Source organism: Streptomyces zagrosensis (assembly GCF_014203645.1).
GTDB classification, from domain to species: domain Bacteria; phylum Actinomycetota; class Actinomycetes; order Streptomycetales; family Streptomycetaceae; genus Streptomyces; species Streptomyces zagrosensis.
On the sequence record NZ_JACHJL010000034.1, the window covers coordinates 1 to 40,607 of the forward strand.

At 68.2% G+C, this 40,607-nt stretch carries 35 protein-coding genes and 3 pseudogenes; 23 read left to right on the forward strand and 15 right to left on the reverse strand.

What is annotated here, in order from left to right:
* Window positions 1-100: 100 nt before the first annotated feature.
* From FHS42_RS34330 to helR, 4 genes are all read left to right on the forward strand, one after another.
* On the forward strand, window positions 101-679 hold the full coding sequence (locus FHS42_RS34330) for a carboxymuconolactone decarboxylase family protein (protein WP_184579965.1): 579 nt from the start codon (window positions 101-103) through the stop codon (window positions 677-679).
* On the forward strand, window positions 676-1,542 hold the full coding sequence (locus FHS42_RS34335) for an RNA polymerase sigma-70 factor (RefSeq protein ID WP_184579967.1): 867 nt from the start codon (window positions 676-678) through the stop codon (window positions 1,540-1,542). The genes FHS42_RS34330 and FHS42_RS34335 overlap by 4 nt, the downstream gene beginning before the upstream one ends.
* Before the next feature lie 465 nt (window positions 1,543-2,007).
* The gene (locus FHS42_RS34340; protein WP_184579970.1) at window positions 2,008-2,298 is read left to right on the forward strand and encodes a hypothetical protein; all 291 of its coding nucleotides are present in this window, start codon (window positions 2,008-2,010) and stop codon (window positions 2,296-2,298) included.
* Window positions 2,295-4,442, forward strand: a complete 2,148-nt coding sequence (helR, locus tag FHS42_RS34345; RefSeq protein ID WP_184579972.1) for an RNA polymerase recycling motor ATPase HelR — start codon at window positions 2,295-2,297, stop codon at window positions 4,440-4,442. Before FHS42_RS34340 ends, helR begins: the two co-directional genes overlap by 4 nt.
* 171 nt (window positions 4,443-4,613) lie before the next feature.
* On the opposite strand, the gene FHS42_RS34350 is transcribed toward helR, so the two are convergent.
* Window positions 4,614-5,363 carry a dienelactone hydrolase family protein gene (locus FHS42_RS34350; protein WP_184579973.1) on the reverse strand — a complete coding sequence of 250 codons (750 nt, stop codon included), beginning with the start codon at window positions 5,361-5,363 and terminating at the stop codon, window positions 4,614-4,616.
* 335 nt (window positions 5,364-5,698) lie between these two features.
* On the opposite strand from FHS42_RS34350, the pseudogene FHS42_RS38385 reads away from it, so the two are divergent.
* Window positions 5,699-6,553, forward strand: a pseudogene (locus FHS42_RS38385) (GNAT family N-acetyltransferase); the annotation flags it as partial.
* Window positions 6,554-6,559: 6 nt separating this feature from the next.
* On the opposite strand, the pseudogene FHS42_RS37915 reads toward FHS42_RS38385, so the two are convergent.
* The 4 genes and pseudogenes from FHS42_RS37915 to FHS42_RS34370 form a co-directional block, all read right to left on the reverse strand.
* Window positions 6,560-6,746: pseudogene (locus FHS42_RS37915) on the reverse strand (histidine phosphatase family protein); the annotation flags it as partial.
* A gap of 15 nt (window positions 6,747-6,761) precedes the next feature.
* The gene (locus tag FHS42_RS34360; RefSeq protein ID WP_184579977.1) at window positions 6,762-8,003 is read right to left on the reverse strand and encodes an RNA polymerase sigma factor; all 1,242 of its coding nucleotides are present in this window, start codon (window positions 8,001-8,003) and stop codon (window positions 6,762-6,764) included.
* Window positions 8,000-8,323 carry a YciI family protein gene (locus tag FHS42_RS34365; protein ID WP_184579979.1) on the reverse strand — a complete coding sequence of 108 codons (324 nt, stop codon included), beginning with the start codon at window positions 8,321-8,323 and terminating at the stop codon, window positions 8,000-8,002. Before FHS42_RS34365 ends, FHS42_RS34360 begins: the two co-directional genes overlap by 4 nt.
* Before the next feature lie 51 nt (window positions 8,324-8,374).
* On the reverse strand, window positions 8,375-8,986 hold the full coding sequence (locus tag FHS42_RS34370; protein WP_184579981.1) for a dihydrofolate reductase family protein: 612 nt from the start codon (window positions 8,984-8,986) through the stop codon (window positions 8,375-8,377).
* A 224-nt stretch (window positions 8,987-9,210) separates the two neighbouring features.
* On the opposite strand from FHS42_RS34370, the gene FHS42_RS38390 reads away from it, so the two are divergent.
* Window positions 9,211-9,345: a hypothetical protein gene (locus FHS42_RS38390; protein ID WP_281392933.1), complete on the forward strand. Its 135-nt coding sequence runs from the start codon at window positions 9,211-9,213 to the stop codon at window positions 9,343-9,345.
* A gap of 439 nt (window positions 9,346-9,784) precedes the next feature.
* On the opposite strand, the gene FHS42_RS34375 is transcribed toward FHS42_RS38390, so the two are convergent.
* Both FHS42_RS34375 and FHS42_RS38890 read right to left on the reverse strand, forming a co-directional pair.
* Window positions 9,785-10,864: a protein phosphatase 2C domain-containing protein gene (locus FHS42_RS34375; protein WP_184579983.1), complete on the reverse strand. Its 1,080-nt coding sequence runs from the start codon at window positions 10,862-10,864 to the stop codon at window positions 9,785-9,787.
* Between the two features lie 873 nt (window positions 10,865-11,737).
* A pseudogene (locus tag FHS42_RS38890) lies at window positions 11,738-12,067 on the reverse strand (DIP1984 family protein); the annotation flags it as partial.
* Between the two features lie 355 nt (window positions 12,068-12,422).
* Here FHS42_RS38890 and FHS42_RS37925 point away from each other — a divergent pair.
* The 3 genes from FHS42_RS37925 to FHS42_RS34395 all read left to right on the forward strand — a co-directional run bounded on the left by FHS42_RS37925 (window position 12,423) and on the right by FHS42_RS34395 (window position 14,577).
* Window positions 12,423-13,061, forward strand: a complete 639-nt coding sequence (locus tag FHS42_RS37925; RefSeq protein ID WP_246495819.1) for a helix-turn-helix domain-containing protein — start codon at window positions 12,423-12,425, stop codon at window positions 13,059-13,061.
* Between the two features lie 95 nt (window positions 13,062-13,156).
* Window positions 13,157-13,951 (forward strand): hypothetical protein, encoded by a 795-nt coding sequence (locus FHS42_RS38895; RefSeq protein ID WP_184579985.1) that lies wholly within the window; start codon window positions 13,157-13,159, stop codon window positions 13,949-13,951.
* A 290-nt stretch (window positions 13,952-14,241) separates the two neighbouring features.
* Window positions 14,242-14,577, forward strand: coding sequence for a DUF2516 family protein (locus tag FHS42_RS34395; protein ID WP_184580016.1), 336 nt, complete (start codon window positions 14,242-14,244; stop codon window positions 14,575-14,577).
* Window positions 14,578-14,610: 33 nt separating this feature from the next.
* Here FHS42_RS34395 and FHS42_RS34400 read toward each other — a convergent pair whose 3' ends face one another.
* Window positions 14,611-15,906, reverse strand: coding sequence for a PP2C family protein-serine/threonine phosphatase (locus FHS42_RS34400; RefSeq protein ID WP_184579987.1), 1,296 nt, complete (start codon window positions 15,904-15,906; stop codon window positions 14,611-14,613).
* A gap of 584 nt (window positions 15,907-16,490) precedes the next feature.
* Window positions 16,491-17,606 (reverse strand): C40 family peptidase, encoded by a 1,116-nt coding sequence (locus FHS42_RS34405; RefSeq protein WP_184579989.1) that lies wholly within the window; start codon window positions 17,604-17,606, stop codon window positions 16,491-16,493.
* Window positions 17,607-18,210: 604 nt separating this feature from the next.
* Here FHS42_RS34405 and pstS point away from each other — a divergent pair.
* The 4 genes from pstS to pstB all read left to right on the forward strand — a co-directional run bounded on the left by pstS (window position 18,211) and on the right by pstB (window position 22,501).
* A complete protein-coding gene (pstS, locus tag FHS42_RS34410) occupies window positions 18,211-19,341 on the forward strand; it encodes a phosphate ABC transporter substrate-binding protein PstS (protein WP_184579991.1) in 1,131 nt (376 codons plus the stop codon).
* Window positions 19,342-19,474: 133 nt separating this feature from the next.
* Window positions 19,475-20,497 (forward strand): phosphate ABC transporter permease subunit PstC, encoded by a 1,023-nt coding sequence (gene pstC / locus FHS42_RS34415; RefSeq protein ID WP_184579993.1) that lies wholly within the window; start codon window positions 19,475-19,477, stop codon window positions 20,495-20,497.
* A 91-nt stretch (window positions 20,498-20,588) separates the two neighbouring features.
* Entirely contained in the window at window positions 20,589-21,668 is a 1,080-nt protein-coding gene (gene pstA / locus FHS42_RS34420) for a phosphate ABC transporter permease PstA (RefSeq protein ID WP_184579995.1), read from the forward strand.
* Between the two features lie 56 nt (window positions 21,669-21,724).
* Window positions 21,725-22,501, forward strand: a complete 777-nt coding sequence (pstB, locus tag FHS42_RS34425) for a phosphate ABC transporter ATP-binding protein PstB (RefSeq protein WP_184579997.1) — start codon at window positions 21,725-21,727, stop codon at window positions 22,499-22,501.
* A 392-nt stretch (window positions 22,502-22,893) separates the two neighbouring features.
* Here pstB and FHS42_RS34430 read toward each other — a convergent pair whose 3' ends face one another.
* The gene (locus FHS42_RS34430) at window positions 22,894-23,892 is read right to left on the reverse strand and encodes an inorganic phosphate transporter (protein WP_184580000.1); all 999 of its coding nucleotides are present in this window, start codon (window positions 23,890-23,892) and stop codon (window positions 22,894-22,896) included.
* A gap of 6 nt (window positions 23,893-23,898) precedes the next feature.
* Window positions 23,899-24,519 (reverse strand): DUF47 domain-containing protein, encoded by a 621-nt coding sequence (locus tag FHS42_RS34435; RefSeq protein WP_184580001.1) that lies wholly within the window; start codon window positions 24,517-24,519, stop codon window positions 23,899-23,901.
* Window positions 24,520-24,859: 340 nt separating this feature from the next.
* Here FHS42_RS34435 and FHS42_RS34440 point away from each other — a divergent pair, with 340 nt between their 5' ends.
* Entirely contained in the window at window positions 24,860-25,225 is a 366-nt protein-coding gene (locus tag FHS42_RS34440) for a metal-sensitive transcriptional regulator (RefSeq protein ID WP_184580018.1), read from the forward strand.
* Window positions 25,226-25,352: 127 nt separating this feature from the next.
* Here FHS42_RS34440 and FHS42_RS34445 read toward each other — a convergent pair whose 3' ends face one another.
* Both FHS42_RS34445 and FHS42_RS34450 read right to left on the reverse strand, forming a co-directional pair.
* Entirely contained in the window at window positions 25,353-25,541 is a 189-nt protein-coding gene (locus FHS42_RS34445) for a hypothetical protein (RefSeq protein ID WP_184580003.1), read from the reverse strand.
* A gap of 129 nt (window positions 25,542-25,670) precedes the next feature.
* On the reverse strand, window positions 25,671-26,663 hold the full coding sequence (locus FHS42_RS34450; protein WP_184580020.1) for a hypothetical protein: 993 nt from the start codon (window positions 26,661-26,663) through the stop codon (window positions 25,671-25,673).
* 190 nt (window positions 26,664-26,853) lie between these two features.
* Between FHS42_RS34450 and FHS42_RS34455 the strand changes: the two genes are divergently transcribed.
* Window positions 26,854-27,069, forward strand: coding sequence for a hypothetical protein (locus FHS42_RS34455; RefSeq protein WP_184580029.1), 216 nt, complete (start codon window positions 26,854-26,856; stop codon window positions 27,067-27,069).
* Between the two features lie 243 nt (window positions 27,070-27,312).
* The gene (locus tag FHS42_RS34460; RefSeq protein WP_184580005.1) at window positions 27,313-28,917 is read left to right on the forward strand and encodes an FAD-binding oxidoreductase; all 1,605 of its coding nucleotides are present in this window, start codon (window positions 27,313-27,315) and stop codon (window positions 28,915-28,917) included.
* A 221-nt stretch (window positions 28,918-29,138) separates the two neighbouring features.
* On the opposite strand, the gene FHS42_RS34465 is transcribed toward FHS42_RS34460, so the two are convergent.
* The gene (locus tag FHS42_RS34465) at window positions 29,139-29,921 is read right to left on the reverse strand and encodes a phosphatase PAP2 family protein (protein WP_184580007.1); all 783 of its coding nucleotides are present in this window, start codon (window positions 29,919-29,921) and stop codon (window positions 29,139-29,141) included.
* 295 nt (window positions 29,922-30,216) lie between these two features.
* Complete coding sequence (locus FHS42_RS34470) at window positions 30,217-31,248, reverse strand: bifunctional lytic transglycosylase/C40 family peptidase (RefSeq protein WP_184580010.1); 1,032 nt, start codon at window positions 31,246-31,248, stop codon at window positions 30,217-30,219.
* Window positions 31,249-31,712: 464 nt separating this feature from the next.
* Here FHS42_RS34470 and FHS42_RS34475 point away from each other — a divergent pair, with 464 nt between their 5' ends.
* The 7 genes from FHS42_RS34475 (at window position 31,713) to FHS42_RS34505 (ending at window position 40,344) form a co-directional block, all read left to right on the forward strand.
* Window positions 31,713-31,919 carry a DUF397 domain-containing protein gene (locus FHS42_RS34475; protein ID WP_246495821.1) on the forward strand — a complete coding sequence of 69 codons (207 nt, stop codon included), beginning with the start codon at window positions 31,713-31,715 and terminating at the stop codon, window positions 31,917-31,919.
* A 476-nt stretch (window positions 31,920-32,395) separates the two neighbouring features.
* Entirely contained in the window at window positions 32,396-32,704 is a 309-nt protein-coding gene (locus tag FHS42_RS34480) for a DUF8827 family protein (protein ID WP_184580012.1), read from the forward strand.
* A gap of 511 nt (window positions 32,705-33,215) precedes the next feature.
* Entirely contained in the window at window positions 33,216-34,106 is an 891-nt protein-coding gene (locus tag FHS42_RS34485) for a DUF8175 domain-containg protein (RefSeq protein ID WP_376772782.1), read from the forward strand.
* On the forward strand, window positions 34,096-35,445 hold the full coding sequence (locus tag FHS42_RS34490; protein WP_184580014.1) for a hypothetical protein: 1,350 nt from the start codon (window positions 34,096-34,098) through the stop codon (window positions 35,443-35,445). Before FHS42_RS34485 ends, FHS42_RS34490 begins: the two co-directional genes overlap by 11 nt.
* A gap of 2 nt (window positions 35,446-35,447) precedes the next feature.
* The gene (locus FHS42_RS34495) at window positions 35,448-36,995 is read left to right on the forward strand and encodes an SCO6880 family protein (protein WP_184580024.1); all 1,548 of its coding nucleotides are present in this window, start codon (window positions 35,448-35,450) and stop codon (window positions 36,993-36,995) included.
* Between the two features lie 22 nt (window positions 36,996-37,017).
* Window positions 37,018-38,490 (forward strand): ATP-binding protein, encoded by a 1,473-nt coding sequence (locus FHS42_RS34500; protein WP_246495824.1) that lies wholly within the window; start codon window positions 37,018-37,020, stop codon window positions 38,488-38,490.
* A gap of 3 nt (window positions 38,491-38,493) precedes the next feature.
* The gene (locus FHS42_RS34505) at window positions 38,494-40,344 is read left to right on the forward strand and encodes a P-loop NTPase family protein (protein ID WP_246495822.1); all 1,851 of its coding nucleotides are present in this window, start codon (window positions 38,494-38,496) and stop codon (window positions 40,342-40,344) included.
* Window positions 40,345-40,607: the final 263 nt, after the last annotated feature.

A 40,607-nucleotide genomic window follows, 5' to 3' on the forward strand; every position in this document is an offset into this window, starting at 1 on the left:
CCGGAGAGCCGGACGGCCACTCCTGGGGAGCCACAAACGGCAAGCCACCATCAGCCACATCCGGCCCTCCCGGGCCGCCTAACAACTTACGGAGGACACCATGACAGTACGTATTCCGAAGGTGAAGATTCCCACCGAGTTGAAGGACAACCTGATCCAGCAGCTCGGTGCCGTGCCCGAGCCCATTGAGGTGGCCTTCAACAACCCCGACGTCGCCACGTCCAGCCTGGAGTTTTCGGCCAAGGTGGGCGCATGGAACGCGGCCGACGAAGGCCTCAAGACGTTCGCGCACATGGCTGTCGCGGCGCAGGTTGGTTGCAGTTGGTGCCTTGACGTCAACTACTTCGCAGCGCTGAACCAGAAGCTGGACGTGGCCAAGGCGAGCCAGGTGCCGAACTGGCGGGAGTCGGAGGTGTTCACACCGCTGGAGCGGGAGGTGATGGAGTACGCCGAGGCAATGACGAACACGCCGACGACCGTCACCGACGAGCTGTCGGCGAGTCTGCTCGCCCAACTCGGCCCGGCGGCGCTGGTCGAGCTCACCGTGTTCATCGGCTTCGCCAACCTGTCGACCAGGACCAACACGGTGCACGGGGTCACCTCGCAGGGCTACTCCGCAACATGCGAGGTTCCGCTGGCCGCGCGTCCCGACCAGTCCCGGGTAACGTCGCGCGCGTGAGCGAGGACCCTTTCGTCACCCACCGCAGCCTGCTGTTCACGGTCGCCTACGAGATGCTCGGGTCCACGGCCGACGCGGAGGACGTGCTCCAGGAGTCCTGGCTGCGGTGGGCCGACGTCGAGCCGTCGCAGGTGCGTGACCCGCGGTCGTACCTCGTCCGGATCGTCACACGGCAGGCACTCAATCGCCTCCGCACCTTGTCGCGCAGCCGCGAGGACTACGTGGGCGAGTGGCTGCCGGAACCACTGCTGACCAGCCCTGATGTCGCCGATGACGTCGAACTCGCGGAGAGCGTGTCCATCGCGATGCTGACCGTGCTGGAAACGCTGGGGCCAACCGAGCGGGCGGTCTTCGTGCTCCGTGAGGTCTTCGAGGTGCCGTACGGCGAGATCGCCGAGACCATGGGGAAGTCCGCGGCCACGGTGCGGCAGATCGCACGGCGGGCACGCGAGCATGTGGCGGCTCGGCGACCGCGGGTGCAGGTCAGCCGATCGGAGCAGCAGGCCGTGGTGCAGCGGTTCCTGGTCGCGTTGCGCACCGGGCAGTTGCAGGACCTGCTGAAGATCATGGCACCGGACGTCGTCCTGATCGCCGACGGTGGCGGCATTGTGGCCGCCGCTTTGGCTCCGCTCCACGGGGCCGAACTCGTGGCGAAGGTCCTTGCGCGCGCGAACCGGGTCGTGGCCGCGTTCGAGACGACGACCGTGTGGCTCAACGGCGCGCCCGCGGGCAGGTTCGAGATCGACGGCGAGCCGACCGCGGTGAGCCTCGTGATGGAAAACGAACGGATCACCCGGATCTACCTCATGAGAAACCCACAGAAACTGACACGACTGGACAAACCAACCGAACTTACCAGGTAAACCGCTACTGCGGTGATGTGGCCAGTGTTGTTGACAGTGCTGCCGTCAGCGATGCCGTCAGCGTTCCGGGCGGTTCCCGAACCGCCCGGAACCGACGAGCAGCGGACCAGGCCCAGGCAGCGCCCCTCCATATCGCCGGCCGGAATGCGAGGTCAGGAGGCCCGGAGAAGCCCGGATACAGTTTCGTAGGAGAATCATTGGACGGGCGGCGGCCACGGGCTGATCGCCGTACGCGGCGTGGCGCCACTTCCCGAGCAGGTTGTCCGTCCGCAGCGGACGGACAAGAAAAGGGCGAGAAAGGCAAGAAAAGAGCCGGGAAAGGACGAGAAAAGAGCGGGGAAAGAAGGGGTACCCACTCCTTTCCACTCTCAACTTATAGCGCACAGGGGGGCTTGCGGCAAGGCCCAGGTCGTACCGCACAATCATCGGCCGAGGCCCAGAATCTGCGGAAAAGAGAGTCAGGACATGCGTGTGTTGTTGTCGCAGTATGGGTCGCGCGGTTATGCCGAACCGCTGGCGCCTCTGCATGCCGGCACACCTGCGGCGTACGAGGGCCTCAGCAGCGGGCGCGTACCAAAGAACCCGCCACAACACGCCCAGGCGACCAACGCGGCACCCCGAGCGCAGGGCCACCGCGTACGCGTCGGGCGCGACTGGGCCACCACGACCCGCATCGACGACCAGGACAACCCCGGTCCAGACGCCTTGCTGCGCGCACTGATTGCAAGCGGCCTCCGATCGGAGCTGATGACGTGAACCCCCTGACGACCAGTGCGTTCGACCTACCCGACCGCCTCGCCCCCAAGGCCGAGCCGGCGCTGATCGCCCGCGATGAGCAACACTTCGCGGCCATCGCGAAGTGCCTCGAAGAGTCCATCGCCGAACTGTCCGACCGCCTCGACGCCCAGCGCAAGGCGCCCGGCGGCATAGGCCAGCAGGCGATGGACCGCGACATGGAGGTCCATCGGCTGACCGCTCGCCTACGGACACTGCGGCGCTTCGGTTTGGATCTGTGCCTGGGACACATGGTCAGCGCGGACGACCCCGAGCCCGTGTACGTCGGACGGCTTGGCCTGACGGACAACGCGGGGCGGCGGCTGCTGCTCGACTGGCGCTCCCCCGCGGTTGAGCCGTTCTTCGGAGCCACCCACGCCAACCCGATGGGGCTGGCAAGCCGCCGCAGGTACCGCTGGACGCGCGGCCGGATCAGCGACTACTGGGACGAGGTGTTCACCTCGGACGGGATCGTCGGGCACGCCGCGCTCGACGACCAGTCCGCCTTCATCGCCAGCCTGGGCAGCAACCGGTCACCGCAGATGCGAGACGTGCTCGGCACCATCCAGGCCGACCAGGACGCCATCATCCGCGCCGGATCTCGCGGCGCGCTGGTCGTCGATGGCGGCCCGGGCACGGGCAAGACCGTCGTCGCCTTGCACCGCGCCGCCTACCTCCTGTACTCCGACCCTCGCCTCGGTCACCGCCGAGGGGGCGTGCTGTTCATCGGTCCGCATCAGCCCTACCTGCGCTACGTCGCCGACGTCCTCCCCAGCCTCGGAGAGGAGGGCGTACAAATCTGTACGCTGCGGGACCTCGTCGCCGAGGGAGCCGAAGCAGCGATCGAGACCGACCCGAACGTGGCCCTCCTGAAGTCGTCCGCGCAGCTGGTGCGGGCGATCGAGCCGGCCGTCAGCATGTACGAAGAGCCGCCCACCAAGGGGATGACGGTCTCGACCCACTGGTCCGACATCTGGTTGGGCGCCGAGGACTGGGTCGCGGCGTTCGAAGCAGCGGAACCCGGTACTCCGCACAACGACGCGCGCGAGCAGGTCTGGGAGGAGCTGCTCACCATCCTGGTGGACAAGCACGAGGGCGACGCCCCGGCCAACATGCTGCGCAAGTCACTGCTGCAAAACAGGGAGCTGCGCGCGGCCTTCCACCGCGCATGGCCGCTGCTCGAAGCGGCTGACCTCGTGGGAGACCTATGGTCAGTACCCGCCTACCTACGCAGGTGCGCCCCCGGGCTCAGCCCCGATGACGTTCGGCGGTTGCAGCGCGCGGACGCCCATGCCTGGACGGTGTCCGACCTGCCACTCCTGGACGCAGCACAACAGCGACTCGGCGACCCGAAGGCGGCACTGCGCAAGCGCCGGCACAACGCCTCCGTCGCCGCCGACCGCGAGCACATGGCCAAGGTCGTCGATGGTCTCCTCGCGGCCGAGGACGACGGTGAAGGTGCGGTGACCATGCTCAGCGGGGAGGACCTCCAAAGCGTCCTGATCGAAGAGACGACGCCCCCCGGTTTGGAACCGGACCTGCTCGCCGGCCCGTTCGCGCACATCGTCGTGGACGAGGCTCAGGAACTGACCGACGCGGAGTGGCAGATGCTGCTGCTTCGGTGCCCGTCTCGGAGCTTCACCATCGTCGGGGATCGCGCCCAGGCCAGGCACGGGTTTACGGAGTCGTGGCAGGAACGGCTTGAGCGGGTCGGACTCGACCGGATCAACCTGGCCTCCCTGAGCGTCAACTACCGCACGCCGGCAGGCATCATGGCGGCAGCCGAGCCGGTCATTCGGGCCGTTCTCCCGGACGCCAACGTGCCGACCTCCATCCGCAGCAGCGACCTTCCCGTCGTCCACGGGTCTACCGCTGAGCTGAGCTCGATCCTCGACACCTGGCTCGCCGCACACGCCGACGGGATCGCCTGCGTCATCGGCGATCCCACCTTCCGGTCGACGCCCCGGGTCCGCTCACTGACCCCGGAGCTGTCGAAGGGGCTTGAGTTCGACCTGGTCGTCCTCATCGACCCCGAAGCGTACGGCGATGGCATCGAAGGAGCGGTTGACCGCTACGTCGCGATGACCCGAGCGACCCAGCAGCTCGTCATCCTCACGAGCTCCTGAGTGCCCGTCGCGAGCAGCGACGGCGACGGCGACGTACCGATGGTTCGGTTCATCGCGGTGCTGAGGCGGCACTGACAGTGCAGACACGGTGCTGACGCAGGGCTGACCTGACCGGAACGCGAACAGGTGTGTTCCCGAGCCGGAGCCTCGGCTGTTCGGCCACTGCGCTATTCAGCTATGGGTCAGGGTCCGGTCGAGGAGGGGAAGCAGGCGGTCCCAGTGGTGCCGCAACGCGGAGGGGTTGAAGGCGTCCGTGTCGGACATGGTGAAGCCGTGGATGGTGCCGGGGTAGACCTCGGTGGCGTACTCGACGCCTGCGGCGTCCAGCGCCTGGTTGAGCTCGCCGATGGTCTCGGGCGACATGTCGTTCTCGGCGAGGCCGATGTGGACTTCGGCGGTGAGGTGGGAGACGAGGCGGTGCGGGCTGTCGGGCGCATCGGTGACTAGGAAGCCCGGGTGGAAGCCGGCGACGGCGGCCACCTGGTCGGGGTGTGCCGCCGCGGTACGCATCGCCAAGGCGGCGCCCCAGCAGTACCCGATCACGGCGACCGGCCCGGCGCTGACCTCGGGCTGGCTGGAGAGGAAGCTGAGATAGGCGTCGGCGTCGCGCAGGACACGTTCGGTGGTGTGCGCCTCGATCAAGGGCATCAACTGGGTAATGAGCGCGGACCGGACCTCCTCCCCGATGTGCTCGGGGAGTTCGATCACCGGCGCCGGACCGTGCCGGTAGTAGAGGTTGGGAACGAGCACGTAGTACCCGTGCCCGGCCAGTTCACGGGCCTTGTGCTCCAACTCGGCCCGCACGCCGAAGGCGTCCATGTACAGCAGCACCCCCGGGTGCCGCTCGCCACGGTCGGGGAAGGCGGCAAAAGCATCGGCTTGGCCGTCCGGGGTGGGAATGCGCAGTGTCGTGGTGGGCAAGGTTGTCCTTTCCTGGCTGACGCGGGTGCACAGCCTCGATCAGGGTGGAGATCAACTGAAGTTGCCTGGCGATCGTAGGTCATCGCCCAATTGGTCTACCGCGTATCGATCCGGTTCGGCTGGGTGACAGCCCACTGCCGCCCGGGAGTTCTGCTGTCGCGCCCAGTACGAGTGTCGCGCCCAGTACGAGGCAACCCGGTCACGAGGTTGCGGTGGGGACAGTGCACCGGGCGGGCCGACCCAGCGCGCGCGTATGCGGGCATGCGCCTTTCCCGCAACGGGCACCAAGGATCGACGGTCGGTGATCAGTGAACGAGGATCGAGGATTGTGAAACATGCGCCCGGATGACTGGCACCTCACCGAGGACGTGACCGAATTTCTCGCCTACACCGGAGAATTTTTGCGCTCGCGACCCGTTCTGCACATCATGCCGCTGACGGTCACCGCGAGAGTACGAACAAGCGGAGCAACCGCACACGGCACCCAAGCCCCCGTCTTCGGCCGACTGGAGCGAGCGGGCGAGGTCCTCGCCACGTTTCATCGACTTCCGGCCCGCGGCCTGGGCCTCACCCCTCTCACCTCCGAGCAGGCCAGCACCCTCGCCGCCCACTTGGCCGCCCTCGGGCACTCCCTTCCCTACGTCAGCGCGGACGACCACACCGCCACTGCTTTCGCCAAGGCCTGGCAGCGGCACACGGGTGCAACACCGACCCTCCGCGACCGGCTCCGCCTGTACCGCCTTGGCACACTCACCCCACCCGATCCACTCCCCCCGGGCCGAGGCCGGCTCGTGGGCGAGCGCGACCGCGAGCACCTCATGTGCTGGTGCCGCGAGTTCGCCGCGGACGTGGGGGAAACGGTCGTCATCGACTCCGACTCCTGGCCCGGCACCCGCTTCGCCGACAAGCGCTATACGTTCTGGGAATCCCCGGACGGCACGCCCGTCTCCATGGCAGGCATGAACCCGGTGGTGGCCGGCCAGATCCAGATAGACCCCGTCTACACCCCAGCCCGCCTACGCGGTCGCGGCTACGCAGCCGCCGTCACGGTCGAGGTGAGTCGGGCCGCGCTGGCCGAAGGCGCCACGGCGGTCGTGCTGTTCGCGAACGCGGCCAACGCCACTAGCAACGCCCTCTACCAACGCATCGGGTACTTCCCGGTCACCGACTTCGCCGTGTACGACTTCGCCCATGCCGAACCGGAGGCCAGCGGATGGCTTGCCGGGTGCGTAACGGATGACCGTTGCAGCCGCGTTACCGTGACTGAGACCCATTCAGCGCCACTCCGGCGCGTCGAGGGCAGCTCGGGAGCAGCCAGCCGACGAGGAAGGCGTGGGTGACAACCAGTTCCCGGCGGCGGGGGCGATCTCCTTCGGCCAGGCCCGCAATCCCTGGGGGCTACCGCAGTTGGTCGCGGCGGCGGGTCAGGTAGGCGGTCTCGGCGGTGTTGCCCGCCAGCTCAATGGCTTTGTCGTACGCCGCGCGCGACTGCTGACTGCGGCCCAGCCGGCGCAGCAGGTCGGCGCGGGTGGCGTGGTAGGCGTGGTAGTCGGCCAATGCGCCGTCCAGACGGTTGACGGCCGCCAGCGCCACCTCCGGCCCGTCGAGCTCGGCGACCGCGATGGCCCGGTTGAGGGCGATGACCGGCGAGGGGTCCAGGCGGGCGAGCTGGTTGTAAAGGGCGAGGACCTGTGACCAGTCGGTGTCGCGCACGTCGCGGGCAGAGGTGTGAATGGCGTTGATCGCCGCGAGGATCTGGTAACGCCCCGGGGCCAACCCGGTGGCGGCAGCGGCGAGGCGCTCGCGCACCAGCCGGTGACCCTCGGCGATCAGCGCCACGTCCCAGGCCCCACGGTCCTGCTCGTCGAGAGCAACTAGTTCGCCGCTGCCCGACACCCGGGCGGGGCGGCGGGCCTCGATGAGGAGCATCAAGGCCAGCAGCCCGGCCACCTCACCGTCGTCCGGCAGGAGGGCACGGATCAGGCGAGTGAGCCGGATCGCCTCGGCGGTCAGGTCGTGACGTACGGGATCGGTGTCCGGGCCGGTCGCCAGGTAGCCCTCGTTGAAGACGAGGAAGAGGACGGTGAGGACGCCGGAGACGCGAGCCGGGAGATCCTCGGTGGACGGCACGCGATAGGGGATGCGGGCCGCCTTGATCTTGGTTTTCGCACGGGTGATCCGCCGCTCCATGGCGGTCTCGGCCACCAGGTAGGCACGGGCGATCTCGGGCACGGTCAGACCTCCGACCATGCGTAACGTCAGTGCCACGCGGGTCCGCATCGCCAGCGACGGGTGACAGCAGATGAAGATCAGCCGGAGCCGATCGTCGTCGATGGCGCCGACAGGCTCGGGCGGGTCGGCGTCGTACACCATCTGAGCCTCCTTGTGCTTGTCGTCGCGCTTGTTCTCGCGCCGGATGCGGTCGATCGCCTTACGGTTGGCGGTGGTGGTCAGCCACGCGCCGGGGTTGGGCGGTACGCCATCGGTCGGCCACCGCTCGACGGCGGTCGCGAACGCCTCGGCCGCAGCCTCCTCGGCGATGTCGAGGTCACCGAAACGCCTAGTCAGGGCGGCAACCACCCGGGCCCACTCCTCGTGGTGAGCCCGGGAGACCGCCTCGCGGACATTGGCCCTGTTCACCGGAACGGCCGGACCTCGATCTTTCGATCGCAGACCTTCGACGCCTCGGTGGCGAGCTTGAGCGCCACATCCAGATCAGGGGCCTCCCACACCCAGACGCCGGCGAGGTACTCCTTTGACTCCACGAAAGGCCCGTCGCTGAACACCGCCTGCTCGCCCCGGTTGTCGATGACGGTGGCCGCATCGGTGTCCGCGAGTCCGCCCGCGAAAACCCAGTGGCCCTCGGCGATCAGTCGTTCGTTGAATGCGCTGATGGCAGGCTGCCTGTCCGTGCTGCCAGGATTGCTCTTGTCATCGATCACGGAAACCAGGTACTGCATGAAGATCATCTCCTGTGGTGTCACAACAGCGTGGTTCGGTGGTCAGGGACGTCAAGCCGTCGCATACCGCGGGCGCCCGGCCGGCCGATAGACCTGGATCGACACGCCCTTCGAGTCGGCCCGCGACTCGACCAGGTCGAGCGCAAGGTCCGGACCGCTCTGCGGGAACAGTCTCGCGCCCTGGCCAAGGATCACCGGGATCACGATCAAACTCATCTCGTCGATCAGATCGTTCTCCAGCAGCCACCGGGTCAGGGCGCCGCTGCCGTGCACCTGCAACTCACCCCCGGGCTTGGCCTTCAGCTCGCTGATGGCCGCCGCGAGGTCACCGCGGAGAACGGTCGTGTCCTGCCAACGCGGCGCGGTGAGCGTGGTCGAGGCAACGTACTTGGGGGCCTCGTTCAAGGCCACGCCGATGGGATGTGTACGCATCTGGTCAGTCGATCCCCAGGAGCCGGCGAACAACTCGTAGGTGCGCCGGCCGAACAGGAACGCCTCGGCGCGCTGGTAGCTCTGCGTGATGAACGTCCTGGTCTCGTCGTCGCCCTTCCCCAGGGCCCACCCGCCGCGCTCGAATCCGTTCCCGCGGTCCTCATCCGACGCGCCGCCGTTTCCCTGCATCACTCCATCGATGGTGACCTGGGTCATGGTCGTCAGCTTCATGATCGCGGTTCCTCCACCTCGGCGCCGCCCCCTTGCGGGCGGCCTCACCCCTGCTACGAACACCACCACCCCGATCCGACATCTCCTCCCGAACTTCTTCGCAGAACTTTCCGGGGTGCCGGCCGTCAGCGATCCGTTCCGAGAGCACGACGGTTTCGCGGCGACCGCGCGCCACTTCCTCAAGCGCGAACAGCACGGACAGCACGGACAGCACGGACGAGCTCTTGGACCAGATCGGCCGCGAGGATCTCGACCGGTGGGCGGCGGGCGTCCAACGGCTCGGGCACGAGGGCAACCTCGTCAGTGGCGTAGCCGCCCGCAAGGCCATCACACCGGCCAGACCATCCGCCCGCGGCTAAGACCACTCGGTCCGTCTCACTGCCCCACTCACACCGCCCTGCGACCAAAGCGCCGCCCGGCCGACCACTCCGCCGGACCGGCCGTCCGCAAGGCGCAGCAGGTGTACGCCCCCTCGTCGCCGCCGTCGATCAGCCACTACCCCTAGGCAACTGACCAACGCCCAGCCAGCGTCTGGCCCGGCTACTCGCCTTCGCCGTTATCAAGGTCACGCCTGTGGGCAGGGCGAGGTTCTGACCTGCGGTGCCTACGGCAGCGTGATGGTTAACCCGCGGAACCAAGCCAGCAGGCGTCGCGGAGTCGGTCGCCATGTGCTGGCTGGCATGGATCGGCGAACCGAAGTGGCGTCCCAGGCTTGTTGGGCGAGTCGGTACTCGTTGGCTTCCCAGATGCGTTCCTGAGAGCGGATCTGGTGCAACTCGAAGTGCATGCCGCTCGCTCCTACTGCTGGACCTCGACGACGTCGGCGACCACGCAGCTGACGTTGTCGGGGCCGCCGGAGCCATTGGCTAGGGCGATGAGTTCGCGGACAACCTGCTCGGGCTCTCTGATCCCGGTGAGCACGCGTCGGATTTCCTCGACCTGCACGACGGTCGACAGCCCGTCGGAGCAGAGCAGATATCGGTCTGCCTGCTGGGCTTCGTGCAGGCGCATGTCGGGGCTGCCATCGGCTCCATGGCCCAGGGCCCGTAGCAACAGCGACCGCTGGGGGTGGGAAGCGGCTTCCTCCGGGGTGAGGCGTCCTGCGTCGACCATCGACTGCACCATGGTGTGATCCTGTGTGATCTGGAACAGCTCTCCGTCGCGCAGGAGGTAGACGCGGGAGTCACCGATGTGGACGAGGGCAAGTTGCGATCCGGTCCAGAGCATCGCGGTGAGTGTCGTGCCGCCCTCTTCGAGTGAAGAGCCGCTCCCGGCGACGCCGTGCACGGCCTGCTTGGTCTGCTCGATGGCGTCTTCGAGGACGTTGAGGAGATTACCCGCCGGAATGCTGTCGGTTTCGAGGCGCTTGAGCGCCTCGATGGCGGCCACGCTGGCTGGGGCTCCTGCGCTGCCGTAGCCGTCGGCGACTGCGAGCAGGCGAGACCCGGCGTAGGCGGTGTCCTGATTGCTCTTGCGGACAAGGCCCGTGTCGGAAAGGGCGGCGTAACGAATTTCCAGGGGCTTGGTGGTCGCAGACATGGCGGGGTCCCTCCAGGACAGATGGTCGATGAGGAAGGAAGCGAGGTCCCGCCGCGCGGCAGTGTCGGCTTCCACCTCGGCCCAGAATGCTCGGATCTCCTGGGCCGCCGCGGCTGGTTCCAGCGTGCTGACGCGCTGAATACGGGTCAGGGGCATCCCTAGGCGCCGCAGCCAGGCAACGAGCCGGGCCTGGTCCAGTTGTTCCGGTGCGTACAGGCGATAGCCGCTCACCGGGTCACGCGAGCGGGGGGTCAGCAATCCGAGCTCGTCATAGAGACGCAACGCCTTCGGCGACAGGCGGGACTCCTTCGCGAATGTCCCGATGGTCAGCAACTCCACGCTCGCTCCTCCTCATGCCGAGCACGTCGCCCGGCCCCACCGATGCTGTGGCTTCCCCCAAGGTGAAGGTCAACCATCGGAACAGTGCCGGCTCTTGCGGGTAGCGATCGATGTGACGTATTACCGTGGCGCACTCCTGACCGAGCCCGACGAGGGCGGGACCGGCCGGAGGGAGGAACGGACAGCGCTGTCCGTTCCCGGGAGAAGCGGCGGAGAGCGACGCCTCTGACCAGAGTCCCGTCGATTGGAGCGGGACACCGTGAGCCCTTGGCGTCCCAGCGCATGTGGTGGTGGGAATCCGGTTGATCGCTGGCCCGGTGGTGTCCCAAGAGAGCTGCATTAGCCGTTCCTGCCAACGCTTTCGATGGGCTGGTTGGTAATTCGTCATTAACCAGGAGTGGACGAGTTCATCCGCGTCCTTCGTTGCCATGTCGATGGTTTCGGGGACACGACGGACCAGCTCGAAGTGCTGGCGCTGTGCCTTGATCAGTCCGTCGAGATGGCGCCGACGTGGGGGTGGCATGCGGCATCGAGCCAGACAGCGTGCCCGTGGCAGAGCCGAAGGGCCGGAGCCATATGTGCCAACACGGGCTCGTGGATGCCATGTCGCAGCATGCAGAGCCGACAGACGACGTAGAGGTCGTAGTGAGCGTGGACGGGTTCTCCGGTGCCGTTGGCGCGGGCGGCGAGACGGGCGAAGGCGGGGAGGGAGCGTTGCAGCATGTCGATCGGGACGCCGGCCATGGTCACCGTCCGCGGCAGTGCTGTTGGTGTCCAGCGGCGCAAGGCATCCGTGCGTCTGGTGAAAAGGGGGTTGCTGTGAATTCGCACGCCCCCCGTTGTCCTCGGATCGCCGTTGTCCATGGTGCTGTATCCCCGCTCACCGCTGCCCGCCACCGCGGTGACCACAGAGTGACGCAACCGCAGGACATCCCGGCGTGCGAGGGCATCGGTGAGCGTGCCGTCGGGACTCATCTCCACCGTGGCAGCGGTCCGGTTGATCCGCCGGATCAACGTTTCCAGAGCGCTCAGCACCTCACTGGTCTCAGCCAACAACTGGGCGGCATCCTCGGCGGGCGTCTCCCCCTCCTGGTACCGCGCACTGCTGACGACGCGCGCTCGCAACTGCTCTACCCGGCGTGTTGCCTCCGCACGTTCTGCCAGTGCCTCAGCGGGCTTCGCTGCCTCCGCCTCCCCCTCCATGAGCTCGCACGAGTATGCGAGTGCGAACTAGCCCGTACGCACTGGGATTTCGATCCACAGAAGGCCCTGACCAGCCACTGGGGCGAGAGCGGACAGCCGCTCAAAGCGCTACGAAAGAAATCCGACAGCACGACTCAGAACGAGTGGGAATCCGCCAGTTTCAGCGAGGCGGGACAACAGGGTCGGCCGGCTTCGCCAGGACTCCGCCAGGTCCTTGCGCCAGAACCACTGGGACTCGCCACATCTACTGAGAACGGACAAGCACATCAGTGACCCATTCGGCCACCCATGCGACACGCCACTTTTGCAAGCAGTCGCTTGCAAAAGTTAGCGATGATGGGGCACCATCGGAGGCATGGCAACACTGAACGTCGGCAACCTCGGCGAGTTCCTGCGCGAACAGCGACGCACCGCCCAGCTCTCGCTGCGGCAGCTCGCGGATGCCGCCGGGGTGTCGAATCCGTATCTCAGCCAAATCGAACGCGGCCTGCGAAAGCCGAGCGCGGACATCCTTCAGCAACTGGCCAAGGCGCTGCGGATCTCCGCCGAGACGCTGTACGTCCAGGCCGGCATCCTCGATGAGCGGGACCGGGCCGAGGTGGAGGTCAGCAGCGCGATCCTGACCGATCCGACGATCACCGAACGGCAAAAGCAGGTACTGCTGCAGATCTACGAGTCCTTCCGCAAGGAAAACGGGACCGGATGGGATCGGCAGGCCACCGCGGCACACCACGACGACCCGGCCCCCGACGCGGGCCAGCCCGATATCGCCCTGTCGAGCCTCGCGAGAGCGGAGGACCGCACGGGAACTGACAGCACCGCGCCGAGCGCCGACCCCGGCACCGACATAGCCGGCGGCGACGGCATCAGCACCCACGCCACCGAGGCCGACCCCGCTGACAACCCGGCCGACAACCGCGCCGAGAGCCGCGCCGACAGTGCCGTAAGCGGCGCTACGGGGAGCGGGCGGCGTGGCGGCGACACCAACGGCTAACGAACACGGCACCCGGTGCCCAGTGCACCGGCGAGCCCGCCAGAGCAGCACCTCTAACGCAGCTACGCCCTGACCGATCCGGGAGGACCCCCGTCATGGCCATCACCGAAGACATCCGCAAGCGCATCATCGACCCGACACCGCTGTACGTCGTAGCCGGTGCCGCCGACCTCGCGGCCGAGAAGCTGAGGGAGGCCCCGGCGCTGTTCGACAAGATCGTCGCCGAGGCCCCGGAGCGCATCGCGGCCGTGCGGGACACCGACCCCAAGGTCGTACAGGAGCGCGTGTCCCAGCAGGCGCAGGAGACCCAGGCCAAGCTCACCGAGTTGCTGGGCACCCTCGACACCGACATCAAGAAGCTGCGCGAGACGGCGCAGGACTTGACGCTCCAGGGCGTGGGTCGGGTCGCCGAGTACGCGGTGCGGGCCCGCGACACCTACGACGAGCTGGCCGAGCGCGGCCGGGGCGCCGTGCAGACCTGGCGCGGCGAGGCAGCGGAAGAAGCACTCGACGTCGCCGAGGCCATCGAGCCGCGCGCGAAGAGCACGGCGCGCACCACTGCCGGCAGCGCGCGCAACGGGCGACGCATCGCCACTCCGCCCCCCGCCTCCCCCAAGTCCGCGGCCTCGCCCAAGCCCGCGGTCCCCTCCGCCACTACCGCCGCTCCGACGCCGGCAGCGCCTCCCGTGCCCCAGCCCTCTCCCAACGGCGCGGCCGGTAACAACACGGGCAGTACAAACAACACGGGCAGCGCGAACAACGTGAGCACCCCAGGCACCACAGGCAGCACGAGCAACGTAAGCGGCACAGGCAGCACCAAGCCGGCGGCCAAGAAGAGCACGACCAAGAAGGCGACTCCTAAGAAGTCCACGCCCAAGCCCACGGAGTGACGGGCCTTGCCCGCTCCAACCCAGCCCCCGTGCCGCGGGCGCGCCCAACCGGGCGAGCCCGCGGCCGGCCGGGCGGCGGCGTGACGTGACGGCGAACGAGGCTACCCACAGACCGGGACAGCCAGCCCGGGGCAGCCCACGACGGGCGGCCCACGACGGGCGGCGCGCGGCGCGCAACGAGGCCGGAAGCGGGTGGTAGGCCCGTGCTCGTTCCGCTGTACGGGTACGGTTGCGGCTGACACGCCCGACTGGTGCGATGGACACTCACAACATCTCAGGCGGTGGATGACGTGCTGGTGCAGGGATTCAACGAGCTTTTGTACTGGGTCTCCTTGGGGCTGCTGCTCTTCAGCCTGTTCGCGTTCATCGACTCGGCGATCCGCCGCGAGGACGCGTACCGGGCGGCGAGCAAGCAGACCAAGCCCTTCTGGCTGATCCTGTTGGGCATCGCGACGGCAGCGAACCTGGTCCTGGACGTCATGCACTTCATCCCGATCATCGGCCTCATCGCGACGATCGTGTACATGGTGGACGTGCGGCCCGCGGTCCGGCAGATCTCCGGTGGCCGTGGTCGCCGCGGCGGCTCCAGCTCGGATGGCCCGTACGGCCCCTTCAACGGCCGCTGAAGCCGGCGCCTGTCTGCCCCCCTCGCCCCCGCCTTACGGCGTCGGTTGCTCTACGCCGTCGTGGCCGAGCAGCAGCACGGCCACGTCGTCCGTCAGCTCGCCGCCGTTGAGCTCGCGCACCTGTGTCACCGTGGCGTCCAGCAGCGTCTCGCCGGAGAGTCCGGCCGCGAGGAGCTCGCCGACGAGTTCGGCCATGCCCTCCTCGCCGAGCCGGTCCGAGCCGGCGCCGACGCGGCCCTCGATCAGGCCGTCGGTGTACATCATCAGGCTCCATTCGGTGCCCAACTCCACCTCCCGGCACGGCCAGCGCGCGTCCGGCAGCAGGCCAAGCGCGGGACCGCCTTCGTCGTACGGGAGGAGTTTCGGTGCCTTCCCGGAATGAGCGAGGAGCGGTGCGGGGTGGCCGGCTAGGCAAAGCCCGGCGCGGCGGCTATCGGGGGCGATGTCCACCGTGCATAGCGTCGCGAAGATCTCCTCGTCGTCCCGCTCGTGTTCCAGCACCTGTTGGAGCGTGCTGAGCAGGGAGTTGCCGCTGAGTCCGGCGAGCGTTAACGCCCGCCAGGCGATGCGCAGTTCGACGCCGAGTGCCGCCTCGTCCGGGCCGTGGCCGCACACATCGCCGATCATCGCGTGCACCACGCCGTCTGGGGTGCGGACGGTGTCGTAGAAGTCGCCGCCGAGCAGCGCCCGGCTACGGCCGGGGCGGTAGCGGGTGGCGAACCGCAGGTTGGAGCCGTCGAGTAGGGGGGTGGGCAACAGCCCACGTTCCAGCCGCGCGTTCTCCCGGGCGCGCAGCCGCGACTCGGTGAGCTGACGGCGTGCGTGGTCGGCGCGCTTGCGCTCCACCGCGTACCGCACGGCACGGCTGAGGACTCGGTCGTCCAGCTCGTGCCGGAAGAGGTAGTCCTGGGCTCCCACCCGAACTGCCTCGGCCGCGCGCTCCGCGTCCCCCTCGGCGGTCAGCGCGAGCACCGCGTGCCCGGGTGCGAGCCGCAGCACCTGGCGCAGCGTCTCCAGCGCGTCGTCCCCGCCATCGCCCGCCGCGCCATCGCCCTGGCCGTCCTTTGACCGCGGCAGGGCCAGGTCCAAGACGATGCACTGGGCGTCGTCGGTGAGTAGCCGCTGTGCCTCGGTGAGGTTGCGTGCGGTTCTGACACGCACCGGTTTGCCCTCGGCGTCCACCAACTCCGGCATCGCGAGCGACCCGGCCGGGTCGTCCTCGATCACCAGCAGGCTGATGCCAGGGTCTGGCAGCGGGCCCAGCGGTGGCGGTGCGGCAGCCGATGCCTCTCGCGGGCGCGGCACGGGTGCAGGTGCCGGTACGGGCATCGCTCCACTTCCTTGTCTCCCCCGAGACGCGTCATGGTCCGCCCCTAGCCATGGCGTGATGCCGCCAGTCGCGATCGGCCCATGGTGTCGGGCGTGTCGCGGCCGGCCCATGAGGTGGGGGGCCTGGGCTCGGTCGCCGCGCACCATCGGCCGCGTGGAGCGGACGGCGGTACGCGAACGGCTGAGCTCCGGACGGCTTGCCGCCGCCCGTACCGACCGCGCACCGCATCCGCTGCCGCAACCACTGGGGCGGAAGGGGCACGGTGTGCTGCCGGGTAGTGCCAGGCGACCCTAGCGAATCCTGACACCCGAACGGAATGCCGCCCGAATGGGTGACCAGGGTCATATGCAGCAGCCCGTACGGGTATGGGCTGGCGTCAGACGGCCCTGGCAGCGTCGGGTACGCGCCATAGGTCCGTACCTCTCGTCAGCGCACGCGCACCGCGCCCGGGCGCGCTCGCCACCCGCCGGCCGTGCCGTGCCGGCCACCCCGCCGGCGGGCTGTCGCCCACGCGCTCGGGCCACGCGCCACACCATCCAAGGCGCGGCCCGTACCATCCGGTCGGCCCGAACCGCGCGGCCTGCTACTCCGTCGACTTGGAAGCCTTGGGTGCCTTGGGTGCCTTGGGTGCCTTGGGCGCCTTGGGCGCCTTGGGCGCCTTGGGCCCCGTTGCCGCGTCGGGGCGCACCACGCCCAAGATCTCCATCGAACCTGCACCTGCCAGCGTCACATTCCGGCCAGGACGCGGGGCGTGGACGATCGTGCCGTCGCCCACGTACATCCCGACGTGGCTCGCGTCCTTGTGGTAGATGATCAGGTCACCGGGGCGCATGTCCTTGATGTCCACCTTGGGCAGTTGCCGCCATTGCTCCTGCGACGTCCGCGGTATCGCTTGGCCGCCCGCGCCCCAGGCTCGTAGCGTCAGGCCCGAGCAGTCGAAGGTCTTCGGGCCCTCGGCGCCCCACTCGTACGCCTTGCCGATCTGCTCAGTGGCGAAGGCGACGGCCCGCTCACCCGCGGTGCTCGCCTCGCCCTTGGTGTCCTGAAGGGCGCCCGAACGCAGCCACTTCGACTGCGCCTTGGCCGCCTTGTCGGCCTCCAGCTTGCGCAGCCGTTCCCGCTCCTCGGCCGCGAGCTCGGACTCCAGCTTCTTCGCCGCCGCGAGCTTGGCCTTGACGTCCTTGCGCGCGGCGTCCTTCTGCGTACGGGTCTGCTCAAGCAGCGTCCATTTGGCCGTCGCGTCCTTCGCGTGCCGGTCCAGCTCGGACTGGGTGCGGGCCAGGCTGCCCAGTACGCCCTTGGTGGCGTGCTGACCCTTTCGCGCGAGGGCCACACCGTCCAAGAAGCCTTCCGGGTCGGTATTGAGCAGCATGCGCGCCTCGGGCGGCATGCCACCGTCCCGGTACTGCGCCCGGGCCATCGCCCCGGCTTGCTTGCGCAGCTCGGCCATCTCCTTCTGGGCGGCGGTGACCGACTCAGCGATCCGCGTGAGCTGCTTCTCCTGGTTTCGCTGTCGCTCCTGCGCCAGGTTGTACGCGTCGGTGGCCTTTTCCGCCTTTTGATAGAGCGCCTCGACCTGGCGGTGGACCTCCGCCAACTCCTTGGCACTCTTGGGCTTCGGCTTGTCCGGGGCGGCCTGGGCCACCCCCGGCATCGTCAGCACCCCGGCCACGGCGCACACCAGGGCGGTTGCCGCCATGACTGCGCGCCCCCGGCCTGTGCCGCTTCTCCCGCTCGCCCCGTCCGTCTCCTGCTCCCGTCGCACCGGTCGGCCTCCGTTTCCCCGCACCCCTACCGAACTTACTGACACGTAACGTCGGATCGTGCCACGTCAGGCCCCGCGGCAACAGGGGTGTGGAAAAAGCCCCCAAACCCTGGCCCGCCGTCCCCCACACGGTTCACTTTCGGCTCGCTGGGCGTCCACCGCGCCATCCGTTGCCCATCACCCGGCGTACGCCTCGCCATGCGCTCCCCTCGCACGGCGCACGCGCCCTACTCATCCCCCAGCGCCCCACCGCCATGCAGACACCTCGGCGCCATCAGGCGACCAGCTCAGCACCACCCATCCGCCCCATACGCAACATCCCTCAGGGAGGCCACCACCCTGACGGGTGAGGTTCACCTTGCGTTCACCCATGCCCTTCAGCGGCTTCATCTGATCTGCCTAATTTCGGCCGTAGACAGTGCGAGTCGGACCGCGCATGGGCCCTCGCGCTTTGGTACCTGCTTACGCAGACCTGTTACGACATCAATGTCTTCGCGCGCCGTCCCCACCGGCGGCTCCTGGAAGGAACTCCCGAAAAGTGAAGCTTCAGCGCAAGAACCGGCTTCGCGCCATTGCCGCCGGTGCCCTCGCCGTGTCCGGCGCCCTGGTCCTCACAGCGTGCGGCTCGGACGACAACAGCAAAGAGTCCAACGGTGGCGGCGACTCGACGAAGGCCGCCGGCCCGATCAAGTGCGAGGGCAAGGGCGACCTGCTCGCCTCCGGTTCGTCCGCGCAGCAGAACGCCATGGACCTGTGGGTCAAGAACTACAGCGATGAGTGCGACGGCACCAAGGTCAACTACAAGGCGACCGGTTCCGGCGCCGGCATCCAGGAGTTCCTCCAGGGCAAGACGGCGTTCGCTGGGTCCGACTCGGCGCTGAAGCCCGAAGAGGTTGCCGCGTCGAAGAAGATCTGCAAGGGCGGCCAGGGCATCAACCTGCCGATGGTCGGCGGCCCGATCGCGGTCGGCTTCAACGTCTCCGGCGTGGACAAGCTCACCCTGGACGCCGAAACGCTGTCCAAGATCTTCGACTCGAAGATCAAGAAGTGGGACGACGAGGCGATCAAGAAGCTCAACCCGGACGCCAACCTGCCCGACCTGAAGATCCAGGCGTTCCACCGCTCGGACGACTCGGGCACCACCGACAACTTCACCAAGTACCTCAAGGCCGCCTCCCCCGCGGCCTGGCCTCACGAGCCGGGCAAGGCCTGGGAGGGCGAGGGCGGCCAGTCCGCTGACGGCTCCTCCGGCGTGTCCGCGCAGGTGAAGCAGGTCAACGGCGCGATCTCCTACTTCGAGCTCTCCTACGCCGCGTCCAGCAGCCTCAAGACCGTGGCGCTCGACACCGGTGCCGACGCCCCGGTCGAGGCCACCGTCGATAACGCTTCCAAGGCCATCGCCGAGGCCAAGGTCGTCGGCGAGGGCAAGGACCTGGCGCTGAAGCTCGCGTACGACACCAAGGCCCCGGGCGCGTACCCGATCACCCTGGTCACGTACGAGATCGCCTGCGACAAGGGCAACAAGGCCGACACGGCCGAGGCCACCAAGTCCTTCCTGGCCTACACCGCCAGTGAGGGCGGTCAGACCTCGCTGAAGGAGCTGGGCTACGCCCCGCTGCCCGCCGCGATCGCCACCAAGGTCCGCGACACCGTCTCCACCCTCTCCTGACCCCGAGTGCGGTCGGCCGCCATCCCCTCCGCGCCCTGGCCGGGCGCGGAGGGGACGCGTGGAGGTCGGCCGCACCTTCCGGTGCACCGCCGCGCCAGGAGCCGCACCCAGGCTCCGCAGACCGGAGAAACACATGGACATAAAACCCACCTCACCGACCAGTCCGCCACCCCAGGACCAACCGCCGCTCGCGGTGGACAAGGCGGGCTCGACGGGCACGGCCGCCCGGCCCGGTGACCGGATCTTCCTGGCATTCTCCCGGGGCTCCGGCATCGCGCTGCTAGTCGTCATGGCCGCCATCGCGATCTTCCTCACCGTTCGGGCCACCAGGGCACTGACCAAGAACGAAGGCAGCTTCCTCACGACCTTCGAGTGGGCGGCCAACGGCGCCCACCCCAACTTCGGCATCGCCGTACTCCTCTACGGCACGGTCGTCAGCGCCGTCATCGCCATGGTCATCGCCGTACCGGTGGCCATCGGCATCGCGCTGTTCATCTCGCACTACGCCCCGCGCCCGCTCGCCTCGACGATCGGCTACCTGATCGACCTGCTCGCCGCGGTGCCCAGCATCGTCTACGGCCTGTGGGGCGCGCTCTTCCTGGTACCGCACCTCGAAGGGCTCTACAAGTGGTTCGACGACTACCTCGGCTGGACCGGGATCTTCGAGTACAACGACGGCACGCCCCGTTCGCTGTTCACCATCGGTATCCTGCTGGCGATCATGATCTTGCCGACCGTGACAAGCGTCAGCCGCGAGGTCTTCCTCCAGGTCCCGAAGATGCACGAGGAAGCGGCGCTGGCCCTCGGCGCGACCCGCTGGGAGGTCATTCGGATGTCCGTGCTGCCGTTCGGCCGCTCCGGCATCATCAGCGCTTCCATGCTGGGCCTTGGCCGCGCGCTCGGCGAGACGATGGCCGTCGCCACCGTGCTCTCCACCAGCTTCGACATCCAGCCCAGCCTGCTGGACTCGGGCGGCGGCACCATCGCCCAGAACATCGCGAGCGGCTTCAAGGAGGCCACCGACGTCGAGGGCAGCGTTGGCCGCGACGCGCTGATCGCCTCGGGTCTGGTGCTGTTCGTCCTGACCCTCATCGTGAACGGCGCGGCCCGCATGATCATCGCCCGCCGCAAGGAGTACTCGGGGGCCAACGCATGAGTGACGCGCCCATGGCCACCTCCTCGCAGCCAAACCAGCTCGCCGCACCTTCGCGCCGTGTGGGCGAAGACGTCATCGAAAGGTGCGGGGCATGAGCAACATCACGGTCAACAAGTCGGCCGATCCCGCGAGCGCACCGCAGCTCTCCACCCTGCGCCAGGCACGCCTGCCGTGGTGGGGTCCGGCCGCCCCGCTCGCCCTCGCGCTCATCATCGGCTGCGGCGGCGGTGCCCTGATCGGCCTGGAGAGCAAGATCCAGTGGGGCCTCATATCGGCCATCCTCTTCGTGGTCTTCACCTACCTGCTCACGCTCAAGGTGGAGGGCCGGCGGCAGGCCAAGAACCAGCTGGCCACCAGCCTGGTCTGGGTCTGCTTCCTGCTGGCCGTCATCCCGCTGGCCTCGCTCGTGTACGAGACGGTGGACCGGGGCTCCACGGTCCTCGACGGCTACTTCCTCGGCCACTCGATGGACGGCACCCAGCGCATGCTGGCGGGCGGCGGCGTCTACCACGCCCTGATCGGCACCCTGGAGCAGGTGGCCATCGCCACCCTGATCGCCGTCCCCATCGGCCTGCTGACCGCCATCTACCTGGTGGAGTACGGGCGCGGAAAGCTGGCGAAGACCGTCACGTTCTTCGTGGACGTCATGACCGGCATCCCCTCGATCGTGGCCGGTCTGTTCATCCTCAGCCTGTGGATCATCATGCTCGACTTCAGCTACTCCGGCTTCGCCGGTGCCATGGCGCTGGCGATCTTGATGATGCCGGTCGTCGTCCGCTCCACCGAGGAGATGCTCAAGCTCGTCCCGAACGAGTTGCGCGAAGCCTCGCTCGCATTGGGCGTACCCAAGTGGCGCACCATCATCAAGGTCGTGCTGCCGACCGCGATCGGCGGCATCACCACCGGTGTCATGCTCGCCGTCGCCCGTATCGCGGGTGAGTCCGCACCGATCGTCCTGCTGGTGTTCGGCAACCCGGCGATCAACAACAACCCGTTCGAAGACGCCCAGTCCTCACTGCCGTACTACATCTACGAACAGTGGCAGAACGGCAATGAGCCCTCGTACGACCGGGCCTGGGCGGCGGCGCTCGTACTGATCGCCTTCGTCATGATCTTGAACCTGGTCGCGCGTGGCATCGCCCGCTGGAAGGCCCCGAAGACCGGCCGCTGAGGCCCCGTATTCAGGCTCCGCCGCGCGGGGCCGACGTGAGAAAAGAAGTGATTCACATGGCCAAGCGCATCGACGTCAGCGGCCTCACCGCGTATTACGGCTCGCACATGGCCATCGAGGACATCTCGATGACCGTGGAGCCGCGCTCCGTGACCGCCTTCATCGGCCCCTCCGGCTGCGGCAAGTCCACCTTCCTGCGCACCCTCAACCGGATGCACGAGGTCACCCCGGGCGGCCGGGTCGAGGGCAAGGTGCTCCTCGATGACGAGAACCTCTACGGCTCCGGCGTGGACCCGGTCTCCGTGCGCCGCACCATCGGCATGGTCTTCCAGCGCCCCAACCCGTTCCCCACCATGTCGATCTTCGACAACGTGGCGGCGGGGCTGCGCCTGAACGGCTCGTACCGCAAGAACGAACTGAGCGATGTCGTTGAGAAGTCGCTCAAGGGCGCCAACCTTTGGAACGAGGTCAAGGACCGGCTGAACAAGCCCGGCTCCGGCCTCTCCGGTGGCCAGCAGCAGCGCCTATGCATCGCCCGTGCGATCGCGGTCGAGCCGCAGGTGCTGCTGATGGACGAGCCGTGCTCGGCGCTCGACCCGATCTCCACCCTCGCCATCGAGGACCTGGTCGGCGAGTTGAAGGAGCGCTTCACGATCGTCATCGTGACGCACAACATGCAGCAGGCGGCCCGTGTGTCGGACCGTACGGCGTTCTTCAACCTCTCCGCGGTCGGCCAGCCCGGCAAGCTCATCGAGCTCGATGACACCGAGCGGATCTTCGCCAACCCGTCCGTGCAGGCCACTGAGGACTACATCTCCGGCCGCTTCGGCTAATCAGCCCGACCCCCGTCCCGGACCAAGCACCCCAGATCGGGCGCTGCGGGGCGGGCTCGCGAAAGAGCAGCTTTGCGGTGCTGCATGGCGGTGCCACCGCAAGGCGAAGGGCCCGCCCCCCGGCTCCCGGGGGGCGGGCCACACTCATCCACTGGCCACCATGCTGGTACGGAAAACGCCGCTGCAACCGAAGCACGACCACCGACCGGGCCAGGACAGGTCTGGTCTGGCCAGGACAGGACAGGACAGGTCTGGTCAGGACAGGTCAGGCGAAACGGGTCAGGATGGGCCGGTATGGAATGGTCCGGGCCGGGTTGAAATGGGTCGGAATCGGGCCGGGCATGGAGCCGGGGCTGAGGCTAGGGCTCGGGCAGCGTGGGCCGCACGGCGCGTCAGCCGAAGGCCAACTGCACAATCCAATAGCTCACCGCGGCGACCGCGGCAGCAGCCGGCATCGTGATGAACCAGCCCATGATGATGTTCTTGGCGACGCCCCACCGGACCGCCTTGATCCGCTTGGTGGCACCCACGCCCATGATTCCCGAGGTGATCACATGCGTCGTGGAGATCGGCGCGTGGAACATGAACGACGCGGTGTACATCACGGACGCCGCGGTCGTCTCCGCGGCGAAGCCCTGCGGCGGGTCGAGTTCGATGATCCGGCGGCCCAGGGTACGCATGATGCGCCAGCCGCCCGCGTACGTACCGAGCGACAGCATCAGGGCGCAGACGATCTTCACCCAGACCGGAATCGGATCGCCCGCATCCTCCACATCGGCGATGACCAGGGCCATCACCACGATGCCCATCGTCTTCTGGGCGTCCTGCAAACCGTGACCAAGGGCCATGCCCGCCGCCGAAACGGTCTGGGCGATACGGAAGCCGCGCTTGGCCTTGTGCGGGTTGGAATCACGGAACAGCCACATGATCAAGACCATCACCAGATAGCCGAGGATCAGGCCGACGAACGGCGACACGAACATCGGGATGACGACCTTCTCGATCACCCCGGACCAGATGACGTCGATGCCACCGGCCAGCGCCGCGCCCACCATGCCGCCGAACAGGGCGTGCGAGGACGAGGACGGCAGGCCGAAGTACCAGGTGACGAGGTTCCACGCGATCGCCCCGACGAGCGCGGCGAAGAGGATGCCCATCCCCTTGTCGCCCTCGGGCGTCTGGATCAGCCCTTCACTGACGGTTTTGGCGACCTCGCTACCAAGGAAGGCACCGGCGAGGTTCATCACCGCGGCCATCGCCAACGCGGCGCGCGGTGTTAGAGCCCGGGTGGAAACCGAGGTCGCGATGGCGTTGGCAGAGTCGTGAAAGCCGTTCGTATACGTGAAGAAGAGCGCGACCCCGATGGTCACGACGAGCGCAAAGGTGTCCACCGGTGGTCAGGACTCCTTGACCGCGATGGTCTCAACGGTGTTGGCGACGTGCTCGAAGGCATCGGCCGCCTCCTCAAGCACATCGACGATCTGCTTGAGCTTGAGCACGTCCATCGCGTCGTACTTACCGTTGAACAGATGGGCCAAAAGCTTGCGGTGGATCTGGTCCGCCTGGTTCTCCAGCCGGTTGACCTCGATCCAGTACTCCGTGAGGTTGGTCATGGTGCGCAGGTTCGGCATGGCCTCGGAGGTCAGCTCGGCGGCCCTGGCCAGCACCTCGATCTGCTGCTCAACCCCCTTGGGCAGCTCATCCACCTGGTAGAGGACGACCAGGTCAACGGCCTCTTCCATGAAGTCCATGATGTCGTCGAGCGAGGAGGCAAGGGTGTAGATGTCCTCACGGTCGAACGGCGTAATGAAGGACGAGTTGAGCTGATGGAAGATCGCGTGGGTGGCGTCGTCGCCCGCGTGCTCCGCCGCCCGCATGCGCTCAGCGATCTCGGCCCGAGCGGAGGAGTCCGCCCCGAGCAGTTCCATGAGGAGCTTGGAGCCGGTCACGATGTTGTCCGCTGACGCGGCGAACATGTCGTAGAAGCTCGTCTCCCTGGGGGTCAGACGAAAGCGCACTGGGGCATCCTCTGGGTGCAGCGGATTCGGTCTCGTTGATGCTAGGCACAACATCCGGCCATGGCTAACCGGCATCCCACCAGTGTCGCCTATCGGGCAGAGTGCCTATAACGGGTTCGGCTACCATCAGCGCCATTCGGTACCATGTACCCCAAGGGGGTATATGACGCCCTCATCGGACCGAAAGGACGCCATGACGACGACGGCAGCCGACAGCGGGGCCGCCCGCGATGGCGACCAGCCCCAAGCTCCCAGCGACGCCCTGCCCGCCACCACATCAGCCGAAACCGGCGAGGTCACGGCGGCGACGCAGGTCACAGTGTCCCGCGCGGACGACGCCTTGGACCAGACCCGTGACAGCACCTCGTGCGCGGGCCACTCGGCGCAACCGCCACAGGGCACCTCGACAGGCAGCCCGCCCGGGCCGCACGGGTACGCCAAGCAGCGGGATCAACACCTCAAGCGGCTGCGCCGGATCGAGGGCCAGATCCGCGGCCTGCAACGCATGGTTGACGAGGACGTCTACTGCATCGACATCCTCACCCAGGTCTCGGCCAGTACAAAGGCGCTGCAATCCTTCGCCCTGCAACTGCTCGAAGAGCATCTTCGACACTGTGTGGCAGACGCCGCGGTCCGGGGCGGCGAAGAGATCGACACCAAGGTTGCCGAGGCCACGGCCGCCATCGCCCGACTGCTGCGCACCTGACGGGCGCCGCGGGCCGGCTCACGACCACAATCGCCCGAACGGCTCCGACCCGCGAGCCCACCAGGCGTGCGGCAGCCCCGCGTACGGCATGGCCGGCCCATGCCGAACCGCGGCCGAGATCGCGCACTCACTCGCGGACCGGTTTCGAAGTGGCGGAAACTGATCGGTCCACCTCGACGCGCAGCACCTGGTCGATATGGTCCGCGCTCATTCGTTCCTCGACCACACTCGACGCGGCGATCATCAACTCGCCGTAGAGATCAATCTCGACGAGGGCCACATGGTCGGGAACTGGCGACCCGTAAAACGCCACCATGTGCGTCACCTCCTTCGAGCGCCGACCGTGTCGCCGGCCTGGACGCCGGCATTCCAGCGTAGGGATGGGCACACACCGTGCACATGGCACGGATGGGTCATTTCCATGGGCTAAACCCGCTCACGGAGCCTAATTCTTCGGCGAATCGACCGTGCCCGCGTAAATATCCGCGGGCTTGGGAGGCTGGAGGTCCACCACCGTGCCGAAGGCGTACAACTCGGTCGTCGAGACCACGTCCGTCTCCCGATGCTGCCCTCCCGCGACGCTGGTCATGGTGAACCGGTGCCGGATCTTGCGCAATCGCCCCTGCTCATCGAGGAAGGCATCAAAGCGCACCGCGTCGCTGGCGAACCCTTTCGCCGCCGCTCTGAGCACCGCTTTGGCGTACGGCGGCGCCGCTCGCGCCGCGGCCCCAAGATCGGCGACCCCCCGATAGTGCCGCACCTCGCCGCCCGTCGCAGCCTCCTGCCCCACCACACTTACCTGCCGAGCTCCGCGCAGGAGTTGAGCCGAGACCAATGGATCGGTCGCACCACCGGTGACCAGGTTGCCGTCCGCGACTCGGGTGCTGTTCACCCGAACCCAGCGGTTACGCGGCACACCGGCGCCCCGGTTGAACATGAACAGTTGGGCCGGTGCGAGGAGTTCGGTGACCGGCTGGTGTGCGCCCGCCCCCACCGCGTCCTTTGGTAGCAGCACCCGCAGCCGCCCCATGCGCTCGGCGAAGTCATAGCCGCCGCTGCCTCGGATCGCGACCCGAGTGGCGCCCGACTCGCTCTCCACCGACGTCCGCACCCGTGCACTACCCGCCCTGACCAGCGTCGCCGCGGCACTCCGCAACGCGGCCGGCGCCTCGCCGAACTCCCGTTCGGCCGCCTCCCGTTTGTCTCGCGAGCCCTCGGTTCCCGTACGCACCTGTCCAACGTTCCCGGCAGGTGGGCCGCCCACTGTCCCACTCCCGATGGCCTGCCCATCGGCGACGCGCTCCTGAGCCAATGCGTCACCGGCCTCCCGGGGCTCGGCCTGTGAGGCACATCCGGCCGTGGCCACCAGCGTGACCACCAGGCCACCCGCCATGGCCGCGACCGCACCACCGCCACATCTATGCCGCCGCATCGGCATCCGGACCGATCTATGGACTCTCATCGACGTCCGACCCCCTGACCCGTTGTCGCGCCCGTACTCCGCGCGTCGCGCCGTGCCCCGCTCTCCGCGCCGGACACAGCACGGGCCGGGCCGCCGGGACGACGGTAAAATATATTCCGTTCAACGACCGCTCCAAGGGCCCGTCACGGCCGGGTAGCGTGGGTACGTGCCTGAGTTCGGTGCTGAAGAACACGAGACGACCACCATGGAAACAGGCGCTTTCTGCCTCGCCCGATGCTCTTGCGGCTGGTCAGGACCCGCCCGTAGAGCCCGCTCCCGGGCTCGTACGGACGCCGATGGCCATCACACGCAGGTACGGGAGTCCATCGCTCTACGGGAGTTCAACACCCCCTCGCCGCCGACGCACTGCCCCGACCACTGAGCGCGCGCCGTCGCCCCCGCGCGCGCTCACCCACCGCACGCCCCTCCATGCCCACCATGCGCCTGCGCGGCCCACCGCCGGCCGGCCGAGCCCCGTGCGCCGCCGTCAATGCACCGCAATCGTTCGCGTCACCCCATCCGCCGCGATCGTCCGCCAGACCCGATCCGCCACTCCCGGAACGGAACCACCGGGCCCCGTACAGCCTCTGCGTAGAGAGAGCCGTAGCGAACAGCGGAGGGCACGATGAACAGGCGCACACTGCTGGCAGCGGGCACCGGGGTGGCCGCAACGGCCGCGTGGGGCGTCGCGTGCAGTGATGGGGCCGGCCACGCCGCCCCCAACCAGCGAAGCACCACCGCCAGCGCCGAGGCCCGCAGCGCCCGGCCGCCCTCCACCACATCGGCATCGGCCGCAGCGGGCAAGCCCAAGGCCACCGACTGGACCGCACTCGGCAAGGGACTGCGCGGCGGCCTGATACGTCCGGGCGACGCCGACTACGCCGTGGCCAGACAGCTGTACAACACCCGGTTCGACGCTCAGCGACCAGCCGCCATCGCCTACGTGTCCCACACTGCCGACATCACCGAGTGCCTGGCCTTCGCCCGCCGCCACGGCACCCCCGTCGCCATCCGCAACGGCGGCCACAGCTACGCCGGTTACTCCAGCGGAACCGACCGGCTGGTCATCGACGTGTCGCGGCTGAAATCGGTCCGTACCAGCGGTGGCAGCGCGACCATAGGCGCCGGCGCCAAGCTCATCGACGTCTACACCGGGCTCGGGGCGCACGGCGTCACCATCCCCGCCGGTTCCTGCCCCACCGTTGGCATATCGGGCCTGACCCTCGGCGGCGGCCACGGCGTGGTCTCGCGGGCTTACGGGCTCACCGCCGACAGCCTCACCGGCGCCACCATCATCACCGCCGACGGCAAAACCTTGCAGACCTCCAAAAGCCGGGAAGCAGACCTGTTCTGGGCGCTGCGCGGCGCCGGCAGCGGCAACTTCGGCGTCGTCACAGAGCTGCAATTTCGCACCCATAAGGCAGCCGATGGCGTCAGCGCGTACCTGACCTGGCCATGGGCCAAGGCTGCGGCCGTACTCCGCGCCTGGCAGGAGTGGGGCCCCACCCAGCCGGACGAGATCTGGTCATCGATCCACTTCTCGGCCGCACCGGGGCGCACCCCGACCCTCTCCGTCAGCGCCTTCTCCCTCGGCACCTACGGCGACCTGCAAAACGCCCTCGACAAGCTCGCCGACAAGGCCGGGGCCAGCGCCAAAAGCGTGAGCCTGCGGCGGCGAACCTACGTGGACGCGATGCGCGGATACGCGGGCTGCGCCAGCACGCCGACCGACCAGTGCCATCTGCCGGGCAAGACGCCGGGCCGGCACGTGACCGGTGTGCTGCGGCGCGAGACGTACGGCGCCCGCTCCGACTTCTTCGGCCGCTCCCTCAACCAGGCGGGCATCCGGGCGCTGCTCGACCAGGTGGAGCGCTACGGCCGCAAGACCAGCGGTGGCGGTGCCGTCAGCGTCGCACTCACCGCGCTCGGTGGCGCCGTCAACCGAGTCGCCCCGCTGTCCACCGCCTTTGTGCACCGCCGCTCGCGGATGCTGGCGCAGTACACGGCCTCCTGGCCGGCGAGCGGTGCGGGCGCCGCTCAGGTCTCCTGGCTGGATAGCGCACACGCGGCCATGCGCCGGTACGCCTCGGGTGCGGCCTACCAAAACTATGCCGACGCGAGTTTGAAGGACTGGCGCAAGGCGTACTACGGGGATGCGGCCGACCGCCTGACCAAGCTGAAGAAGCGTTACGACCCCCGCCGTCTGTTCAGCTTCCCGCAGGCGCTGTGACGGCACGTATCGACTACTCACGTATCGACTACTGACGACTGGTCAGCGGTGGCGCGCACCAGCAGTCACCGACTGCCGGTCGCCGGCCGCGCTGAGCGGCCACACCGGGACGTCAGGTCACAGGCCGCAGGCCGCACCGAACCATCACACCGGGCCGCCCGTGCGCCGGCCCCGCCGGTGCCGGGGCCGCTGTCACGCCGCCCGGCCCGCCGGGGCCGCTGTCACGCCGCCAGGTCGCTGTCGCGCCGCTTGTCGGCGACGGGCGCGACCGTGCCACCGCCTGGGCCGGGCCGTCCCGACTCACCAGGGGTGCCTGATGGGGGCTCACCATGCTTGGCCTGTTCGCCAGGCGTGCGGACGCCAGGTGCGCCGACCCGTACCAACCACCCCGCACGCGAGCCCGCCACGGCCGTCATCAGCGGGGTCAGCAGCATCATGGCCAGCGGCGCGAGCAGCAGCGTCACCGCCGTGCCGAGCGCGAACCCGCCGACTACATCGGTCGGGTAGTGCACGCCCATGTAGACCCGGCAGAAGCCCGCGAGCAGGGCAAGAATCAGCGCCACCACGCCGTACTTGCGGCTGACCATGAAGATGCCCACGGCGATCGCGGCCACGAGCGTGGAGTGGTCGCTGACGAACGAGTAGTCGCTCTTGCCCGCCACCAGCACCTCCAGCCCCTGGTGATCGACGAAGGGGCGGGGCCGCTCCACGAAGCCGCGGATCGGAATGTTGGCCAACAGCGCGATGCCGGCGGCCAGCGGTGCCCAGACGAGCCCCGCAACGGCGCTCGCCGCATCGGGCCGTTTGCGCGCACTCCACCAGGCGCCGAACAGCATCGCGAGCAAACCGAAGACGATGCCGAACTCGCCGACGAACTCCATGACCCGGTCACACCAGTGCGGTGCGTCCTGAGCTAGACCATTGATGTCGTAGAGCAGGCTGACATCCGGGTTCGACCCTTCCCTGTCCTGTGCCAGGGGGGACCCCAGTACGAGTCCAGCCATCTGCCGCGGCCCCTTATCTCTTGCCCGTCATGCCCGTCGCTGCACGCAACTGGCCTGCCCCCGCGGTCCATAAACTAAGTGTGCTGCTATTCAACTCGAAGGAAACGCCTCTCTGGGGCAAGACGTTCCGTTCTCCACCCAACGATCACCTGGACGTTATCGAAGGGTGACCCATCGTCGCAGCTCAGACAGGCGCCCTCACGGAGAGTTCCCGCCACGCTACACCCCGAACGGCGGCGTTGATCATCTTCCGGTCCAGACGCCGCCCCCGTCGGTGGAGGGGGACAGCGTGCGATCAGGCTGCGCGGTCCCGAGGCGCGGGCAGCGCTTTTGCGCCATCTTCTGTCACGCGGGTGGCCCCGATGTAGTCCGGCGTATCGATGTCATCGAAGCGGATGACCGCTCCCGTATAGGGAGCATTGATCATCTTGCCGCCGCCTACATAGATCCCGACGTGGTGAATGGAGCGCGGGTCTTGTAGGTCGTGCGCAAAGAAGACCAGGTCGCCTGGTTGCAGCTCATTGCGGTTCGGGTGCAGCCCGGCGTTCCACTGATCGTTGGCGACACGCGGCAACTCGATGCCAACGGAGGCGTACGCGGCCTTCGTCAGCCCGGAACAGTCGAACCGACCGCCCTGCGCCGCCGTCCCGTTACCGCCCCACAAATACGGCGTACCCAGTTTCTTTTGTGCGAAGTAGATCGCGGCCGAGGCTTGCTCCGACGAGGCGACCGGCTGCGTCGGTGCCGCGAAACTCTTGGCCAAGGTGGTGATCCGCTGCACGTAATTCTGCGTCTCGTTGTACGGCGGCACACCCTGGTACTTGATCACCGGGTAGGGGCCTGCGTTGTAGGAAGCCAACATGTTGTGCGTGGGGTCACCGGGCACGTGCTTCACTTGCCCCGCCAGCGCACAGTCATAGGCCGCAGCGGACGCGATGGCATCTGCGGGGTCCCAAATGTCCCGGTCCCCGTCCCTGTCGCCGTCCACCCCGTAGGCCGCCCAGGTGCCGGGAATGAACTGCGCCAGCCCGCGCGCGTTGGCCGGGCTCTGCGCCTTGGGGTTCCAGCCGCTCTCCTGGTAGAGCTGCGCGGCAAGTAGCGCCGGATTGATGGCCGAGCAGGTGTTCCCGTGCTTTTGCACCAGCGGCATATACGCGGCAGGCACGGTGCCCTCCGCGAGCTGGACGTTGCCGCCCGAGCCGCCGCTCCTGGCGTTGCCGGCCACCATGTACGTCCCGAGGACGAGCAGCACGACAAAGGAAAAAGACAGCCCCACACTGACACCGACACCCAGCCAGACCTTACGCACCGGGCCATCCTCCCCCATCCAGCCACCGCACGAACCTAGTTCGCACGGTACGGCGGAGCCCCCCGACTTGGCGAGAGCGCCTTCCGCGCCCCGACGCACACCAACGACCCGGCCAGGAACTACGGGTGGCGCGGATGAGGCGCATGGATGGCCGTGGAGCGTCGCGTGCGGATCACGCGCGTGAGCGGTCCATGGGATGGACGCTCACTCAGGGGGCGGGGCGCGTACAGCGAGTCATGGAGTGGGCGGAACAGGCCGCGCGTTGGGGCCGGCAACCGGCCGGGGAAAGACGGACGACCCACACGGCCCGGCTACAGTCCAACGTAGGCCCGTATGCCGTTGCCGTAGAACGCACCGGCCCGAACGCACCGGACCAGCAGTACGCCCAGACAGTCCCACCCACCGGGCACCCGCCCGACGCCACCCGACAACTCCTCGCGACCCACTTGGCACACGCGACAAGGACGACAAGGAACCACGCGATGGACATGGACCAACTCGACTGGCAGCGCGCCGTTCCCGACGGGGAAGACCTACCGGAATATCTCGAAGTGGCCGCGGGCCCCGATGGCCGCATCTACATGCGAGAGAGCCGCACCCCAGACAAGGTGGTCATCACCACGCAGGCGAAGTGGGATGCGTTCATCAAGGGCGTCAAGGCCGGGGAGTTCGACGACTTCGTGGAGTGAAGCGGGCCGCCAGCTGCGCGGACGCGTCGGCGGGTACGCCGTAGGTGGGGCAGCCCCATAGCCACGCCTACGGGAGAACCCGCGAACGCCCTACCGGCGGCCGGCCATCGGCGCACGGTGGATGCGGGAGAGCACATCGGGCGCAGCAGGAGCGCCAGGCAGGCGATGAGCGCCCCACCCGGCGCACCGAGAGCCGTTCGCGCCCCCGGCATTCAGCTCCCCCATGCGGCCATTATTGCTCGGCGCCACGGCACGTGATACGTAGAGTGACGATGGTCAGGTTCACTGACACCTCGTCGGCTCGACTCTGTACGGTTTGACTGCTGGTCAGAGGGTCAGAGGCCAGATTCCATACGAGGTCCACCAAGAAATGCCACCAAATCGACATGCGACAGTGGCAACTTCAGAGAAGATAGAGACTGACCCATGCCACGCGGCATGGGCGCATAACTACCCATAAAGGGCGGTGAGTTCACATGTTCTTGGCAGCCGAAAAAGGCGACATCACCACCATCATTGGCGGAATCGCCCCCGACTGGGGGCCTTTCGGGAGCCTTGGTAGCGAAGCACGCATCATGATCGAGGTCGTGATGGCTGTGTCCATTCTGCTCTGCCTGGGCATCGCAGTCTGGGGTGCGGCCAAGCAACGGATCGGTGCCACGGCGCTGCGCGACACCTTCAGCGCCGAGCAGGGCAAGGGGCTGATCGTCGCTGGTCTGACCGGTGTGTTCATCATCGGCTCGCTCGGCACCGTGTTCACCATCGTGTACGGCATGGCCGTCTAGGCCACCGGCCTCTTCCCCCGTGCGGGCGCACCACACGCGCCCGCATGCTCGCACCCCGTACGAGCGCCTCCCGCCCGTACACCGCGAAGCCCCACCCGCTCCCGGTCCCCACGTCTTCCCGTTTCGCGTCCCCGAGCCTTCCGCTCATCCCTCTCCTCCCCACGAGGCTGCAAGCTGATGCCCACTCATTCAGGCCACTCGGACCGCCCTCCGCGCTCCCCGCGGTCCGAGCGGGACAGGCAACAGTCACACCGTGCCACCACCCCCGCGTTGTCCCTCCATTCCCCCGGTTTCGCTGCTGAGGTCGTGTCACCTTGATGTGCACTCACACCATCGCCCCCGCACTTCGGCCCGCGGCGCTACCGTCGTACCTGGGCGATACGAGAGCATCGGCGGGCGAGATGACGGTTGACACAGCGGCACCCCAACGAACCGCGGCCCGCAGAGCGGGCGCGGCCGGATCGGGACACGAGGCCAAGGCCGAGGCCATGGGCGAAGGGGCAGATGCGCGGTGAGTCCCAGCGGCGATGACCACTACGACCCCTACGGCAACCCAGACAGCCCCGACGGGCGACTGACCCGCACCCGACTCCCCGACGGCGATGGCGACCCGTACGGCGGCGGACGCCGAACCCGCCCGACTGCCAAGCCGAGCCGCAGCATGCTGACGGTGGTCAGCGTGGTGGTCCTCCTCATCGCGGCCATCGCCTTCGCCAACCGAGGCGGCGGCGACGGCGACTCGGACGACAGCAGCAGCAACGGTGGCAGCAGCAGCGGCAGCTCGGGCGGCGGCAAGGACAACCAAGCCCAACCCACCGCCCCCACCGGCGAGCGCCCGGTCCACGGCAAGAACGAAGCCACGGGCATCGCCACGGGCTTCCCCCGAACGGAACAGGGAGCCCAGAGCGCTGCGGCGAACTATGCGGTGGCTTTGGGGTCGGTCGAGATGTACGACCGCGAAAGACGACACGAGATCGTCAACGCAGTGATGGCGCCGACCGCGGCGCCCGGCGTCCAACAGGCGCTGGACAGGACATATTCAGCGGACGTTTTGAAAAAGATCGGCCTCAGCAAGGACGGCAAGGCGCCAGACGGACTCAACTTCATCTCCCGCACTATCCCCGTCGGCACGAAGGTCACGGACTACTCCAAAAGCGCTGCCACGGTCGAGGTATGGAGCACGGACCTCTCTGGATTCGCGGGCGAAGGCTCGAAGAGGCCGGTGACGACCGACTGGTTCACCGTGACGCTAAAACTGTCCTGGACGGGGAACGACTGGAAGGCTCTCACTCATTCGTTGCAGGACGGCCCCGCCCCAGTCAGCGGTGACGTCCCAGCTTCTGCCGCCGACAAGATCACACAGGCGGTCGAAGGGTACGGAGGGTTCACCTATGCCAGGTAAGTCAAGCCGTCGCGTCCTGTCGCTCACTGGTCTACTGGTAGGGCTACAGACCACACTGGTGCTGCTGGCATCACGCGCGATGGCCGATCCCTCGCCTACGCCTTCACCAACGCCAAGCAAAAGCGACGACCCGTGCGATCAAATTCATGGTGCCGGCCGGGAGTACTGCCGTGACCAGGGCCGGGGCGACGCGCCCGGTTCCGAAGACCCCACCAACCCCATCGACCCCGCCGCCTCCCTAGCCAGGGCTTGTGCCGATGCTGCCTCCTGGTTGGTTGGCAAGCTCTCTGACCTGGTCAACGAGACCGCGGGGGTGGACTTCACCAACGAGACGTTCCTGCGCCAGTACGCGGTCGTCTTCGCCGCCTCCACCGTGCTCACCCTCCTCCTGTGGCTGCTCGCCGTCGCCAAGCGGGCCATTCGGGGGGTGCCGTTCATCGAGGCCATCACCGAGGCCATCGGCTTCCTGTGGCTCACCGTGCTGGCCTCGGCCTTCACGCCGCTGATCCTCTACACCGTGGTCTCGGCCACCGACGCCGTCACCGAGGTCATCTCCTCCGGCACGGGGGCCGATAACGACGCCTTCTTCGGCTCCTTCGCCAAGGCGCTCAAGAAGGACGAGGACATCGGCGGCGGGCCGATCATGCTCATCGTCGTGTCCCTGGTGACCATCCTCGCGGCCGGGGTGCTCTGCCTCGAACTCGTCATCCGCGCCGCCCTGCTCTACGTGGGAGCGCTGCTCGGCACGGCCGTCTACGCGGGCCTCGTTGACAAGAACATGTGGGGCCATGTGCGCCGCTGGGCCGGGCTCATGATCGCCGTGATCCTCGTCAAGCCGGTGATCGTCGTTGTGCTCGGCCTCGCCGGGGCGCTCTCCGGCGACGAGGGCCCGGACGCGTTCTCGGCCGTGGTATCCGGACTCTCGATCATCATCCTCGCCATCTTCGCCAGCGCGATGATCTACCGCTTCGTGCCCGGCTTCGGCGACGAGATCATCAGCAGCCGCAACGCCAGCAACGACGCCGCCTCCCGGCAGGCCGCCGCCATCGTCAGCTCCCCCGCGGCCCTGGTCAAGCAGGGCATGAGCGCGCACAGCAACCGCGCCGTGGGCGGCTCCGGTGGCGGTGGAGGCGGCGACGGCGGTTCCGGCGCGTCGCAGCCACGCCCGGCCAACCCCGTCTCCGGCGGCGTCGCCGCCCACAGCTCCCGCGGGAGCGGCTCGGGCAGCGACAGCGGCGGTGGGCGGGCTCCGGCTGCCCCACCGGCACCCCGCACCCAGAACAGCAACACCAGCAAGACAGGCAACACGAGCAAACCCTCGGGAGGTGACCGGCGTTGACGATTGAGGCCCAGTCCCACCCCCTCACGCCCCGCCGCACGTATCTGATCGGCCGGGCCCGCCCGAACGCGATCGTTGGCAAGAACCGCGAGACCGGCGAGATCGCGCTGATCATCGCCGGCGGCTTCGTCGGCATGATGTGCGGATTGCTCGTCCCCGTCCTGATGTTGCGCATCGTCACCCTCGTGGGCTTCCCCGCGCTGGCGCTGGCCATCGTCTACGTCCCGTTCAAGGGTCGTACGTACTACAAGTGGTTCGAGATCAGCCGCTCCCACCGGCGCATCGCCCGCCGCGGCGCCACCTACCGCTCCGCCGCAGCCGAGGCCGGGACCCAGATCGACGGGCGGGAGGTCGAGGTCGGCCCGCCGCCCGGCATCGGGCACATCAACTGGCTCGCCGCGCCCTTCGGCCCCGATGAGATCGCCGTCCTGCTCCACGCCGACCGACGCACCGTTACCGCAGCCATCGAGATCGAGGGCCCCGGCGTGGGCTTGCGCGACAGCGAGGACCAGGAAGCGTTGGTTGATCGCTTCGGCACGCTGCTCAAGCACGTGGCCAACGGCGACGGCTTCGTGACCCGGTTGCAGATGCTTGCCCGTACGCTTCCCGCCGACCCCGACGCGCACGCCAAGGACGTCGAGCGGCGCGGCGAGCAGAACTCGCCCGAATGGCTCAAGGACTCCTACGAGCAGTTGCAGTCGATGGTCTCCACCTCCTCCGAGCAGCACCGGGCCTATCTCGTCGCCTGCATGCACTACACCCGGGAGTTGGCCGCCGAGGGCCAGGCCATGGCCCGCGCCACCCGGCGCAACGGCAAGCGGATCGACCGTGACGCGGGGCTCGCCGTCGTCATGGCGCGCGAGCTCACCGACATCTGCGCCCGCCTCGCCGAGGCCGACATCCGGGTCCGGCAGCCGCTCGGCCAGGGCCGACTGGCCTCCCTCGTACACTCGATGTACGACCCGGACCACCCCATCGACCACCTCCAGGCGATGACCCAGCGCAACGCGTGGCCCGCCGAGTTGGACGCCATGGAGCCCACGTACCTCCAGGCCAAGACCCGCGAATCCGCCACCCGAGCCCCCTGGTGTCACTCCACCGCCTGGGTCAAGGAGTGGCCGATGACACCGGTCGGCGTGAACTTCCTCGCCCCGCTCCTGGTCCACACCCCTGATGTGATCCGCACGGTCGCGGTCTGCATGGACCTGGAGCCCACCGAGCGCGCCATCGAGCGCATGCTGACGGAGAAGACCAACGACGAGGCGGAGGCCAGCCGCCAGGCCAAGATGAACCGCACCGTCGATCCGCGCGACATCGCCGCCCACGGCCGCCTCGACCAGCGCGGCGAGGACCTCGCCAGCGGTGCGGCCGGCGTGAACATCGTCGGCTACATCACGGTCTCCTCCCGCTCGCCCGAGGCGCTCGCCCGCGACAAGCGCACCATCCGCGCCTCGGCAGGGAAGAGCTACCTCAAGCTGGAGTGGTGCGATCGTGAACACCACCGGGCCTTTGTGAACACCTTGCCGTTCGCGACCGGCATCCGACGATAGGGGCTCCGCCGTGGTCGATCCGATGGGCGTCGTCACCGAGGCCTTCACCAGTTTCGTCTTTGGAAAGGTCGAGACGACGCGGCTGCCGGTCCGCACCTCCACCGGCCAGGCGCAGGCCGTCTATCTGCCCACCGCCGCACCCGGCCTCGGCGACTCCGGCGTGATCATCGGCCGTGAGGTGTATTCGGGCAAGGGGTACATTTACGACCCCTTCCAGCTCTACGGTCAGCAGTTGCCCGCCCCGCACTGGCTGGTGCTCGGCGAGTCGGGCAACGGCAAGTCGGCACTGGAAAAAACGTACGTGCTACGCCAGTTGCGGTTCCGCGACCGGCAGGTCGTCGTCCTGGACGCGCAAGGCGAGGACGGCGTCGGCGAGTGGAACCTCATCGCCCAACAGCTGGGCATCACCCCCATCCGGCTCGACCCGATGGCCGCCCTCAACGACGGCATCCGGCTCAACCCACTCGACCCGTCGATCACCACGACGGGACAGCTCGCCCTGCTGCGCACCATCATCGAGGTCGCGATGGGCCACGGCCTGGACGAGCGGTCCGGCTTCGCGCTGAAGGTGGCGCACGCGTACGTCAATGAGACCGTCACCGACCGGCAGCCCGTACTGACCGACATCGTCGAGCAGCTACGGCACCCGGAGCCGGAGTCGGCCGAGTCGATGAACGTGGACCTGGACGACGTACGCGCCTGGGGTCTGGACGTCGCCCTCGTCTTGGACCGGCTGGTCGATGGTGACCTGCGCGGCATGTTCGACGGCCCCACCACGGTCGGCATCGACTTGGACTCGCCGCTCATCATCTTCGACCTCTCGCACATCGACCGCAACTCGATCGCGATGCCGATCCTGATGGCGATCGTGGGCGTCTGGCTTGAACACACCTGGATCAGGCCCGACCGCAAGAAGCGGATCTTCCTGGTCGAAGAGGCGTGGCACATCATCAACTCGCCGTTCGTGGCCCAACTCTTCCAGCGATTGTTGAAGTTCGGGCGCCGGCTCGGCCTGTCCTTCGTCGCGGTGGTCCACCACCTGTCCGACGTCGTGGACGGCTCCGCCGCGCGCGAGGCGGCGGCCATCCTCAAGATGGCCTCCACGCGCACCATTTACGCCCAAAAGGCCGACGAGGCGCGCGCCACGGGCCGGGTGCTCGGGCTGCCGCGCTGGGCCGTCGAGATCATCCCCACCCTCACCCCAGGCATCGCCGTCTGGGACGTCAACGGCAACGTCCAGGTCGTCAAGCACCTGATCACCGAGGCCGAACGCCCCCTGGTCTACACCGACCGCGCCATGACCGAGGACTCGCTGACCGCCACCATGGCGGCCGAAGCCGAGGTCGAGGCGGAGGCCCGCGCAGCAGCCGCCGTTGAACAGCAGCTGGCAGATGAGGGGTACGCGGCCGAGAGCGACGCGTACGACCGGTACGGTCCGTACTCGCCCTACGGCCCACCAGCATCCGACGCGTCCTCCGAGTCCACGGTGGCCTAGGCGATGGCGGACCCGAAGCGGGACCGCGCCTCGGAGCGTGGCATTCCGGACTCCCTGCTCATCGGCGCGCTGCTATTCCTCCTCGGCCTGACCTTGCTGGCGTGGTCGGCGACCGGGCTGGCCGGGCTGTTCGCACACGGCGCTTGGCCCGAGAACGTCACCTTCATCCGCACCCCACTCGCCGTGCGGCAGCTCTTCGAGGAGCCTCAGAACCTGATCGCGGCCTGGCCGCACACCCCGGAGGACGAGCTTTCCGGGTACGGGCTGTTCTGGGGCATCTTCATCAGCGAACTGCTGATCGTTTTGGTGGCCACCGTCTTCACCATCGGCACGGTCGCCCGCTATCGACTGGTACGAGCCCGCCGAGCCGCCTCCAGCCACGAGGCCGCCGATGACCCACCGGCGGACGCCGCCGGGCGACGATCCGGGCAGCACCCGAAGGAGACCGGTCGGTACGGCACACAGGGCGCCGGCCCCGCCGAGGCCATCCCGGGGCCTCGTACCGCGCACCCCGCACCGGCCGCACCGGCTTCAAGTGCCCCCGCTGCATCACCGGCGCAGCCCACTGCGGACCCCACGGCCGCCGCCCCGCTCCCCGCCGACCCGGGGGCCTATTTCACGGCCATCTACCCGACCGCACAGGCCCCGCAACCCGACGCCGCCTCCCCCACCCGCGCCATGCAACAACCGTCGCCCGGGGCAGAGCCCTACGCCCACGGCTTCGGAGCACCCGCAGCCTCACCATCCCTTTCGCCCCAGGCGGCACCTGCTACGGAAACAGTTGCTTCCGGCGGCGCTGCGGCCAGCGGCATGCCGGCCTCCAACACCGGTGCGGTCCCCATCCCGCTGGCCTACGGAGCCTCCACCCAGTCCGCGGCCGTACCTTCGCAGCGTGCCGCCCTCTGGTCCGGCACGGCGGAGCCGCCCCGCGTGCTGTACGGGCCTGCCGCCACCCGCCACGAGGCCGCACTCCACGCGATCCTGGAGGCCACCGGGCCGGTCCTGGTCACCTCCAGCGACGCCGCGCTGTGGGCCGAGTCCGCGGGCACGCGCGCCAAGCTCGGCCCGGTGCACGTCTTCGACCCGGGTCATCTCCTCGACACGCCGGCCCGGCTCCGCTGGAACCCGGCCAGCGGCTGCGAGGCCCGCGAGGTGGCCGCGACCCGTTCGGCTGCGCTCCTCGCCCCCGTACGCCCGGCGTCCCTCATCGACTCGGCCACAGCGGACGCGGCGGAGACGCTGTTGCGCTGCTGGTTGCACGCGGCGGCGGTGGACGGTCGCCCCTTCCGCCAGGTGCACCGCTGGGCACAGGGCAATTCGGCACACGAACCGGTACGCATTCTCCGTACGAACCCAAAAGCGATCAGCGGCATGGCCGGTGAGCTGGAGTCCACGCTCACCGCACATCCCGAACGCCGGGATCTGGCGCAGGAGCTGACGGCCCGTGCTCTTGGGGCGCTGTCCTCGATCCACATCAGGGACGCGTGCAATGCCAACCGGGCCGATGCCCTTGCGCTGGAGTCGTTCATCGGCGAAGGGGGAACGCTGTACGTGGCGGGTGAGGCCCTGGAGAATCCACGGACACAACCGGGTGCGATGCCCTTGTTGACCGCACTCGTCGCAAACGTGGTCGAGCGCGGTCGCCGCATGGCCGAACGGTCATCCCCCGGCCGCCTCGACCCACCACTCACCCTGGTACTGGACGACATCGCCGCGGTGGCACCCTTCCCCGCCCTCCCGGAGCTGGTCACCGGCGGCGTGGCCCAGGGACTGCCCACACTGGCCCTCATGCGCTCCCCGGAGCAGGCCCGAGCCCGCTGGCCCCGCACGCACAACAGCCTGGTCACCGGCTAACAGCCAAGCCACTCGCCCCACCGGCACGGCTACCAGCATCGGCACCCTCCGTCTCCCGGGGGTCTTGTCGGGCCGCGCCGACGAGGGGAGGAAACAGGAAGCACGAGAACAGCTCAGCGAACCCAGGGAAATCAAACGAACCCAGAATGCGTGGCAAACTGCATGACAAACGCAGAAAAGCCCCGTTGTGGATGTGTATCCACAACGGGGCTTCCCGTTACCAAAGATTGTTCGGCGGCGTCCTACTCTCCCACAGGGTCCCC

Coding starts and splice junctions, on each gene's coding strand:
- FHS42_RS34330 (WP_184579965.1), top strand. CDS start 101: ATGACAGTACGTATTCCGAAGGTGAAGATTCCCACCGAGTTGAAGGAC.
- FHS42_RS34340 (WP_184579970.1), top strand. CDS start 2,008: ATGCGTGTGTTGTTGTCGCAGTATGGGTCGCGCGGTTATGCCGAACCG.
- FHS42_RS34365 (WP_184579979.1), bottom strand. CDS start 8,323: ATGCAGTACCTGGTTTCCGTGATCGATGACAAGAGCAATCCTGGCAGC.
- FHS42_RS34370 (WP_184579981.1), bottom strand. CDS start 8,986: ATGAAGCTGACGACCATGACCCAGGTCACCATCGATGGAGTGATGCAG.
- FHS42_RS37925 (WP_246495819.1), top strand. CDS start 12,423: ATGGCAACACTGAACGTCGGCAACCTCGGCGAGTTCCTGCGCGAACAG.
- FHS42_RS38895 (WP_184579985.1), top strand. CDS start 13,157: ATGGCCATCACCGAAGACATCCGCAAGCGCATCATCGACCCGACACCG.
- FHS42_RS34400 (WP_184579987.1), bottom strand. CDS start 15,906: ATGCCCGTACCGGCACCTGCACCCGTGCCGCGCCCGCGAGAGGCATCG.
- FHS42_RS34405 (WP_184579989.1), bottom strand. CDS start 17,606: ATGGCGGCAACCGCCCTGGTGTGCGCCGTGGCCGGGGTGCTGACGATG.
- pstC (WP_184579993.1), top strand. CDS start 19,475: ATGGACATAAAACCCACCTCACCGACCAGTCCGCCACCCCAGGACCAA.
- pstA (WP_184579995.1), top strand. CDS start 20,589: ATGAGCAACATCACGGTCAACAAGTCGGCCGATCCCGCGAGCGCACCG.
- pstB (WP_184579997.1), top strand. CDS start 21,725: ATGGCCAAGCGCATCGACGTCAGCGGCCTCACCGCGTATTACGGCTCG.
- FHS42_RS34445 (WP_184580003.1), bottom strand. CDS start 25,541: ATGGTGGCGTTTTACGGGTCGCCAGTTCCCGACCATGTGGCCCTCGTC.
- FHS42_RS34450 (WP_184580020.1), bottom strand. CDS start 26,663: ATGCCGATGCGGCGGCATAGATGTGGCGGTGGTGCGGTCGCGGCCATG.
- FHS42_RS34460 (WP_184580005.1), top strand. CDS start 27,313: ATGAACAGGCGCACACTGCTGGCAGCGGGCACCGGGGTGGCCGCAACG.
- FHS42_RS34465 (WP_184580007.1), bottom strand. CDS start 29,921: ATGGCTGGACTCGTACTGGGGTCCCCCCTGGCACAGGACAGGGAAGGG.
- FHS42_RS34470 (WP_184580010.1), bottom strand. CDS start 31,248: ATGGGGGAGGATGGCCCGGTGCGTAAGGTCTGGCTGGGTGTCGGTGTC.
- FHS42_RS34475 (WP_246495821.1), top strand. CDS start 31,713: ATGGACATGGACCAACTCGACTGGCAGCGCGCCGTTCCCGACGGGGAA.
- FHS42_RS34480 (WP_184580012.1), top strand. CDS start 32,396: ATGTTCTTGGCAGCCGAAAAAGGCGACATCACCACCATCATTGGCGGA.
- FHS42_RS34490 (WP_184580014.1), top strand. CDS start 34,096: ATGCCAGGTAAGTCAAGCCGTCGCGTCCTGTCGCTCACTGGTCTACTG.
- FHS42_RS34500 (WP_246495824.1), top strand. CDS start 37,018: ATGGGCGTCGTCACCGAGGCCTTCACCAGTTTCGTCTTTGGAAAGGTC.
- FHS42_RS34505 (WP_246495822.1), top strand. CDS start 38,494: ATGGCGGACCCGAAGCGGGACCGCGCCTCGGAGCGTGGCATTCCGGAC.